The organism is Micromonospora costi (assembly GCF_003626655.1).
Lineage (GTDB): Bacteria > Actinomycetota > Actinomycetes > Mycobacteriales > Micromonosporaceae > Micromonospora > Micromonospora costi.
Genome location: NZ_RBAN01000002.1, coordinates 974393 through 1026386 on the forward strand (window position 1 = coordinate 974393; position 51994 = coordinate 1026386).

At 70.3% G+C, this 51994-nt stretch carries 68 protein-coding genes, 22 tRNA genes and 1 pseudogene (1 of these 91 only partly in view); 58 read left to right on the forward strand and 33 right to left on the reverse strand.

All coding sequences use genetic code 11. The annotated features are described in order from the left end of the window. The 15 genes from D7193_RS15295 to D7193_RS15365 all read left to right on the forward strand — a co-directional run. Positions 1–87, forward strand: partial view of a hypothetical protein gene (locus tag D7193_RS15295; protein ID WP_147434396.1) — the 3' portion only. The gene continues 342 nt to the left of window position 1, outside the view; the window shows 87 of its 429 coding nt (coding positions 343–429); its start codon lies beyond the left edge, outside the window; it ends in the stop codon at positions 85–87. 22 nt (positions 88–109) lie between these two features. Next, a complete protein-coding gene (locus D7193_RS15300) occupies positions 110–535 on the forward strand; it encodes a hypothetical protein (RefSeq protein ID WP_147434397.1) in 426 nt (141 codons plus the stop codon). 67 nt (positions 536–602) lie between these two features. Continuing rightward, positions 603–1184 carry a phage tail tube protein gene (locus tag D7193_RS15305; protein ID WP_120780136.1) on the forward strand — a complete coding sequence of 194 codons (582 nt, stop codon included), beginning with the start codon at positions 603–605 and terminating at the stop codon, positions 1182–1184. A gap of 35 nt (positions 1185–1219) precedes the next feature. Continuing rightward, on the forward strand, positions 1220–1696 hold the full coding sequence (locus D7193_RS15310) for a hypothetical protein (RefSeq protein WP_120780137.1): 477 nt from the start codon (positions 1220–1222) through the stop codon (positions 1694–1696). A 206-nt stretch (positions 1697–1902) separates the two neighbouring features. Continuing rightward, positions 1903–5763, forward strand: a complete 3861-nt coding sequence (locus D7193_RS15315; RefSeq protein WP_120780138.1) for a hypothetical protein — start codon at positions 1903–1905, stop codon at positions 5761–5763. Then, entirely contained in the window at positions 5763–6137 is a 375-nt protein-coding gene (locus tag D7193_RS15320) for a hypothetical protein (protein WP_147434398.1), read from the forward strand. Before D7193_RS15315 ends, D7193_RS15320 begins: the two co-directional genes overlap by 1 nt. After that, on the forward strand, positions 6134–6406 hold the full coding sequence (locus D7193_RS15325; RefSeq protein WP_120780140.1) for a hypothetical protein: 273 nt from the start codon (positions 6134–6136) through the stop codon (positions 6404–6406). Before D7193_RS15320 ends, D7193_RS15325 begins: the two co-directional genes overlap by 4 nt. 1 nt (position 6407) lies before the next feature. Continuing rightward, positions 6408–7535 carry a hypothetical protein gene (locus D7193_RS15330; protein ID WP_120780141.1) on the forward strand — a complete coding sequence of 376 codons (1128 nt, stop codon included), beginning with the start codon at positions 6408–6410 and terminating at the stop codon, positions 7533–7535. A gap of 16 nt (positions 7536–7551) precedes the next feature. Beyond that, entirely contained in the window at positions 7552–8232 is a 681-nt protein-coding gene (locus D7193_RS15335; RefSeq protein WP_120780142.1) for a hypothetical protein, read from the forward strand. 9 nt (positions 8233–8241) lie between these two features. After that, positions 8242–10800, forward strand: a complete 2559-nt coding sequence (locus D7193_RS15340; protein ID WP_120780143.1) for a hypothetical protein — start codon at positions 8242–8244, stop codon at positions 10798–10800. Between the two features lie 66 nt (positions 10801–10866). Next, positions 10867–11757 (forward strand): hypothetical protein, encoded by an 891-nt coding sequence (locus D7193_RS15345; RefSeq protein ID WP_120780144.1) that lies wholly within the window; start codon positions 10867–10869, stop codon positions 11755–11757. Next, complete coding sequence (locus tag D7193_RS15350) at positions 11754–12224, forward strand: hypothetical protein (protein WP_120780145.1); 471 nt, start codon at positions 11754–11756, stop codon at positions 12222–12224. Before D7193_RS15345 ends, D7193_RS15350 begins: the two co-directional genes overlap by 4 nt. Further along, positions 12221–12673, forward strand: a complete 453-nt coding sequence (locus D7193_RS15355; RefSeq protein WP_120780146.1) for a hypothetical protein — start codon at positions 12221–12223, stop codon at positions 12671–12673. Before D7193_RS15350 ends, D7193_RS15355 begins: the two co-directional genes overlap by 4 nt. Before the next feature lie 95 nt (positions 12674–12768). Beyond that, positions 12769–13035, forward strand: a complete 267-nt coding sequence (locus D7193_RS15360) for a hypothetical protein (RefSeq protein WP_120780147.1) — start codon at positions 12769–12771, stop codon at positions 13033–13035. Between the two features lie 103 nt (positions 13036–13138). Further along, the gene (locus tag D7193_RS15365) at positions 13139–13576 is read left to right on the forward strand and encodes a hypothetical protein (RefSeq protein ID WP_120780148.1); all 438 of its coding nucleotides are present in this window, start codon (positions 13139–13141) and stop codon (positions 13574–13576) included. Between the two features lie 99 nt (positions 13577–13675). Here the strand turns inward: D7193_RS15365 and D7193_RS15370 are convergent, their stop codons facing one another. After that, positions 13676–14014: a hypothetical protein gene (locus D7193_RS15370; protein WP_120780149.1), complete on the reverse strand. Its 339-nt coding sequence runs from the start codon at positions 14012–14014 to the stop codon at positions 13676–13678. A gap of 429 nt (positions 14015–14443) precedes the next feature. On the opposite strand from D7193_RS15370, the gene D7193_RS15375 reads away from it, so the two are divergent. Next, complete coding sequence (locus D7193_RS15375; RefSeq protein WP_120780150.1) at positions 14444–14989, forward strand: hypothetical protein; 546 nt, start codon at positions 14444–14446, stop codon at positions 14987–14989. A gap of 18 nt (positions 14990–15007) precedes the next feature. On the opposite strand, the gene D7193_RS15380 is transcribed toward D7193_RS15375, so the two are convergent. The 5 genes from D7193_RS15380 to D7193_RS15400 form a co-directional block, all read right to left on the reverse strand. Next, positions 15008–15283, reverse strand: coding sequence for a hypothetical protein (locus D7193_RS15380; RefSeq protein ID WP_120780151.1), 276 nt, complete (start codon positions 15281–15283; stop codon positions 15008–15010). After that, positions 15280–15477, reverse strand: a complete 198-nt coding sequence (locus tag D7193_RS15385) for a hypothetical protein (protein ID WP_120780152.1) — start codon at positions 15475–15477, stop codon at positions 15280–15282. The genes D7193_RS15380 and D7193_RS15385 overlap by 4 nt, the downstream gene beginning before the upstream one ends. After that, positions 15474–15818: a hypothetical protein gene (locus tag D7193_RS15390; RefSeq protein ID WP_120780153.1), complete on the reverse strand. Its 345-nt coding sequence runs from the start codon at positions 15816–15818 to the stop codon at positions 15474–15476. Before D7193_RS15390 ends, D7193_RS15385 begins: the two co-directional genes overlap by 4 nt. Then, positions 15815–16027 carry a hypothetical protein gene (locus D7193_RS15395; protein WP_120780154.1) on the reverse strand — a complete coding sequence of 71 codons (213 nt, stop codon included), beginning with the start codon at positions 16025–16027 and terminating at the stop codon, positions 15815–15817. The genes D7193_RS15390 and D7193_RS15395 overlap by 4 nt, the downstream gene beginning before the upstream one ends. Positions 16028–16277: 250 nt before the next feature. After that, positions 16278–17462 (reverse strand): helix-turn-helix domain-containing protein, encoded by a 1185-nt coding sequence (locus D7193_RS15400; protein ID WP_120780424.1) that lies wholly within the window; start codon positions 17460–17462, stop codon positions 16278–16280. Positions 17463–17660: 198 nt separating this feature from the next. Between D7193_RS15400 and D7193_RS15405 the strand changes: the two genes are divergently transcribed. From D7193_RS15405 to D7193_RS15415, 3 genes are all read left to right on the forward strand, one after another. Next, positions 17661–17894, forward strand: coding sequence for a hypothetical protein (locus tag D7193_RS15405; RefSeq protein WP_120780155.1), 234 nt, complete (start codon positions 17661–17663; stop codon positions 17892–17894). A gap of 45 nt (positions 17895–17939) precedes the next feature. Further along, positions 17940–18578: a hypothetical protein gene (locus tag D7193_RS15410; RefSeq protein WP_120780156.1), complete on the forward strand. Its 639-nt coding sequence runs from the start codon at positions 17940–17942 to the stop codon at positions 18576–18578. 194 nt (positions 18579–18772) lie between these two features. Then, the gene (locus tag D7193_RS15415; protein WP_120780157.1) at positions 18773–19369 is read left to right on the forward strand and encodes a hypothetical protein; all 597 of its coding nucleotides are present in this window, start codon (positions 18773–18775) and stop codon (positions 19367–19369) included. 27 nt (positions 19370–19396) lie between these two features. Here the strand turns inward: D7193_RS15415 and D7193_RS15420 are convergent, their stop codons facing one another. After that, the gene (locus D7193_RS15420) at positions 19397–19981 is read right to left on the reverse strand and encodes a hypothetical protein (protein WP_120780158.1); all 585 of its coding nucleotides are present in this window, start codon (positions 19979–19981) and stop codon (positions 19397–19399) included. Between the two features lie 63 nt (positions 19982–20044). Here D7193_RS15420 and D7193_RS15425 point away from each other — a divergent pair, with 63 nt between their 5' ends. After that, positions 20045–20314, forward strand: a complete 270-nt coding sequence (locus D7193_RS15425; protein WP_147434399.1) for a hypothetical protein — start codon at positions 20045–20047, stop codon at positions 20312–20314. On the opposite strand, the gene D7193_RS15430 is transcribed toward D7193_RS15425, so the two are convergent. From D7193_RS15430 to D7193_RS15460, 5 genes are all read right to left on the reverse strand, one after another. Further along, entirely contained in the window at positions 20311–22569 is a 2259-nt protein-coding gene (locus tag D7193_RS15430; protein ID WP_120780160.1) for a hypothetical protein, read from the reverse strand. The genes D7193_RS15425 and D7193_RS15430 overlap by 4 nt on opposite strands. A gap of 41 nt (positions 22570–22610) precedes the next feature. Next, a complete protein-coding gene (locus tag D7193_RS33455; protein ID WP_158674810.1) occupies positions 22611–24404 on the reverse strand; it encodes a hypothetical protein in 1794 nt (597 codons plus the stop codon). A 150-nt stretch (positions 24405–24554) separates the two neighbouring features. Beyond that, entirely contained in the window at positions 24555–24773 is a 219-nt protein-coding gene (locus tag D7193_RS15450) for a hypothetical protein (RefSeq protein ID WP_147434401.1), read from the reverse strand. After that, complete coding sequence (locus tag D7193_RS15455) at positions 24761–24949, reverse strand: hypothetical protein (RefSeq protein ID WP_120780164.1); 189 nt, start codon at positions 24947–24949, stop codon at positions 24761–24763. Before D7193_RS15455 ends, D7193_RS15450 begins: the two co-directional genes overlap by 13 nt. Before the next feature lie 15 nt (positions 24950–24964). Further along, positions 24965–26731 carry a DUF2637 domain-containing protein gene (locus D7193_RS15460; protein WP_241563124.1) on the reverse strand — a complete coding sequence of 589 codons (1767 nt, stop codon included), beginning with the start codon at positions 26729–26731 and terminating at the stop codon, positions 24965–24967. A gap of 233 nt (positions 26732–26964) precedes the next feature. On the opposite strand from D7193_RS15460, the gene D7193_RS15465 reads away from it, so the two are divergent. Genes D7193_RS15465 through D7193_RS15475 form a run of 3 tightly spaced genes read left to right on the forward strand, consistent with a single transcriptional unit; the run spans position 26965 to position 27869 of the window. Beyond that, a complete protein-coding gene (locus tag D7193_RS15465; RefSeq protein WP_147434402.1) occupies positions 26965–27144 on the forward strand; it encodes a helix-turn-helix domain-containing protein in 180 nt (59 codons plus the stop codon). Between the two features lie 59 nt (positions 27145–27203). Then, the gene (locus D7193_RS15470; protein WP_120780167.1) at positions 27204–27659 is read left to right on the forward strand and encodes a hypothetical protein; all 456 of its coding nucleotides are present in this window, start codon (positions 27204–27206) and stop codon (positions 27657–27659) included. Positions 27660–27668: 9 nt separating this feature from the next. Next, the gene (locus D7193_RS15475; protein WP_120780168.1) at positions 27669–27869 is read left to right on the forward strand and encodes a hypothetical protein; all 201 of its coding nucleotides are present in this window, start codon (positions 27669–27671) and stop codon (positions 27867–27869) included. Positions 27870–27994: 125 nt separating this feature from the next. Here the strand turns inward: D7193_RS15475 and D7193_RS15480 are convergent, their stop codons facing one another. Both D7193_RS15480 and D7193_RS15485 read right to left on the reverse strand, forming a co-directional pair. Then, positions 27995–28363: a hypothetical protein gene (locus D7193_RS15480; protein WP_120780169.1), complete on the reverse strand. Its 369-nt coding sequence runs from the start codon at positions 28361–28363 to the stop codon at positions 27995–27997. A 208-nt stretch (positions 28364–28571) separates the two neighbouring features. Beyond that, positions 28572–28772, reverse strand: coding sequence for a hypothetical protein (locus tag D7193_RS15485; RefSeq protein ID WP_147434403.1), 201 nt, complete (start codon positions 28770–28772; stop codon positions 28572–28574). 359 nt (positions 28773–29131) lie between these two features. Here D7193_RS15485 and D7193_RS15490 point away from each other — a divergent pair, with 359 nt between their 5' ends. Next, on the forward strand, positions 29132–30157 hold the full coding sequence (locus tag D7193_RS15490) for a hypothetical protein (RefSeq protein ID WP_147434404.1): 1026 nt from the start codon (positions 29132–29134) through the stop codon (positions 30155–30157). A gap of 183 nt (positions 30158–30340) precedes the next feature. Here D7193_RS15490 and D7193_RS15495 read toward each other — a convergent pair whose 3' ends face one another. Then, positions 30341–30967 carry a hypothetical protein gene (locus tag D7193_RS15495; RefSeq protein ID WP_147434405.1) on the reverse strand — a complete coding sequence of 209 codons (627 nt, stop codon included), beginning with the start codon at positions 30965–30967 and terminating at the stop codon, positions 30341–30343. Positions 30968–31545: 578 nt separating this feature from the next. Here D7193_RS15495 and D7193_RS15500 point away from each other — a divergent pair. Further along, positions 31546–31923 (forward strand): hypothetical protein, encoded by a 378-nt coding sequence (locus D7193_RS15500; protein ID WP_120780173.1) that lies wholly within the window; start codon positions 31546–31548, stop codon positions 31921–31923. Position 31924: 1 nt separating this feature from the next. On the opposite strand, the gene D7193_RS15505 is transcribed toward D7193_RS15500, so the two are convergent. The 6 genes and pseudogenes from D7193_RS15505 to D7193_RS34875 all read right to left on the reverse strand — a co-directional run bounded on the left by D7193_RS15505 (position 31925) and on the right by D7193_RS34875 (position 37230). After that, complete coding sequence (locus tag D7193_RS15505; RefSeq protein WP_158674811.1) at positions 31925–32452, reverse strand: ComF family protein; 528 nt, start codon at positions 32450–32452, stop codon at positions 31925–31927. Between the two features lie 245 nt (positions 32453–32697). Beyond that, positions 32698–33639 (reverse strand): DNA-processing protein DprA, encoded by a 942-nt coding sequence (dprA, locus tag D7193_RS15510; RefSeq protein ID WP_120780175.1) that lies wholly within the window; start codon positions 33637–33639, stop codon positions 32698–32700. Positions 33640–33900: 261 nt separating this feature from the next. After that, positions 33901–34142: pseudogene (locus D7193_RS34255) on the reverse strand (hypothetical protein); the annotation flags it as partial. An 85-nt stretch (positions 34143–34227) separates the two neighbouring features. Further along, positions 34228–34815, reverse strand: coding sequence for a hypothetical protein (locus D7193_RS15515; protein WP_120780176.1), 588 nt, complete (start codon positions 34813–34815; stop codon positions 34228–34230). 333 nt (positions 34816–35148) lie between these two features. After that, entirely contained in the window at positions 35149–36813 is a 1665-nt protein-coding gene (locus tag D7193_RS15520) for a UvrD-helicase domain-containing protein (protein WP_120780177.1), read from the reverse strand. A gap of 129 nt (positions 36814–36942) precedes the next feature. Further along, positions 36943–37230, reverse strand: coding sequence for a DUF6248 family natural product biosynthesis protein (locus tag D7193_RS34875; RefSeq protein ID WP_377456198.1), 288 nt, complete (start codon positions 37228–37230; stop codon positions 36943–36945). 65 nt (positions 37231–37295) lie between these two features. Here D7193_RS34875 and D7193_RS15525 point away from each other — a divergent pair, with 65 nt between their 5' ends. Next, positions 37296–37790, forward strand: coding sequence for a hypothetical protein (locus tag D7193_RS15525; protein WP_147434406.1), 495 nt, complete (start codon positions 37296–37298; stop codon positions 37788–37790). Here the strand turns inward: D7193_RS15525 and D7193_RS15530 are convergent, their stop codons facing one another. Both D7193_RS15530 and D7193_RS15535 read right to left on the reverse strand, forming a co-directional pair. After that, positions 37791–38288 (reverse strand): hypothetical protein, encoded by a 498-nt coding sequence (locus D7193_RS15530; protein ID WP_120780179.1) that lies wholly within the window; start codon positions 38286–38288, stop codon positions 37791–37793. It lies immediately after the preceding gene. Between the two features lie 63 nt (positions 38289–38351). Beyond that, complete coding sequence (locus tag D7193_RS15535) at positions 38352–39236, reverse strand: hypothetical protein (protein WP_120780180.1); 885 nt, start codon at positions 39234–39236, stop codon at positions 38352–38354. A 213-nt stretch (positions 39237–39449) separates the two neighbouring features. Between D7193_RS15535 and D7193_RS15540 the strand changes: the two genes are divergently transcribed. Then, the gene (locus D7193_RS15540) at positions 39450–40004 is read left to right on the forward strand and encodes a hypothetical protein (protein WP_120780181.1); all 555 of its coding nucleotides are present in this window, start codon (positions 39450–39452) and stop codon (positions 40002–40004) included. A 33-nt stretch (positions 40005–40037) separates the two neighbouring features. Here D7193_RS15540 and D7193_RS15545 read toward each other — a convergent pair whose 3' ends face one another. From D7193_RS15545 to D7193_RS15585, 9 genes are all read right to left on the reverse strand, one after another. Further along, positions 40038–40451 carry a DUF6573 family protein gene (locus D7193_RS15545; RefSeq protein WP_120780182.1) on the reverse strand — a complete coding sequence of 138 codons (414 nt, stop codon included), beginning with the start codon at positions 40449–40451 and terminating at the stop codon, positions 40038–40040. 27 nt (positions 40452–40478) lie between these two features. Further along, entirely contained in the window at positions 40479–40781 is a 303-nt protein-coding gene (locus D7193_RS15550) for a hypothetical protein (protein ID WP_120780183.1), read from the reverse strand. Between the two features lie 122 nt (positions 40782–40903). Further along, positions 40904–41473 (reverse strand): hypothetical protein, encoded by a 570-nt coding sequence (locus D7193_RS15555; RefSeq protein WP_147434407.1) that lies wholly within the window; start codon positions 41471–41473, stop codon positions 40904–40906. Positions 41474–41688: 215 nt separating this feature from the next. Beyond that, the gene (locus D7193_RS15560; protein ID WP_120780185.1) at positions 41689–41907 is read right to left on the reverse strand and encodes a hypothetical protein; all 219 of its coding nucleotides are present in this window, start codon (positions 41905–41907) and stop codon (positions 41689–41691) included. Positions 41908–41977: 70 nt separating this feature from the next. Next, positions 41978–42205 carry a hypothetical protein gene (locus tag D7193_RS15565; protein ID WP_120780186.1) on the reverse strand — a complete coding sequence of 76 codons (228 nt, stop codon included), beginning with the start codon at positions 42203–42205 and terminating at the stop codon, positions 41978–41980. Further along, complete coding sequence (locus tag D7193_RS15570) at positions 42205–42744, reverse strand: hypothetical protein (protein ID WP_120780187.1); 540 nt, start codon at positions 42742–42744, stop codon at positions 42205–42207. The genes D7193_RS15565 and D7193_RS15570 overlap by 1 nt, the downstream gene beginning before the upstream one ends. A 129-nt stretch (positions 42745–42873) precedes the next feature. Beyond that, positions 42874–43329, reverse strand: a complete 456-nt coding sequence (locus tag D7193_RS15575; RefSeq protein ID WP_120780188.1) for a hypothetical protein — start codon at positions 43327–43329, stop codon at positions 42874–42876. Continuing rightward, a complete protein-coding gene (locus D7193_RS15580) occupies positions 43329–43517 on the reverse strand; it encodes a hypothetical protein (protein WP_120780189.1) in 189 nt (62 codons plus the stop codon). Before D7193_RS15580 ends, D7193_RS15575 begins: the two co-directional genes overlap by 1 nt. 109 nt (positions 43518–43626) lie before the next feature. Beyond that, a complete protein-coding gene (locus D7193_RS15585) occupies positions 43627–44046 on the reverse strand; it encodes a hypothetical protein (protein ID WP_120780190.1) in 420 nt (139 codons plus the stop codon). A 159-nt stretch (positions 44047–44205) separates the two neighbouring features. Here D7193_RS15585 and D7193_RS15590 point away from each other — a divergent pair, with 159 nt between their 5' ends. The 5 genes from D7193_RS15590 (at position 44206) to D7193_RS15610 (ending at position 46346) form a co-directional block, all read left to right on the forward strand. Next, positions 44206–44442 (forward strand): hypothetical protein, encoded by a 237-nt coding sequence (locus tag D7193_RS15590; protein ID WP_120780191.1) that lies wholly within the window; start codon positions 44206–44208, stop codon positions 44440–44442. 695 nt (positions 44443–45137) lie between these two features. Then, positions 45138–45401, forward strand: coding sequence for a hypothetical protein (locus D7193_RS15595; protein ID WP_120780192.1), 264 nt, complete (start codon positions 45138–45140; stop codon positions 45399–45401). Then, a complete protein-coding gene (locus D7193_RS15600) occupies positions 45398–45583 on the forward strand; it encodes a hypothetical protein (protein ID WP_120780193.1) in 186 nt (61 codons plus the stop codon). Before D7193_RS15595 ends, D7193_RS15600 begins: the two co-directional genes overlap by 4 nt. Next, positions 45580–45852, forward strand: coding sequence for a hypothetical protein (locus D7193_RS15605; RefSeq protein ID WP_120780194.1), 273 nt, complete (start codon positions 45580–45582; stop codon positions 45850–45852). Before D7193_RS15600 ends, D7193_RS15605 begins: the two co-directional genes overlap by 4 nt. After that, complete coding sequence (locus D7193_RS15610; protein ID WP_147434408.1) at positions 45849–46346, forward strand: hypothetical protein; 498 nt, start codon at positions 45849–45851, stop codon at positions 46344–46346. Before D7193_RS15605 ends, D7193_RS15610 begins: the two co-directional genes overlap by 4 nt. On the opposite strand, the gene D7193_RS15615 is transcribed toward D7193_RS15610, so the two are convergent. Further along, positions 46336–46749 carry a hypothetical protein gene (locus D7193_RS15615; RefSeq protein ID WP_120780196.1) on the reverse strand — a complete coding sequence of 138 codons (414 nt, stop codon included), beginning with the start codon at positions 46747–46749 and terminating at the stop codon, positions 46336–46338. The two genes, D7193_RS15610 and D7193_RS15615, sit on opposite strands and share 11 nt — an antisense overlap. A 97-nt stretch (positions 46750–46846) precedes the next feature. Here D7193_RS15615 and D7193_RS15620 point away from each other — a divergent pair, with 97 nt between their 5' ends. The 26 genes from D7193_RS15620 (at position 46847) to D7193_RS15745 (ending at position 51894) form a co-directional block, all read left to right on the forward strand. Next, positions 46847–47203: a hypothetical protein gene (locus tag D7193_RS15620; protein ID WP_120780197.1), complete on the forward strand. Its 357-nt coding sequence runs from the start codon at positions 46847–46849 to the stop codon at positions 47201–47203. Next, a complete protein-coding gene (locus D7193_RS15625) occupies positions 47203–47718 on the forward strand; it encodes an endonuclease domain-containing protein (protein WP_158674812.1) in 516 nt (171 codons plus the stop codon). Before D7193_RS15620 ends, D7193_RS15625 begins: the two co-directional genes overlap by 1 nt. 344 nt (positions 47719–48062) lie before the next feature. Continuing rightward, a tRNA-Trp gene (locus D7193_RS15630) sits at positions 48063–48134 on the forward strand. A 120-nt stretch (positions 48135–48254) separates the two neighbouring features. Beyond that, a tRNA-Ala gene (locus tag D7193_RS15635) sits at positions 48255–48327 on the forward strand. Positions 48328–48335: 8 nt separating this feature from the next. Continuing rightward, positions 48336–48408, forward strand: a tRNA-Phe gene (locus tag D7193_RS15640). A gap of 50 nt (positions 48409–48458) precedes the next feature. After that, positions 48459–48533 (forward strand) — tRNA-Glu (locus D7193_RS15645). Positions 48534–48545: 12 nt separating this feature from the next. After that, positions 48546–48618: transfer RNA gene (locus D7193_RS15650), tRNA-Gly, on the forward strand. Positions 48619–48753: 135 nt separating this feature from the next. Beyond that, positions 48754–48825, forward strand: a tRNA-Gln gene (locus D7193_RS15655). 5 nt (positions 48826–48830) lie between these two features. Beyond that, positions 48831–48905: transfer RNA gene (locus D7193_RS15660), tRNA-Leu, on the forward strand. Positions 48906–48910: 5 nt separating this feature from the next. Beyond that, positions 48911–48988 (forward strand) — tRNA-Thr (locus D7193_RS15665). Between the two features lies 1 nt (position 48989). After that, positions 48990–49062 (forward strand) — tRNA-Gly (locus D7193_RS15670). A 100-nt stretch (positions 49063–49162) separates the two neighbouring features. Next, entirely contained in the window at positions 49163–49606 is a 444-nt protein-coding gene (locus D7193_RS15675) for an HNH endonuclease (RefSeq protein ID WP_120780199.1), read from the forward strand. 34 nt (positions 49607–49640) lie between these two features. Further along, positions 49641–49714: transfer RNA gene (locus D7193_RS15680), tRNA-Gln, on the forward strand. 6 nt (positions 49715–49720) lie between these two features. Continuing rightward, positions 49721–49796 (forward strand) — tRNA-Leu (locus tag D7193_RS15685). A 1-nt stretch (position 49797) separates the two neighbouring features. Then, positions 49798–49872, forward strand: a tRNA-Thr gene (locus D7193_RS15690). Between the two features lie 171 nt (positions 49873–50043). Then, positions 50044–51048 (forward strand): ATP-dependent DNA ligase, encoded by a 1005-nt coding sequence (locus tag D7193_RS15695; protein WP_120780200.1) that lies wholly within the window; start codon positions 50044–50046, stop codon positions 51046–51048. A gap of 24 nt (positions 51049–51072) precedes the next feature. Then, a tRNA-Thr gene (locus D7193_RS15700) sits at positions 51073–51145 on the forward strand. Positions 51146–51150: 5 nt separating this feature from the next. Then, a tRNA-Met gene (locus D7193_RS15705) sits at positions 51151–51224 on the forward strand. 11 nt (positions 51225–51235) lie between these two features. Next, positions 51236–51319, forward strand: a tRNA-Leu gene (locus D7193_RS15710). Positions 51320–51324: 5 nt separating this feature from the next. Further along, positions 51325–51400 (forward strand) — tRNA-Ala (locus tag D7193_RS15715). Position 51401: 1 nt separating this feature from the next. Beyond that, positions 51402–51477: transfer RNA gene (locus D7193_RS15720), tRNA-Asp, on the forward strand. Positions 51478–51482: 5 nt separating this feature from the next. Continuing rightward, positions 51483–51573: transfer RNA gene (locus D7193_RS15725), tRNA-Ser, on the forward strand. 1 nt (position 51574) lies between these two features. Beyond that, positions 51575–51650 (forward strand) — tRNA-Ile (locus tag D7193_RS15730). A gap of 15 nt (positions 51651–51665) precedes the next feature. Continuing rightward, positions 51666–51738, forward strand: a tRNA-Arg gene (locus tag D7193_RS15735). Positions 51739–51743: 5 nt separating this feature from the next. Beyond that, positions 51744–51815: transfer RNA gene (locus D7193_RS15740), tRNA-Pro, on the forward strand. A 5-nt stretch (positions 51816–51820) separates the two neighbouring features. Continuing rightward, a tRNA-Pro gene (locus D7193_RS15745) sits at positions 51821–51894 on the forward strand. Positions 51895–51994: the final 100 nt, after the last annotated feature.

Sequence of the window (51994 nt, forward strand, 5' to 3'; positions counted from 1 at the left end):
CAGGTGTTCGGCAAGACCGTCGAGCACCCGGGCGCCGACCCGCAGCCGTTCCTACGGCCCAGCCTGGACGTGCTCCGGCGCGAGTAACCCCCTGAGGGCGGAGGTGATCGTGGCCGCCTTCGTAGACGCCGAACGGGCCGTCGCCGACTGGGTCAACTCCCTCGACGGCAGCCTCGTCGGCGTCGGCCACCCCCTCGCCAAGGGCGCACACCTCACCGCCCTACGCGGCGCCGCATCGGCCTGCTACGCCCTGATCAGCCTCCTGCCCGGCTCCGTCGCCCTCGGCCCCGAGAACCCCGACCACCGGGCCCGCATCTCCGCCTCCATCTACGGCCCCACCAAGGAAGCCGCCACCGCCGCAGCGGTCGCCTACGCGAACGCGCTGCTCACCCTCGACGGCCGCCGCCAACCCATGGGCCAAGCCGTCATCTGCCTCGTCGTCGACCCCGACAGCATCTCCGGCCCCTCCTGGGCGCCCGAGCCCACCGGACCGCGGCTGCTGGTCGACGCCGACTTCTACCTCCGCGCGGCGTAGCGCCGCCCGGCCCCGCCTGCCTTCCGCCCCTACTGGCCCGGCGTAGCGCCGGGGAGAGGACCCTGTCATGCCTGCTGTCGCCGCACCGAAGAACGCCCTCAGCTTCGGCGCCGGGTGGCTGTACTACGCCCTGCCCGGCACCAGCGTTCCCGCCTCCACCGTCGCCGGATCGGTGTTCACCGACGCCTGGCCCGCCGGCTGGACCCTGCTCGGCGTGACCCGCGAGGGCCACGAGTTCTCCTACGAGCTGGCCACCGAGCCCGTCGAGGCCGCCGAATACCTGGACCCGATCGCCACCGTCACGACCGGCCGCACCGTCGGCATGACCTTCGAGATGATGCAGATCCACGCCACGAACCTGAAGCGGGCGCTCAACGGCGGCAACATCGTCACCACCGGCTCCGGGGGCACCCTGCGGTCGGAGTACACGCCGCCGGCGATGGGCCAGGAAATCCGCTGCATGATCGGCTGGGAATCCACCGACCTCACCGAGCGGGTCTACGCCGAGCAGGCGTTCCAGGTCGGCAACGTGGCGATCGCCCGCCGCCGAGGCGCGGCCAACGCCGGCCTGCCCGTCGACTTCCGGTTCGAGCCGGCCGCCGACGGCCAGCCGTTCCACCACATCTTCGCGGGCACCGCCCGCGGCTGAACCCTGACCAACAACACCGCTGGGGGTGCTGAGTAATGACCGTGCACGAGTTGCAGGCGGCGTCGGAAGGCGTCGAGATCGTCGGAGGCGGTGAGAAGGTCGAGTTCCTGGGCGAGTGGTATCGCATCGCCGAGAAGGTCGGCCTGATGCCGCTGATGCGGTTCGCGATGACCGCGAAGCAGGGCGCGAAAGCAGACGACATGGAGGGCCTGGCAGCCATGTACGCCCTGATCCGCGACTGCATCGACCCGACCGACTGGGACCGGTTCGAGGACGACGCGACGATGAAGAAGGCCGAGGCGGACGACCTGCTGAAGGTCGTCCAGGACACCATCCAGATCCTGTCCGCCCGCCCTACCCAGCGGCCCGCCGACTCCTCGGTTGGGCCGCAGACCACCTCGGAGAGCTCGAAGGCACCCTCCTCCTCGCCGCAGGCGGACCAGCGTGTGCCGCAGGGTGCCGACGAGATGGTGTCCATCGACGAGCTGCTTGCAGCCCAGTCGAGCACCTGACCGTCCGGGAGCTGTGCAACATCGTCTACGCCTACCTGCGGCGTGACCTGGCCCAGTCCCTCACCCTCGCCACCGGCAAGGAACGCCAGACCGCCATGTCGGACTTCGACGCCTGGGTGAACGGCCCGATCGAAGGCTGGGACGAGATGGACCGCAAGCTCAACCGGGCGCTCCAACGCGCGTGACCGCACGGCTGGGGGTGCCCGATGGGTGTCCCCCTGGCTGAGGCGTTCGTGAGGGTCCGCGCCGACACCCGCGACTTCAAGCGGGACACCGAGCGGGACGCTTCCCAGTCCGGTGACCGGGCCGGGAACAGCTTCGCCGGGGCGTTCGGCCGCACCCTCGCCGGTAAGGCCGCCGGCCTGTTCGCCCGGTTCCGGCGGCAGGCCGAGGCGTCCACGGACGGGGCCGGAGCGACCGCCGGTGCCCGATTCGGCAGCGAGTTCGTCCGCGACGCGGTCGGCCGGCTCCGCGACGGCAGGGGCCGGTTCGTGTCGGAGGGCGCGGCGGCCGGCGCCGGCTTCGGTGACGCGTTCGTGCGGGACGCGTCCGGGCGGCTGCGGGACGCCCGCGGCCGGTTCACCGCGGAGGGCCGCGCCAGCGGGGACGGCTTCGCCAACGCGTTCGGTCCTGGCGTGGCCAGCAGCATCTCCCGGGTCAGCGCGCTGATCGCGGTGGGTGTTGCTCTCGGCCCGGCGATCATCCCCGTTGCGGCCGCTGCTGCGGCGGCGGTCGCCGGCATCGGCACGGCCGCGATCGCCGCGTTCGCCGGCCTCGGCGTCGGGGTGCTCGCGTTCATGGGCGTCGCGGACGCGGTCAAGGCCATGGGTGCGGCCGAGGACGCGGCGGCCGACAACGCCGCCGCCCTGTCCCGGGCCCATTCCGCCGTCGAAGCGGCGGCCGACGGGGTGCGGCAGGCAGAGCAGTCTCTCGCGCGTACCCGCGAGCAGGCCGCCGCGTCGAACGAGCAGGCCGCGCGCCGGGTCGCCGAGAGTGAGCGGGACCTGTCCCGCGCCCTCAAAGATCAACTCCGGGTGGCTCAGGAGCTGAACGAGGCCCGCGAGGAAGCCAAGCGGCGACTCGACGACCTCAACCAGTCCCTCGCCGAGAACACCCTCAGCCAGCGTCAGGCCACCCTCGACGTCGCCGAGGCCAAGGCCGAGCTGGACAAGGTGCTCGCCGACCCGAAGGCGACCGAAGCGCAGCGCGAGCAGGCCCGCATCACCTACGAGCGCAACGTCCTGCAACTGGCCGACCTTCAGCGGCGCGGCAAGGAGCTGGCCGACGACACCGCGAAGGCCAACAAGGCCGGCGTCGAGGGATCCCGGGAGGTGCAGGCCGCCCGCGAGCGCATCGCGGACGCCGACGAGCGGGTGCGGGCCAGCCAGCAGGCCCTCACGGATGCCCGCCGGGAGCAGGCCCGCGCGGAGCGGGACGGGATCTACCAGATCCAGCAGGCCCAACAGCAGTTGATCTCCGCTCAGCGGTCGCTGCGGGACGCGACCGTCGCCTCCGGCACCGCCGGGGCCGCGGCCATGGACAAGCTGCGCCAGTCCTTGGAAGGGCTGTCGCCGGCCGGCCAGCGCTTCGCCAAGTTCCTGTTCGGGCTGAAGGACGAAGTCCAGCGGATCCGGGCTGCCGCCCAGGAAGGGCTGCTACCCGGAGCGCAGGAGGCCATCGAGAACCTGCTGCCGTATCTGCCGCAGGTCGAGCGGTTCGTGGGCGGGATCGCCGGCCGGCTGGGTGACATGGCGGTGCGGGCGTCGAAGGCGCTGACGGGGCCGTTCTGGCGGTCCTTCTTCGGCATGATCGACAAAACGGCCGGGCCCGCCCTGGACGGCATGTTCGAGGCGACGGGCAACATCGCCGAGGGCTTCGCCGCGATCTTGCAGGCGTTCATGCCGCTCAACCGCGACATGGGCAAGGGCCTGGTCGGACTGACCGCGTCCTTCGCCGACTGGGCCAAGGGCCTGTCCGGGTCGAAGGGCTTCCAAGAGTTCGTCGATTACGTCCGCGAGTACGGGCCGCCCGCCCTGCGCTTCCTGTGGGATCTGCTGAAGGTCGGCGGCAAGCTGCTCGTCTCCCTCGCCCCGCTCGGCGCCGTCCTGGTGACCGGGCTCGGCAAGCTCGCCGACATCCTGGCCAGCCTCGACCCGGGCGTGCTGCTCGCGATCACCGCCGGCATCGCCGCACTGATCGCGGTGTCCATCGGCCCGCTGTCCGCCGCGATCATCGCGATCGTCGCCGCCGCTGGCGGCATCTACTACCTGCTCAACCGGTTCGGCCTGCTGAAGCCCCTCATCGCCGGGGTCACCGCCGCAGTGCAGTGGGCGTGGCAGAACGTGCTTCAGCCGACGTTCGCGGCGATCGCCTCGTTCGTCATGGAGCAGGTCGTGCCGGCCGTCATGTGGCTGTGGCACAACGCGATCGGGCCCGCGTTCCAGGGCATCGCCGCGGCCGGCCAGTGGCTGTGGAACACGGTGCTGCTGCCGGTGTTCTCGGCGCTGCGCGCGTACGTGGTCGACTTCGTGGCCCCCATGTTCCTGTGGTGGTACCGCGAGGTCATCAAGCCGGTGTTCGAGCGGTTCGCGCTCGCCGCGCAGGTCGCCTGGACGCTGGTCAAGGTCGTCTTCGGGCTGATGCAAATCTATGTGAAGACGGTCCTGGCACCGCTGTGGCGGTGGCTCTACGACAACGTGATCAAGCCGGTGTGGAACGGCATCAAGGACACGATCACGCGGATCTGGACCATGTACATCCGGCCGCTGTTCGAGACCTTCGGCGGGTTCATCAAGAACCACGTCGCGCCTGCGTTCGAGGCCGGCGTGAAGGCGATCGGCAAGGCGTGGGAGAAGATCCGCGACCTGACGAAGATCCCCGTGCGGTTCGTGGTCGAGACGGTGATCAACTCGGCGATCATCGGCACCTACAACAAGCTCGCTGGCGTGTTCGGAGTCGACAAGGTCGACAAGGTCGCTCTGCCGAAGGGCTTCGCCCGCGGTGGTGTCCTGCCCGGCTACACCCCCGGCAAGGACGTCCACCGGTTCTACTCCCCCACCGCCGGGGCGATCGACCTGTCCGGCGGGGAGGCGATCATCCGGCCCGAGGGCACCCGCGCCCTGGGCGCCGGCTGGGTCGACGCGGTCAACCGGGCCGCCCGCTCCGGCGGTGTCGCCGGGGTGCGCCGGTTCCTCGGCGGCTACGCCGACGGCGGCATCCTCGACCGGCTCGGCAAGGCCGCGTCCTGGGCGAAGCAGAAGGCCGGTGACGCCATCTCCGGCGTCACCGACCTGTTCACCGACCCCGCCGGCACCCTCCGCAAGATCGCCGACAAGGTGATCGGGCTGGTGCCTGGCCGGGACACGGCGTTCGGCCGGTTCGCCATCGGGATGCCCCGCAAGGTCGCCGACGCGGCGGTGGACAAGGTGAAGTCGTGGTTCCGCGGCGGTGAGGACGGCGGCCCCGGGGTGACCGGCTCGTCGCCGCTGGGCGGCTCGGCCGGCATGATGCGGATCCTGCGCGCCGCGTTCCCCGGCCTGCCGCTGCTGAGTGGTTTCCGGCCGGGATCGATCACCCTGACCGGCAACCGGTCGTACCACTCGACGAACCGGGCGGTCGACGTGCCGCCCATCCGCGCAGTCGCCGAATGGATCTTCAAGCACTTCCGGTCCATCACCCGGGAGCTGATCACCCCGTGGCAGGAATTCAACCTGCACAACGGCAGGTCACACCGCTACACCGGCGCCGTCTGGAACCAGCACAACTTCAGCGGGGGCAACGCGCACAACCACTGGGCCGCACGCCTCGGCGGCATCGTCCCCGGCATGCCGGCCCGCCTGTTCGACTCCGGCGGCGACTGGCCCTCCGGCACCGTCGGCGTCAACCTCAGCGGACGCACGGAGCACGTCGCCACCGGCAGCAGCATGGACAAGGTCGCCGAGCTGCTGGCCGCGATCCGGAAAGACCTGCGGGACCTCGCCGACGCGGTCCGCTCCGTCGGCCCCGACGTCGGCCAGCAGATCAACGGGGCGACGGCGAACGCCCTGCACCGCGGAAGGGCGAAGTGATGGCCGTCATCAACCTCGACCGCGTGTGGATCAACCTGATGAGCACCGGCGAAGCCGTCGCCGCGTTCTCCGCCGACCGGGCACGCCGGGTGTCCGTGCAAGGCGAGAACCGCACCTACGGCGGCGGCCGACGCCGGGCCATCACCCAGGAAGGCCACACCGACGTCATCACGTTCACGCTGCGCCGGGTCACCACCGCGCAGCGGGACCAGCTCCGCGACTGGCTCGGCCGGGACGTCATGTACCGCGACTACCGCGGCCAGCGGATCGTCGGCACCCTGTTCGACCTCGACATCCGCGAGTACAAGGCGGAGCGGGACCTGTACGACCTCGCCACCACCCTCAACGGGGTGACCTGGGTGGAGGGGGCATGACCGAGCCGCGCATGGAGCTGGTGCAGGCGGTCGCCGTCAGCGGCGACGAGCGGACCCGCTGGTGCGACGGCTGCCTCACCTCCGCCGGGTTCGAGGCCGGCGTGTTCGCCATGCTGCCGTCGGGGTTGCAGCTGCTCGCCACCTTCCAGGGCTGCGACCGCTGCGACCCCGACGGGACGCTGCTCTGCTTCTACTGCCCCGCCCGAGTCGTCGGCGGCGCGGCGTTCTGGCTGCACATCCGCGACCGGCACGGCACCGCGGGAGGCTGACGTGCAGCCGATCACCGCCGCGCCGCGGAACACGATGACCACGGCGGCGGTCACCCGGCTGCTCCGCGACGCGCCAGCCCTCACCGTTGGCAAGGGCTTGGAGCTGATCGACCGGAACCTTCAGGTGATCGAGGACATCAGCGCCGACCTGGCCGGCGGTCAGGTGTCCCGCAACTCGTACGCCAACCTGCACGCCACCGCCACGCTGTCGCTGTCGCGGGAGCTGGCGTGGGCGTCGGCGCTGGTCCGCCCGTACATGACCCTCTCGGACGGTGTCGACACCGCCCGGTTCAACCTCGGCGCGTTCTTCACCAACGTGCCCGAGCAGCCCGTGGACGAGCAGCCCGTCACCTACAACGTGAACGGCTACGACATCCTCCACGCCCTGTACTCGCCCACCGGTGAGGCGTACGCCGTGGACGCCGGGGTCAGCTACCTGGCCGAGGTCGAGCGGATCCTTCAGGCGCAGGGCTACACCCGCTACCTGATCGACCAGACCCGCGCCGACGCGGTGCTGCCGTCAGCGAAGGTGTGGCCGCTGGACGACCAAACCCGCTGGCTGACCATCGTCAACGACCTCCTCGCCGCGGTCGGCTACCAGGGCGTCTGGTCGGACTGGGACGGGCAACTGCGGTGCCAGCCGTACCAGCTCCCCCGCGAGCGGGCACCGGAGTGGCTGTACGACAACGGCCAGGCCACGGCGATGATCGGCCCCGGCCTGGTCGTCGCCCGGGACTACTTCGAGGCCCCCAACCGGTGGGTCGTGGTGCGGCAGAACGACATCGACGGCCCGCCGCCGACCGAGGGGGCCGGCGTCTACACCTGGACGAACGAGGACCAGGGCGACATCAGCGTGGAGGGCCGCGACGGGCGGATCATCACCCGGGTCGTCTACGTGGACGCCGCCGACCAGGCCGCGTTGGAACGCCTCGCTGAGGTGACCATCGACGCGGACATGCGGATCCCCACGCAGGTGCGGTTGTCGACCTCGCCGAACCCGCTGCACTGGCACTTCGACCTGCTGGTGGTCGACCACGCGGCGGTCGGCCGGTACTCCCAGGTGCTCGGCACCTCCTGGACGTTGCCCCTCGACGGCGGCGACATGACCCACGAGTGGTCGGTGCTGTAGCGGCCGAGGGGGTGTCGTGTTCGGGCTGGACCTGCTGAAGCTCATCGACGCCCGCATTGAGGCGTACCGGCAAAAGCAGACCGCCACCGGCACGGTGCAGACCCGCCAGTCCGCGAGCCGCGCCACGGTCACGTTCGACGGGTCGGCGCTCGCCGTCCCCGTCAAGGTGCTCGGCCACGTCCACGTGCGGGAGAACTCCCGAGTCACGCTGGCCCGGTTCGGCTCCGAGTGGGTCGTGGTCGGCGTGTTCGGCGGCGCCGGCAGCCTGCTCACCACCTGGGCAGCTCCCACCAACTCCTCCGGCGTGTTCACCGAGGCCGCCGTCCTCGCCGTCACCGGGTTCACGTTCGAACCGCAGGCGGTGTACCGGCTGCGGCTCGGCGGGCAGGTGCAAGGCTCCGTCGCCAACTACAGCCTGTGGCGCGTCCGCGACCGGGCGACCGGCCCCTACCCGGTCGACTGGGGCCAGTTCGGGCACTACCACTGCCCCGTCGCGGACCTGCCGTTCGCGCTGCTCGGCGAGCACTACCTGGCGCACGTCGGGTCGACACCGCTGGAAGGGCAGACGATCGCCGTCACCGCGCAGGCGTCGACCGGCACCGTCCAGCACATCGGTTCGGCCACCACGCCGCGGTACCTGGCCATCGAGCGGTGCCCCGGCTCACCGGCCGAGTACCCCCACGCACTCGTGATCTAGGAGGCGTCGGTGGGTTTCATCGACGATTCGCTGCTCGCCAACCCGCTCGCCGCGTCCCCGGCCGTCGCCCGAATCGACCGGCAGAACAGCGGCGTCCTCTGGTTCACGATGATCAGCAACGCGCAGAACTCGGTGCTCTACTACCGGTCCACCGACAACGGGTCGACCTGGCAGTACGCGGGCGGCTGGAACTTCGGCGTCACCATCCACGAGATCTCGAACCTGCACATCACCAACTACGGTGACCTGTGGCTGGCGTTCCGCACCAACGAGAACAGCCGCGACCGCATCTCGATCATCCGGGCGACCGGCGGCTCCACCACCTTCGCCGCCGGCAGCCCGCGGATGCTGGCCGAGCCCGCCAACGGCGGTGTGGCCGGCGCGATCCACAACGGGCTGGAAATCCACTCGATCGGCCTGCCGCCGTCGCAGGCGCAGCGGATCGTCGTCGCCGCCGGCACCCGAGTCGGCGGGTCGAGCGGCGTCACCCTGTACGGGGCGAACATGGCCACCAACGGGGCCCTCACCGCCAACAACGCCCTGTTCACCGGCAAGCGGCAATGGCTGTACCCCGGCGCTGCCGGCCGGCTCACCCCGCAGATCGAGATCGAACACTGGGGTGACGGCAAGTCGGCGTCCGTGCCGCACCTGTGGGTGTCGTTCGGCCGCACCGACCTGCGGGTGGTCAAGCTGGCCTGGAACGGGTCGACGTGGGCGGGGCCGACGAACACCGTCCTGCTCACCTCCGGCCTGACCGCGCAGAACGCGATCGCCGGCCGATGGGACGGCACCCGGTTCCTCACCGCCGTACCGAACCCCGACAGCGCCGCCACGGACACGGTGCTGGTGCTCGAACGGAACCAGGCCAACAGCTCCACCATCCTGCGGACCTCCCCCTCCCACCCCGCCGGGGCGGTCCGCAACTGCACGCTCGCCTACAACTCGGTGTCCCGCGACTTCCGGGTGTTCGCCGTCGGCACGAGCTCCGACCTGCTCTACTACGTCGACTACGCCCGCGCCGCCGGCACCTGGACCACCTGGACCACCGTCACCGCGGTCATGGGCGGCAGCAACTATTCGGTGCGGCACGAGTCGTACGGGTCGGCCCGCTACGACGTGATCACCGCCCACGCGGGCAGCCCCAACACCCTCGTGTCCACCAACGTTGGCCTCAGCTACGCGCCGAGCCTGCCGACCTGGCAGTACGGCACCAACCCGACGACGCCGCCCGCGAACGGGGCGGCCGTGGACGTCGCCAAGGCGATGCTGCTGGACTGGGCGTTCTCCGACCCGGACCCGAACGACGCCCAGTCGGCGTGGGCGCTGTCCCGGCAGATCGGCTCCGGCACCGTCCAGTACCTCCGTGCCTCCGACAGCACGTGGCAGGCCGGCGAGGTGAAGAACCCGGGCGGCAGCACGCAGGTGAACATGCCCGCCAGCCTGTGGGTCGGGGCGGGCGGGGCCGGGGACCCGGCGCACACCTACCGGGTGAAGGTGTGGGACGGGGCCAACCTGGCGTCGCTGTACTCGTCGGCGCTGGTGGTCGTCCCCTCCGCAGTCACCAACCCGACGATCACCAGCCCCGACACGGACGGGGCGTCGTGGACCAGCGACACGATCACCCTGTTCTGGACCGTCACCGAGCAGACCGCCTACCAGGTGCAGCTGCTCAACGCCTCCGCCGCGCTGATCTACGACTCGGGCTGGCGGGGAGGCACCGCCCCCACCTTCAGCATCCCCACCCGCGTCGAGGACGGGCAGACGTACACGATTCGGCTGCGCACCCGCAACGGTGAGGGCTTGGCCTCGAATCCGGTCGACCGCACCGTGGTCGTCGACTACACGGAGCCGACGCCACCGGTCGTGGCAGCCCTGCCGATGCCCCACCGCGGGCTGGTGCGGGTGTCCATCACCAACCCCCTCGCGCCGTCCCTGATCCCCGACACGTCGTTCGAGGTGGACCTGTCAGGGTGGACCGCGCTCAACGCCACCCAGGCCCGGGTCAACACGTGGGCGTCGGACGGCGAATGGTCGTGCCAGATCACCCCGTCAGGGTCCGCGTCGAACGCGTACACCCAGAGCGTCCAGGTCCCGGCCGCCCCCGGTGATGTGCTGACCGGCTGGGCCGACGTGCTGCCGGTCACCGGCAACAAGCCGGCCGCCGCGTACCTGCACTGGTTCACCGGCGCCGGGGTCTTTATCTCCTCGACGGTCGCGCATTTCCCGGCCACCGCCGGGGAGCCGCAGCGGGTGTCCGTGACCGGCGTGGCCCCGGCCTCCACCGGCCGGGTTGCCGTCGCTGCTGGGGTGGCCCTCAACCCGGCCAGCGGGGACGTCGTGTTCGTCGATGCGGTGCGGCTGATGGCCGGCGCGGTGCCGTACGTGCTGTCCAACGACCTTCAGCGCCGGCACCTCGGGGACACCGCCTCCGAAGTGACGATCGGCCGAGGCATCCCCGAGGGCGGCACCTGGGACGACTGGACCGTCCGCTCGGGGCAGCCGTACGAGTACCGGGCCGTGACGTACGGCGCGAACGGCACCACCTCGTACGGGCCTTGGACGGCCTAACCCTGTCTCCAATCCCCTGTAGCCGGCCCTGCGGTGGTCGGCCGATCTGTGCTGGGCGGAGGACCCATGACCCGCGCACCCGCGAACCTGCTGGCTGTCCGCAGCCTGCTACTCACCCATCTCAACCCGGCCGCCGCGAACCGCTCCGCGGACCTCGAACCGGCCGAGGTGGGCATCGTCGGCGACCCGGCCCACCGGGGCGGGTACCACTGCGGCTCCAACCGGGTCGTCACCAACGACTACTCGGTGGTCGAGTCGCCCCGAGACCGGGCCGGTCTCACGCTCGACGCGGCTGGCCTCGACGTCGGCCAGTTCGAGGTGCGGGTGGACGGCCGGACCCACAACCTTCAGACGTTCTCCACCTGGTGCGTCGGCCAGTGCGCGGCGAACGCCGCGGACACCCGCGACATCCGGGAGATCATCTACAGCCCCGATGGGCGGACCGTGCGCCGCTGGGACCGGCTCGGCCGCCGCAAGAGCGGCGACAACTCGCACCTCTGGCACACCCACTTCAGCTTCTTCCGCGACGCGATCAAGGCGGGCCGCGACCAGACCCCCCTGTTCCGCCGCTACCTGACCACCATCGGACTCTTGGAAGGACCAGACATGACCAAGGAAGAGCACGACTGGCTCGCCACCATCTTCAAGAACCTGACCGTGCTCGACGGGCGCAACCCGATCGGCCAGATCTACACCCGCATGTCCGTGGGCGAGGACCACACCGGGGCGAAGCCGCCCACCTACCCCACCCTGAAGTCGATCAGCACGCAGCTCTCCGCGTTGCAGAGCGCGTTGTCGACGCTGTCCGGCCGGGACTTCACCGACGAGGACGCGATCGTCGCCGGAGTTCTCGCCGGCCTCGACCCGGCCACCATCGCTGCGCGCATCGTCGAGCACATGCCCGCCGAACACGCCAGGCAGCTCGCCGACGAGCTGGCCGCCCGCCTGGCCGCATGACCCCGCTCCGGCCGGTCCAGATCGCGAGCGGCCGGCACCCGTTCGAGATGGCGGTGCTCCTCGCCGCCGTCTGCTCCGGCGTCGCCCTCGTCGTTACCGACCGGCGACCCGCCTCAGTCCTCGCCGCCATGCCCGCCACGGTGCAGCTCCTGTGGGAGGTGGGACTGATCGTGGCCGGCGTCATCGGTCTGATCGGCGTCACCTGGAACGGCGACCTGTCGACGTCGATGGGCGTCGAGATGATCGGGATCATCCTGCTCGGCACCGTCACCACCATGTACGCGGTCGCGCTGTTCGTCGTGTCCGGTTCGGCGGCGATCGCCGCCGGGGCGTTCATCTGCGCGATCGCCGCCGCCTCGTGGGCACGCGCGGTGCAGGTGCTCGTGGACCTTCGGCGGGTCGGCCGCGCCGCGCAGGCTGGCCGTACCGCCGATGTGACCCTGCTCGTGGAGAGGGACCCGTCATGATCTGGGCTGCCGACGCACCCCCGGCAGCCGGAGGCTCGTGGGTCCAGACGCTCATCACCGTCATCGGTCTGCTCGGTGGCGCCGGTGGCATCGCGGCGTTGGCGGCGACGCTGCTGCAACGACGCAAGATCAGGGCGGACGCCGCGGACGTCATCACCGACACCGCGCTCACCCTCGTCGCCCCGCTGCGCGAGCGGGTCGCCGAGTTGGAGACCGAAGCCGCCGGCGCAAGGCGGGAAGCGACCGCTGCGAGGATGCAGGCAGAGCAGGCCAACGTCGAGATGAGCGACCTACGGACCGTCGTTCAGGAGCTGACGGGGATGCTGACCCGCTGGCGAGACGAGGTGCTGGCGACCGCTGGTGCGCCGGACGCGGAGGCGGCCCTGGCCCGGCTACGGATCATGGTGTCCGCCGCGCACCACCACAACGGCAACGTGCCACCCAGCTAGCCGCGCGCCCCGGGCCCGAAGTACGGGGCGGCGTCCACGTCCTGGTGCGGCGGCCACATCTGCCGGTCTCCGCACTGCCGGCACTCCCAGGTCCGGTGCATGCCGCCGGGCTGCACGAGCAGGCCGCGGAGCTGAGGTACACCTGGCCGGGCTTCAGCGGGTGCCGGTCCGGGCCGGCGCAGGTCGCGGGGATCGTCTCCTGCCACACCACCGTCTTCACGGCCGGGTCGTACACGGCCCGGTGGGCGGCCCGCCCGCAGTCCCGGCACGCCGGCACGAGCTGCTGCCACGGCTGCACGAGCCCGTGCACCGGGCAGGCGTACTGGCCCGCCCTGGCCTTGATCCGGCCCCAGTCCACCTGACCCGTCTCTGCCATGCCGGCGATCGTACCGGCCTTCATTCGCCGGCCCGAAATGAAGGTTTTGGGCCGGTTCCTTGCGTTCCAAGATCAGCCCAGGAGGGGTCATGTCCGAGCCCACCAACCTGCCCGCGAAGGGCACGATCCTCGGCCGCGAGCCGGCCGTCCTCATCAACGCGGTCGCCGCGTTGCTTGCCCTGTTCGTCGCGTTCGGCGCGGACTTCCTCACCGCGAAGCAGGCCGGCGCGGTCGAGGCGTTCCTGGCCGCCGCGGCGACCGCGTGGCTCCTGTCGAAGGTCCGCCCGATCGCGCCCACCCTGTTCACCGGCGTCATCACCACCGGCGCCACCCTCGCCGCGGCGTACGGGTTCGAGCTGTCGCAGGAGCAGGTCGGCTCGATCACCGCCGCGTCCATCGCGCTGATGACCGCGCTCGTGATCCGTCCGCAGTCCACCCCGAAGTCTGACCCGCGGACGATCGACGGCGTTGTGGTGCCCGGTGACGTGCGCGCCGCCGACGTACGCCCGCAGACCCGACTGCGCTGACCGCTGCTGCCGTCTGCTCCAGGCTGCTCCCGAACTGGCAGCAAGCGCCCCGCCCCACCGACCGCCTCGTGCGGCTGGTGGGGCGGGGCGCTTTCGTCGTTAACCGGCGACGTAGTCGGCGTAGATCCAGCCCCTGTCGGTCTCGTACCAGAGCGACCCCTTGGAATTGCGGTACCGCGCCAAGATCACCACGTCGGTGCCGTAGGAGAGATGCGTGAAGACGTAGCAGCTCGCGTACGGTCCGACGTGCACCGCCGCGCTGGCGACGATGATGTAGGACAGGGTGCTCTCTTTTGCCGGTACGAAGACGTTGCAGTTGTCTGCGGCCACCGCCGCCCCGGCCTCGGCGGGCGCCGCCATGGCCGGGGTGGCAGTGGCCGGCGTCAACACCAGCCCAGCGAGCAGCACGACCATGAGCTTCTTGATTTTCTTGGCCAACTTCGGGCCCCCTACCTCGATTGATCGTGCCATTGGGAGGCACGCACTCAGCAGAAACAGTGATCCGCCTCGATCGCCTTGCCTTGTCGCAACGTAATGAATTCGGGCGGGCGGCAGCAATCCTGGGGCTGGATGCTTGCGGTACTTGGCGCGATACCTGCGCTTGACTCGACGCCCCCGCGCCACCGATCGCCTCGTGCGGCTGGTGGGGCGGGGCGCTTTCGTCGCTGGAGGCGGGGGCCACACGACGATGACACGGTCGGTACGGTGCCGGGCATGCTCCGCCCCCGCCTACTTGCAGCCACCACCCTGCTCCTGGCTCTGCCTGGCTGCGCCAGCGATACCCCGCAACCGACGACGCCCACGAACGTCGCCTCGCCCCCGTACGCGTCCCCGCCCGGCGGTGCACCGGCCGGCAGCAGCCCGCCCGTGGACGTCTTCGTCACCGACTCCGCCCGGGACTTCTGGGATTGGGTCACGGTGGGCGGCGGGGTTCTGTTCGGGCTCGCGTCCGTGGTGGTCGGCATTCTCGCGGTGATCCTCGCCCGCAAGGCGAACATGGCGGCGGAGCGAGCCAACGCTGAGGCGAGCAAGGCACGGGCAGCGGTTGCTATCGAGCGGCGGCGCACGTTCGAGTTGGAGATTCTTCGTGATCTCCTAGAGGCGCTGGATCAACCAACTTGGCTGGGCGAGGTGATCGAATTCCGCCGGTCGTTTGAAGGCACGTTTGGTGCTCGTCTCAGCCTGTTGCCAGTTGACGAGTTGCCAGCGTGGCGGGCGGTCGTGGCGATCCGGAAGATGGAAGGACTTGTGGATCTCGTGGGCCGGACGGCCGAGGACGAAGAGGCATTGGAGCAGAACAGGACGCTTGGTGTTCGGTTTGCGCCGCCTAGTTTGCGCGGGCGGCTGAGGTCCCGGCTGCGGCTCGATGTTGAGGAGGCGGTGGAGCGCCGGATGGTGGAGCGGGACGACTAAGCGTCGGGCCGCGGGTCGCTACCGGCGGCGGGCGGCCAGCTCGCGACGGAACGCCTCCACCCTCGGCCTCGACCAGTCCCGCAGCTCGCAGCCGGCCGGCCCGCACTGGTGGCAGGCTCGGCCGTTGCGGTGCAGCTCCTCGATCACGCTCGCCAACGCCACGTCCCCGGCCGGTGGGTGCGGGTCCGTGCACGCGCACGCGACCTGCTGGCCGGCGACGAGAACGAAGCCGGGGCAGTCGTGACCGAGGTCCAGGGCCCGACCGAGCTGGCATTCAGCGCACCACACGATCACGCGCCCCCGTCCAGGGACGGCGGGATGTACGGGGGTTCGCCGACGATCTGAAGGTAGTAGGCGGCGTTGCCTCGGGCTCGGCACACCATGACTCCGCAGATCGGGCAACGGTCGGGGTTGGGCCAGTGGTCCGTGATGATGACCTTGGCGGAGAGGATCATCCGGGAGCGGACGAGAGACGGGGCGCTGGTCATCCGCCCACCGCCCGGGGACGCGCCGGCCGCCGCCGGTGAGGCTCCGCAGGCAGCGCCTTCCGCGTGGTGACCGGCCCCGCCGGAGGGAGCCGCGTCACGGGGGCCGGCCTCGACCAGCTCACGAGCCGGTCGTACGGGGCCTCCGGGCTGACCGTCAGCAGGTCCATCGCCGCGTCGAAGTAGTAGGTGGCCAGCTGCACCGCCAGGCCCGCCACGTCCCGCTCGTGCTCGCGAAGCAGGGTGGCCTTCGCCTGCGGGCACGGCCAGTCGTGCTCGCACCGCCGGCACTTCCAGCTCGGCCGGCGCGGCGCGTGCACGGGCGCGCTGGCCGCCGCGGTCACTCCCGCCTCCCGGTGTCGCGACCGATCTGCCCCGGGGGGACAACCGGGGACACGGTGGGGATCGTGGAGCGACCGTCCCAGCCGGGCTCGACCGGCGGCTCCTCGTCCTCGCCTCGGGCCGGCAGAGCGCCGGAGCGGTACGGGTAGACGGTGGCGGGGCCGGTCGCGTCGAGCGGGGCGTCGGTGCGCCGCCGCTTGCAGGGCCACATCAGCCGGTGCTCCCTCCTCGTCCGGAGGGCGGGAGAGGCCACCCAGGTACCGCCCGCTCCCGCCCCGCTCGGGGGACCGGGGCGACGGCGGTGCTCGCACACACCGTTGGGTGCGGGCCTTGACACCGCCGCCGCCCCAACCGTCCGGTCTCGCACGGGGGAACAGGACCGGACGATCTGCGACAGACGGTAAGCGCGCGACTACTGCCCCACCGGCACGCGGCGGGGGACTACCCCACGGCGGGGTACCTCAGACGACGCCGACCCGCTCCGCGAGCACCCGCAGGTCACCCCGCGTCGTCGGCGTCTCCCGGGCCAGCAGTTCCCGCACGGTCCCGCGCATCAGCAGGTTCAGGCGGGACTCCTCCGGCGACTCCCGGTCAGCGCGCAGCAGCATCGTGATCGAGGCGAGGTCTTCCCGCTTCGCCGCGTACGCCCGCGCCAGGTGGGTGAGGTGCGAGTGGCGGCGCTCGATGCTCGGTGACCGTTCGATGTCGACCCGCTCCCCGATCCGGATCGCCTCACCCGGCCGGGACAGTTCGAGGACGGCGGCGGCCCGGTGGATCGCCACGTTCGTCGGCCCGAAGAAGATGAAATGGTGCTCGGTCTCGCCGGTGCGGCGGGCCAGCTCGTCGGCCTCGTCGAGCACCTGGTGGGTGCGCCGCTCGTCGCGCAGCCGCGCGTACTGGATCGACAGCAGCAGCCGCAGCCCGCCCAGCACCGACAGCCGGACCGGGTCGTCGTCGTTGTCGCGTTCGAGGTCGGCGATCGCCTGCCGGCACATCTCCACCGACTCCTCGGTGTGCCCCCGGTTCGATAGCACCTGGCCCATGTTCCAGGCGGCCGACGCCCGGTAGGCGGGGTCGTCGGCCTCGTAGGAGGCGTTCAGCGCCCGGTCGGCGGCGATGACGGCGATGTCGTTCGCGCCGACCCGCTTGGCGTACGCGCGCACGAGCAGGTACAGGTCGGCGGTGACCCGCTGCGCCTCCCGCCGCTGGTTGCCGTCGAGGTTGGCGACGACGGCCCGCGCCGAGTGGATGAGGTCGGGCAGCACCGGCGCCGTGTATGTGTACCGCTGCCGGGACTGGTACCAGGTTGTCCAGGCCAGACGCACGGCGGCCCGCAGCTCGTCAAGGGGCGGCGGCTGCTCGACGACCGGGGCGTAGGAGTGGATGGCGGCCCGCAGCGGCTTCACAGACTCGTGTTCGGCGGGGTCGTCGGGCATGGTGCCGAGCGGCTGACCGGTGAGCTGGTACAGGTCACGGACACCGAGGATCCTCGCGATCTCGAACCAGTCGGCCAGGCTGTTGACCGACCGTTCGCCGCTCTCCCACTTCCGCCACGCACCGACGGACTTGCCCATGAGTTGGGCGCACACTTCCTGGGTGAGGCCGCGGCGACGGCGGTAGAGCTTGATCCGCTCGCCTGGCGGCATCGGGTCCATGGTCTGGTCCACGGTGGGCACCTCCCGCACGAGGTTGTCTGCCACCATCGACGGTACTCGCCATCGTGGATGAAGGTAGGATCGGATCGAACAACCCCACGGGGGAGGCCAGCCCGCACGCCGGCCTCCCCCGGTTCCGTTTCCGGCGAATCGTGCCTGGCCAGGCGGCCGGCGGCTGATGATCGTGGGATGTGGCAGCGGGCCGACGTGCCAGCCGTCGGCGGTCCGGTCGACGGCCGCAACCTGCTCGTGCCCACGAACGACGAGGGGCTGCCACCCGAGACGATCGACCAGTCGTGGCTGTGGATCGAGTACGGCGGCGAGCTGCTGGACGCCGATGTCGACGGGCAGTACGAGTTGGAGAGCCAAGCCGGCGCCGGCCCGCCGTGGGTGTACGTGTGGGTGCCGAATCGGCGGCCCTGAGCAGGAGGTCGGCCGTTGTGGCGGCGAGTCCGTACGATCGGCGCTGTGCTGCCGCCCAGCGTCTCGCTGACCCTGTTCCTGTTCTGGGCCGAACTCGGGGACGTGGCGACGTGGATCGGAGCGCTTGCGAACGCCGCCACGCTCGGCCTCGCCCTCGCCGCCGGCATAGTCAGCTACAACATCTACAAGATTGAGTCTGGCCGCGATCGGCGGGCCGAGGACGAACGACGGGAACGCGCGTTCGACGCGAGACGCGACCAAGCGTCGCTCGTGTCCGCCTGGTTCGACAAGAGGGCGGTCTCGTCCGTCGTGATCGCATCCTCCGACGGGGTGAAGCGCATCCCGAACAACACAGCCGGAGCGCGCATCCTGAACGCTTCCAACTTGCCGATCTACGATGTGCGCGTCAGCTTCCGACTTTTCCCAGCCATGCTCCGGCTCGGAGACCCGATCCGAGCGGTGCCGCCGCACAAGGGGGAGGTTGTCTCACGGCTGCCGGATGAGATGTGGCAGTTACTCCCGGAGGGCGACGTGGAACTCCTGGTCGACGTCGCCTTGGAGTTCCGCGACGCGGCTGGGCGCTGCTGGAAGCGTGATTTCGACGGGTTCCTGAGTGAGGCGCCGACTCTGATCTCCGAACTATTCGCCATCTTGGATCGGTCGACGCCGGTCGAGCGCGGCTGACCGCTCGGCGGCCTCCCACAGGCCGAGCTGCCGCCACAGCCACCGCTTGCACGGCCCCCGGTGGCGGGTGATCACCCAGGTCATGCCCGGTGTTAGCGGGTAGGCCACGCTCCGCAGGCTACGCAGTTCCGCCCCGTGGCGCTGCTGCCGCGAACGCGACAGTGAAGGTTGTGGCGGCTCCGTACGCTCGGCGCGTGCTGCCGCAATACGCCCTGCTGCCCGCGTGGCTGTCCGACGTCGAGTTGGGAGACGTGGCGACGTGGGTCGGCGCGCTTGCCAACGTCGCCACTCTTGCTCTTGCGACTGTCGCTGCCGTGGTCGGGTTCCGCGTCTACAAGATTGAGTCTGGCCGTGATCGACGGGCCGAGGACGAGCGACGAGAACGCGCGCTCGATGCTAGACGCAGCCAGGCCCAGCTCGTTTCTATCTGGTACAACGGACCGCGGCACGCGCCAGGGGTCGCGTACGTCCTCAACGCCTCCAATTTGCCCGCATACGAACTGTTTCTCCACTTCACCGTAGAGCCGCCCGTGGAATTTCTGGGAGTGTTTGAGGACGCTACCGAGGATTGGCCCTGGAACTACCTCTTCGGTTTCGAGGACATCAAAGTGCTGCCACCTCACATCGGCCCTCAGGCGGTCCCGCTGACGGAGTCCCTTGTAGCGGCGATCCAGGCTTGCGATCTCCCTTTCGAAGGCATCTACGAAGGCATCCGGGTCACAATGGCATTCCGTGACGCGGCAGGGCGGATGTGGCGGCGCGAGGAGAACGGCGTGCTAACCCAGTTGTGAATGCCGGGAAGAAGCGAGACCGGGCAGCTACCGGCGTCGCCGCCACCGCAGCCAGACCGTGACAGCGGTCGCCACCAGCACAGAGATCACCGCCGTCTGCCGCCACGACCCGCCGGCCTCGACCCCGCCGACCGCCGTCAACGCGACCAGGGCGAACCACAGCCCCAACCAGCCGGTGGCGCGGAGGCGGGTGCGGACGACGTGCCGGGGCAGGTGCCTGCGTCGGCGAGCCACCGACCCGGGCCGGTTGTGGACAACGTTGTGGATAGGCCCCTCGGCGATGATCGCTGCGGCCTCGGCCGCCTCCACCTCCACGCGCGTCCGCCACACCCGAGGGTCGCGTTCCCAGCAGGCCACCTGCGGGGCCCACACCTGCCGGTCCATGTGCTCCGCCCACCTCGCGGGCGCGGTCCGCTCCGTGATGCCGATGTAGAGCAGGTGTTGCCAGGCGCCGAGCAGCCACGCCAGGAGCCGCGGCCACAGGCCCTTCTCCGGCGGCAGGTCACCCCACGCCCGGTACAGCCGGAACTCGCCGGCGGGGGCCCAGTGCGCCGGCCGCTGGTCGGGGTCGCGGTGCCAGGAGCGTCCGGTGACGCTGGTCCGGAGGGTCACGGTCGGTGCCCGACACGCGGCCCGTTGTCGACGTGAGTGGCGTTGACATGCCATCCTGTGCTCATGACGTACACGCAGAGCGACAGGGATCGCTGGGTTCGCCAGTTGCGCGACGCAGCGATCGAGCTGACCTGCGCTGGCGTCCCCGAGGGCGAGTTGCACGACCTGGTGTTGGAGGGCGTCGTCGAGGGCCAGCGGCTCAACGCGCTGCGCGCCGCCACGGCCACCTCGGACACGGTGCCCGCGCCGCGCAGCCCCGACGCCACCCGCCCCGCTGTCACGCCGGAGCCGGGTAGCGCCCTCGCGCGGCTCGCCAGCGGCGCCGGCATCTAGTCCGCCAGCCCGTAGTACGGGCCGTTCGGCCGGGTCTCGTCTCGCACCAGCTCCCCCTGCTCGACCAGCTTGCCGAGCAGTTCACCAACGCGCTGCTTGGACACGTCCACTCCCCACCGCTGAAAGATCGCGGTGCGGATCTGCGTGGCGGTGAGCATGGTCGGGTGCTCGTCGTGCACGACCAGCAGGATCGACTGCCGCGTGTTCGGTGCCTGCCCCGCTGACGCCGGCACCAGCTCGGCCGACGCGGTCGGGGCGTCGATGCGTGGGCGGACCGGTTCGGCGTCCACGGCCATGTGCGCGTCGGACAGCAACGCCTCCGCGACCGCGTCCACATCGTCCGGGGCGGTCGGCTGCTGCACGGCCGGCGGCTCGGGCTGCTGCTGGGAAGGGATGACGGGCTTCGCGGGCTCCTGCTGGGTGGCCTGCGCGGTGGGCTTCGCGTCGGCCGCTACCCCAGCGCCGCGGGCGAGCCGGTCCAGCGCCGACCCCGGCTTGGCGATCGACGTCGGTGTCGGTGCCGGCCGGGACGGGCCGGGCTCGTCGTCCTCGGGCAGATCCTCGTCGCGGAGCTGGGCCAACATCGCGGCCTTCCGCTTCCACCGGTTTTCGTAGGCGACGCCCGCAAGCACGTCGTCGATCACCGGGATCCCGAGCAGTGGGGCGAACTTCGCGTCGTTGGGGTCGCGGCCGTCGAGCACGTCCGCGAGCGTGACGCGGCTGGCGATCAGCTTCCCTCGGTCGTCGAGCTTCGGCCGCAGGTGCGCGGTGGCGATCGCGTGCCGCTCGATGGAGGCGATGTCGACGTTCACGGTGCGGCCGAGGACCGGCCGGTAGTCCCGGTCGGTGCGGTAGATGAACGCGGAACCCTTGTGGAGCAGCCGCACCCGGCCCGGGTTCTTGCCCAGGACGTGGTCGTACTCGCCCTCTTCGTCCATGCGCAGGCACACCCGGATGCCCTGGACGGCGCGCAGCGACTTCTCCAACAGGTCGCTGGTGCCTCGCAGGACGGACTGGATGACGCGGACGCCCTCGGCGCGGCCGATCTGCGCGATGCGGGCGATGTACTGGTCGACCAGCGCGGCGAGCAGCCCGATTGCCTGGCGGATCTCACCGCCCTCGTCGGTGATGATGACGATCGCTGGCATGTCCTTGTCGACGGGCAGCACGGTGGTGTTCGCCTGCCGCTTGCGGCGCATCGAGAACCGGTTGGTCTTGCGGTCCTTGGCGATGGCGATCGCGATGGCGCACATGACGGCCGCCTCGACTTCGTCCTCCGCGACCCAGTCGATCGTGGGTGTGTCCACCTCCCCGCGGGCGAAGGGGGTGAGCCACGGGCCGGCGACACCGCCACCGTTCGGGTCGATGACCCAGATCAGGGCGTCGATGCAGCGTGCCAGCCGCATGATGATCCGGTGGAGCAGGGTCGTCTTGCCGGACCCGGTGGTCCCGCCGACGATCATGCCCTTCTCCCGCAGGCACACCGTCATCGGCTCGCCGCGCGGGGTGGTGGCCACATCCATCTCGTCGTAGATCGACGCCGCTGTGGTGGGCTCCGAGATCAGCCGCTCGTCGGCGAGGCAGTCCCGCAGCATCACGTCGAGGATCGCCGCGCCCTGGTGGTCGGCGTCGAGGATCCGCACGACGCAGCCCTGCGGCAGCTTCACGGCCCCGGCGACGTCGTCGGCGAGGGTCGAGTCCGACAGCTTCTTGACGGTCAGGCCCTCGGGCAGGTCGATGTGGACCTGCATGCCGTCCTGCGGGGCGTCCGCCCACGGCCGAACGCCCCGGACGGTGATGGGTGCCTTGGCGAGCCGGCGCAGCAACGCCTGCCACGCCGCCTCCTCGTCGGTCTGCTCCTGGTGTACGACCGGCGTGACGGTCTGCTGCTGGACGACCTGGGCGACGGCGACCGCCGGAGCGAAGATCGCTTCCAGGATGAACAGGGCCCCAGCGCCGACGAGGACCGCCACCGTGCGGGTGAGCGACCAGCCGGAGTAGGCGACCAGCGTCATCCAGTAGCTGCACCCGACGACGGCCGCCAGGCGGTGCGCCAGCGCGATGCCCCGGTCGGTCGCCGCGGTGATCAGCCCGGTGAGGAGCAGTCCGAGCGCCCCGGCGCCGATGGCGAGGATCCAGCTCTGGTTGCCCCGCTCGGTGCCCTCGCGCAGGACAGCCGCCAGGACGAGGACGACGATCGTCCACGCCGGCACCCACGTCGCCCCGCTGGGGCGGCTGCCCTGCTGCTCGTTCACGGTGGTCCTCCCTCCGCTCGTCGTCATCCCGTCGGGTCCGATCAGACGTCCCGCTCGGCGGCTGCGATGTCGGCGCGCTTCTCCGCCGCCCGGCTGCCACGGACACCGTTCATGCGGTCCTCGTCGCCGAAGTGGCCGCGTTCGTACATGCCGTGCAGCGTCTCGGCGCGGGCCGACAGGGTCCGGTAGCGGGCCATCACGGCCTCGGCCTCGTCCTTGATCGCGGCGAGGTCGGAGGCGACGGATTCGACCTCGGCGACGAGCGGCTTCATGGCCGGCAGATCGTTCTCGCCGTGAGTGGCGAGCTGCTTGACGCTTGTCGCCAGCACCCCCGCCCGCTCGACGAGCGGGTTCAGGTCGGTGGTGACCTCGTCGATCGCGGGTGCGATCTCCTTCAGGGTGCGGCCCCACCGTTGGAGGCTCATGTCTTCGGTGATGCGGATTCCCATCGTGTTGCTCCTTCCGTGCGACGCCTCCCGGGGCGGAGGCGTCGGCGTCTTCGTGGGCGCGGGGCGCGGAGTGTGCTCCCGGGCCGGGGGTGGGGTGGTGGTGGCCTGCCGGCCGGTGGTGGCCGGCTGGGCGGGCTGCTTCGGCTGGTTGGCCGGCTGCGCGGCCTTTGGCGGTTCCGGCTCGGTCGGGTCGGGCCGCCGCGGCTCCGGCTTCCGGGTCGGCTGCTGGCCGGTCGGCTTCGGCTTCGGTGCGCCGACGCCGGATACCGCGTCGGCGCCCTGCGTGCCTCCCGTCACCAGGTCCCGGCCCAGCCGACGCCAGAACCCGGGACCCTTCTTCTTGCCTTCGCCGGTGTGGTTACCAGCCCCGGCGTCGTGGTTGCGGCCGTTGCCGCCCCGCGTTCCCCGTCGGGTCCGCCGGCCGTTCGCCGACGGCCCGTCCCCGTGCGATCCCCCGCCCCCGTGCGATCCCCCCGCGCCGCCGCCGGAACCTCCCGGCGACCCGCCGCCCTTGCGGCGCAGGAACGACGGCATCCGCAGCCGGAACCCGCCGGACTTGCCGGGCTTCGACCCACCCCCGCCCGAACCGCTGCCGCCTCCGTGGCCGGAGCTGCCGTGGCCCGCAGCGCCGCCGCCGGACCCGCTGCCGCCGCCGGGGTTCTTCCGGCCCAGCCGGTTACGGAGCCGACTGAGCAGCCCGGACTTCCTGCCGCCGTGGCCGCCGCCGTGGCCGTCACCGGAGCCGCCGCCAGGGCCGCCACCCGACGAGCCGCCACCACCGTGACGGCCGCCACCGAACAGACCCGCGAGCCGGCCCAGCAGACCGCCACGACCCCGGGCGCGGTGCCGGCCACGATGCCGACCGCCGCTAGCCCCGCCGTCGCCGGACCCGCCGCCGTCGCCGTCCCGGCCGTCACGGTCCCCGCCACGACGGCGACGGCGACGGCGCAGCCACGAGAACAGCCCGCGACGCCCGGCGTCGCCCTTCTTGTCGCCGCCACCCTGTCCGCCGTTGCGGGACCGGGCTGCGGCCTTCTTCGCGACGCTGGCGCGACGCCACGCCAACGCCGCCCAGAACAGCAGCATCAGCGACGCAAGGTGCACGGCGATCGCCCACCGCCAGCCCGCGGCCAGCCACAGCAGCACCTCCGCGCCGACGAACATGAGGGCGGCGGTGGCGAGCACCTGCGGGGTCATGAGCTGGGTCATGAGCTTGGCGACCAGGGGGTGGATCTGCTTGGTGCGGACCTTGACCTGGTCGCCGGTGGCCTGCTTCGCGCCGGCCTGGCCGGTGGTGGCCGTCCCGGTGGTTCCCGCCTCCGGCGCGGGGGCCGGGGGCGGGCCGACGAGGGTGGGAGGCGCCGGCGGTACGGCCGGCCCGGTCACGGTCTGCGACTGGTCAACCCCTTGACCGGTCAGGGGGCTGACCGGCGAAGGAACCTCCCCCTCTGAGCGCGCAGGAGCCGCCTCAGCGGGCGCGTCAAGGGATTGACGCCTCCGCCAGGTCAAGGGGTTGACGCTACGCACAGTCACCTCCTACTTGAACAACTTCGTGAGCCAGTCGATGACGATCCGGGTGGCGTTGAGCACGGCGTCGGCGCAGTCCTCCAAGAGCCCGCCGTCGCTGGCCTTGATGATCACGCCGAGGAGCAGGGCGACCACGATCACCGAGATCGGAGGACGGTTCCGCCACCACATCCACACGAGCAAGAGCAGCAGCACCGCGCCGAGGGCGGCGGGCGTCACCGCAGGCACCACCTGACGATGGCGAACGCGGTCACGACGGCGAAGAGGATGTTGACCACCCACAGCGCGAGGGCCAGCGTCTTCCGCCTGCGGGCGCGAGCCTTCGCCCTCAGCCCCTTGTGGACGAGCGCCCGGACCTCGGTCGCGCTCAGGTGACCTGGTGGGGTCGTGTCAGCAGATGCCATGGTCGTACCTCCTGGTTAGCGGGTTGTCACGGTGCGACCGTTGGCGCCGGAGGTGACCGGCTCCTTCGGGTTGGCGATCTGGCTGGCGGGGACGTCGGCGAGGCTCGCCTGGTACTCGTCGCGGTGCTTGAACCAGCGGCGGACGGTGCTCTCGTTAGAGCCGGCCGCCTTGGCGACGTCGATCCACGTCGCGGTCGGGTTGGCGTCGCGGTACGCGAACGCGGCCTTCTGGGCGTCGCTCCACGGTGGGCGGCGCGGTGACCGGTCCGGCGTCGCCCCGCCAGGGCGCGGCGGCGTCACGCCGTCACGGCTGGCAGGCGTCACAGCGTCACGGGCCGGCGTCGTCACCGACGTCACGGCGTCGGCGCGGGCCTTCGCCACGGCGGCGTCACGCTCGGCCGTCATCCGCTCCACCATGGCGGCCAGGTCGGCGGCGTGGCGGGCGTCGCGGTCGTCGAGCTGCCGGCGCAGCCCGTCGGCCTCATCCCGCGCCATCGCCGCCAGAGCGGCCTGCCGGCCGGCCTCCCGGTTCGCGTCGCGGAGCTGCACCCGCAGCCCGTCGGCTTCAGCGATCATCCCGACTACGCTCTGCCGGGCGGCGGCGGCCTCGGAGCGGGCGCGGGCAGCGTCGGCCTCGGCCACCTGCGCACGCTCCTCGGCGGACCGCAGCGCGCGGCCGGCCTGGTCGAGTTCCCGCGACGCGGTCTCGAACAGGGCGGTCGTGTCGGCCAGCTCGACGCGCACGGCGTCCAGCTCGGCGCGGACGGCGACGAGTTCGGCGCGCACGGCCTCGACTTTCGCGGCGGCGGCGGCCTTCTCGGCGGCGAGCGCATCGGCGTGCCGCTGTTGCTCCTCGGCCAAGGCGGCAGCGGCCTGCTTCGCCTGGTCGGCGATCTTCGCGGTGAGCTGCCGCAGCCTCAGCCACGGCCACAGCCGAGCCCGACCGGCGGCCGGCAGGCCGGCGGCGGGCACGTCGACCCGGTAGCGGGCGATCCGCTTCGCGCGGCGCACGGTTTCGAGGTGAGCCAGCGCGTGACGGACCGATGCGTACCGGGCGGTCTGCTCCGGGCCCGCGTTGGCCCGCAGCGGGAGCGGCGGATGGTTCTGCCAGGCGAGCCACGCGGCGGCCGTGTCGGCAGGCGAGGTGATCCAGCGCAGGCCGAAGGTGGGGTTGACGCGGACGACGCGCGGGCCGCCAACCTCGCCCATGAGCCCGAGGATGATGTGCAGGAGCAGCATCCCGAGCAGGGACAGCAGCCCCAGGTAGAAGCCACCCGCGTTCGACCCGTCGGCGCTGCCTGCCTCGTGGTCGAAGTTGATCGCCGCTGAGGCGATCGTCGCGATCCACACGACCCGGTAGGCCGCGTCGGCGGGCTTCTGCTTCTTGACGGCGGCGAGGGTGAGCAGGGCGCAGGCGATGGCGACACCGTCGAGGGTCAGCGGGACGAGGTATTCCCAGCCGTCGTTCCAGTGCAGCGTGTCCCGGCCGAAGGCGACGAGTCCCTTGAAGCTGCCGGCGAGGACGGCGATGAGGAAGGCGATGGTGGCGGCGATAGCGGCGGCGAAGAGGCCGCTGCTGCTCTTGCCAGCGTCACGGCGCCGTACCGCGATGACGGCGAGCGTGCCGATGAGCAGCAGTTGGGCAGCGACGGCGGTGAGCCACAGCCAGGTGGGGACGGCGTCGAGTGCCGTGGCGATGCCGTCGAGCACGGTCCGCCAGATCGGGTTGTCGGCCGCGAGGGCGGCGGTGGGCCCCGGGCTGGTGGTGTGCTCGACGGTCATCGTCACGGGCGTTCCTCCCCTGGTCCGCTGTGTGCGTTCACGCTTCGGAGCGCGTCCGGTACAGTCTGCCACAAGTATTGGAGGTTTTGGAGGTTAGGGAGGTGCTGCATGTCTTGGAGGTTCATTCACAACCGTCTCCGGTCTGCCTGCTCCCACCCCTCCCCTGCGTCTGCAAAACTGTGGTGACCTTGGAGGTTTTGCAGACGGGGGAACCGGTGCCCGAGGGCAGGTGGATGAGGATCGGCGAAGTCGCCGAGGCCCTGGGCGTCTCCGTCGGCACCGCCCGCAACTACTTCGACGCCGGAGCGTTTCGCAAGGACAAGACTCGTCGCCTGGCACACGGCGACCGCCGCGTCCGGTCCGAAGAGGTCGACCGCTACCTACGCGAGCTGGACGAGCAGCGCGGCGAGTAGTGCCCCCGCGCGCTTCGCGGCGGTCTCCTTGTCGCGGTCGCGTTCTACGCTCCGCCACCATGGACACACACACTGTCGACCGCCGGGCGCGGTCCGCACGCCGCTTCGCCCACCGCGCCACCATCGCCGCCTGGGCGTTCTCGATCCCAGTCACCATCTTCGGCACGCTCGCCTGGGCGCCGAAAGCCACCTTTGACGACTGGTGGTTCAACGCCATCCTGCTCTCGATGGTGCTGTTCCCCCAGGGGATCGCCGCCGGCCTCCCCCATCACCGGCCGCTCCGGCTGCCCGACATCGCCCTCACGGCCGCGGCGATCGTGCTGATCCTGCTGGTGCTCGCCGGGTACGCCAACGTCGTCGTCACGTGGGCTGAGGCTGCCGGGGCGGGGCTCGGCGACGGCGCCGGCCGGCTGGAGCTGGCGGTGATGGTCGCGGTGCCGCCCGGGGGCGGTGCGTGGGCGGCGGGCCTGCTCGCCCGTGACCGGTGGCGGCAAGCTGTCGGCGACGATGAGTAGGCTCGGAATGTGAACGTGCTGCTCAGCGGGGGTCCCGGCCACGGCCAGGTCGTGGAAACGGCCGGCGGGGAGACGCTGCTGTGGCGGGCCTGCCTGTACGAGCGCACCGGCGAGACGGGCCGCGCCCGCCGCGAGGAGATGCGCGTGTACGCGCACCGGCAGGACTGCTGCGAGCCGTACGGGCGCGGCGCCGAGGACGGCTGCGAGTAGCCGCCGGCCGGTCCGAGTGGCCCCGCCACCAGGCCGGGCTCTCGTCGGGTGCACGACACGTCACCGTCCGTTCGGATGGTGTTCAGTCTTGAACCGGCTGGCCACACTCAGCGCGTGGGCATGTATCAGCGACCCGTGAGCGGCAAGCAGTGGGCGGCGATCATCCTGGGGCTGGCGCTGTTGTGCAGCTGTGGCGGCATCGCCTCCGCCCTCGATGACGGCAGCGGGGACAAGAAGCCGTCGGCGAGCACGTCGACAGACGCCAACCGGCTGAGCGATCCGGTCGATGGGCTTGGCCCCACCTCGGCCAGCCCCGCCGCCACGTCGGCCGCCCCGGCTCCCACCTCGGCGAAGCCGACGCCCTCGCGGTCGGCCAGCCCGCGGCCGACGGTCAAGCGCACCAGCAGCCCGACGCCCACCGCCAAGCGGACCAGCAGCCCGAAGCCGACGACGAAGCGCACCACCAGCGCGCCGCGGACCACCGCGCCGAGCATCAAGACGGGCGTTCACCCGGGGGCGTTCTGCAAGCCGGCCGGCGCGATGGGGCGTACCAGCACCGGCAAGCTCATGACGTGCAAGCGCACTGCGGACGATGAGCGCCTGCGGTGGCGGGCGGCCTGACGGCGGCGTGGAACGGATGCGAGTAGCCGAGCCGGCGCGGGCGACCAACGCCGCCCGCGCCGTCACCGGTGTCGCCACCGGTCAGTCGAGGACTTCGTGGGCGGCGACGAGCACCGTAGCGCCCGCACCGATGGCGGCGAGCGGTCCCCCGACGAGATAGCCGACGATGGCGGCGGCGGCGGTGACCATCGCGATGATGGCCCAGCGCTGCGGCAGCCGTGGCGGCTCTGCCGACTGCCGCGCCTGGTCAGCCTGCGGCGGAGGTGGAAGTAGTCTGGACACGCGGAACTCTCCTTGGTCGAACACACGAGGCTGGTCCGCACCGCGGCCTCCGGGGGCTCAGCCCGGGGGCCGTCCGCGGTACCGACGGACGGCTGTCGCAGTGCGGCGTGCGGCGAGGTTGGTCCGGCTGGTTGTCGGTCCCTGCCACGGCCGGGGCGGTGATCGCCCGGCTGATGTTCATAGAAGCGCGGACAGTGCGGCCGGCCAAGTGGATCAGGTACCATGGTCAACACGTTCTGGTCCGCCCGAACGTACAACTCAGATCCGAAGACGCGGAGATGGCGCTACAGACGGATCAAAACGTTCAGCACATAACCTCCGAACGCCCGGGCGCTGGCCTCTGCAAGGGCAGGTTGACCATGGCCACGACCATCCTTTTCGACCCGACCAAGCCGCCGTCCCCAGCGGGCCGCAAAGAACTGGACCGCCGCCTCCGCCGCCTCTACGAGGCGGAGAAGTCCTATGACACTGCTAAGGCGAACATGGCCAAACTCGCCAAGAGCAGCATCGCCGGCAGCCCTGTCGCAGATGGAGAGGTGTGGGTCCGCGACGCATTCGTCTTCCGCCGCGACCCGGCTCCGGGTGACGGGTCTGACCGGAAGCTCCCGCCGAAAGAGTTCTGGCCACCGGCCGGCCGGCTAGTGACCCCGCGCGGGTCAGCGTTGCGGTTCATGCTCATCGCGCTGTTCGAGGCGCAGACACGCACGAAGCCCGGCAGGCGGCCTGACAACCCACGCCCGTTGCAGGGCGAGGGTGACGAGATTGGTTGGGCGGACCTGCTCGCTACTGACGCGAAGCAGGCCGGGGATGGCCGCTCGTTCATGAGTGTCCCGGCCAAGAAGGGCCGGCATCTGTTCAGCGCCCTGGACCTGATGCACGCGGAAGACCTGGTGTCGCTGCCGAACGTCGAGGAGCGCAGGGGCAAGCACAAGGGCTTCCTACTGAACCACGAGGGCGGCAAGCGGATCAGCGGTCCCAACGACCTCTACTTGGTCCCGCACAAGGCGGACAAGACCTACTTCAGACTTCCGCTCGGGTTGTTCACGCAGGGCTGGATCCATGCGCTGGATGACCGCGATCTGCGGTACCTCCTGATGCTGTGCTACTTCGATCAGGGGCAGCCGGACGGATTCCAGGTCATATCGCGGACGCGATACCTGCACATGGCCATCGGGCCGGACACCTACGAGAAGCACATCTGGTTTACACGGTTCGACCTCAACGACGTCACGCTCGACGGGGCCCGCCACTTCAACGGCACTGTGGACGACTACGGCAAGGGCGGCAAGGCGATCCCGCACACGCTGAAACTGCTGCGGGAGGGGTTCGATCGCGACGGGATGAAGGTCGTCACGACCGCGATCGAGCAGCAGTTGGCCCGCTAGCCCACCGGGTCGACCTGTGGCCGCGCTCGCTGCTGCTTCGATACCTGAGTGCGCCGGTTCGCCCGCTCGGCGCGGTGCAGTCCCGCCGGTGATGACCGCCCAACCCCTGACGCTCCTAGCCCCCTAGCTCCGGCCGCCGCTGGCGTGCCGAGCCGCACCGAAGACTGAGCTGCCGCCAAAGAGCTAGTCGTCCTCCCACAAGGAGTCGACGACCTCCCGGTCGTGAACCGCCTGCGCCTCCTTGACCGCCTCCCTCTCCTTGGCGAGGGCGGTCAACGCCTCCGCCAGGGCCTCAAATTCGCGGACCTGCTCTCTCTCGCTGTACAGCCACGTTTGGGGCAGGATCAGGCCCTGCGATCGTTGGGCGTTGTCGTCTTCAATGTTGAAGCCGTGCCGCTTCAAGATTGCCGCCAATGTGTCGCAGCGGCGACCGTGGAGGAACTCGAAGAGCGCCGAATGGATCTCTCGGCTCTTGACGGGTGAAATCGCCGGCATGACCCACGCGTTGCTCGTGCCGGTCGTAAGCGGCATCGGCCACTTGATCTGATCTGCCGCCGCTCTGATCTCGGTCGCCAGCTCGGTAGCCTGGTCAAGCAGCTCGGACCGGAACTTCTTGATGCCGTCCTTCCCCAGCGCCTTGGTGACCTCCGGCTGGGCTTGCGCGGTGCTCTTCGCCCGGCTCTCGACCCGGGCGGGAAGGTCGCGGGCGATGGTGTCGAGCAGTTCCCGCTTGCGGTTGTCTGCCTCGCCGCTCGCCTGCGACGCCCGCGCACGGGCCTCTCTCAGCCTGCGAGCCGTCTCTTCACTCATGGCGATCAGGCTAGGGGACGGCACCGACAATGCTCGACTCCAAACTTGCACTAGAACACGAGATGTCCCTGGCGGATCTCGGGCACCGACGCCCCGAAACACGGACAGTTATGCCGGGTCGGCGTGTCGAGTGACTCATCTCACATCGCCGACACGCCCGGTTCCGGCTTTCTCCGGTCCGACCTGCGGTTTTGCCAGCAGCCGCCAGTCGAACGCACGTGCGGAGAGGTGCTCAACGCACCACTGTGCACTACCCGATCGCACGTGCCGCTCACATCTGCCCTGGATGCGGTGTGGCCTCGCTATACACAAGCGCGGTGCCCCACTAGAGTTTTCCTCCAGCGGGACACCGCACCAGCATGAATATCCCCGAACCCGAGTTGGGAGCTCGGACGGGACCGACGCGGAGGTGTTGGGAGCACCTTGTGCGTCAGGCACAACTTAGCGCTGTGCATCACGCGTTGCCAGTAGGCGACGTCGCATCAGCTGGCTACGGCTGGCAAAGGCGGGAGATCCGCTACGCAGCGTGACGTGCCACCGTCCGGTGACTCGGGGCGGGACGACCGAAGGGTTGCCCGATGGCATCGAACCGTACGTCCGACAGCACCCGGCCCGCGGGGCTCGCCCCCAGCGTCTACTGGCCCGGCCGCCGAGACGGCGCCGCGGGCGCGGATGACAGCTCCGCGCTCCGCTCCTGCCGCGACAACATCGATGGGCCGCTGTGCGCGCCGGACAACCGCTGCCCCGCACACCATCTCGGCAGCGACCTTGCCGCGCTCCGGTCACTGCGCGCCCGCGTCAACAATGGCTGGGTGCCCGCGAACGACGCCGAGCTCAGGGCCTGGGCGGAAGGCTATACGGCCGGCTGGAACCAGGGCTACTTGGACGGCCAGGAGGCTGTGGTGCCGGTCCGCAAGCGCCCGGTTCGCAAGCCGCCATTCCGCAAGCCGCATTAGGTTACCGCCAGGTCTGTCGCGCGAGCGTCAGCCCATACACGGCAGCGGCGCCCGCCGCCTTCAGGCGGCGGGCGACGGCGTTGAGAGTACTGCCGCTGGTAAACACATCGTCGTAGACCATGATCTCTCTGCCTCTGACACGCTCCGCGTCAGGCACCACCAGGGACTCGAACAGCTGATCGGACACCGCGCGTCGGTCAGCCGCGCTGGACGTGTTCCGCATCTTGTCGGTGGCGCGTGTCTTGATCAGCAACGGCGGGTCGACCACGAACGGCAGCCCTCGTTCGTCCTGCTCCATGGCCTGCTCAATAGCGAACCGGGCATGGTCGGTGCGGGGATCAGCCCCAGCCGGCAGCAGCGCCGGCATAGGGATGATCGCGTCGACACCGTCGATTTCCTCCATGTTGTCGTACAGGAATCCGAGGATGACGCGGGAGAAGACAGTCCCCCAGGCCCAACGCCCCTTCTTCACCCGCCAGATCATCTGCTCAAGCTCTCCGCTCTTGAGCGCAATGGAGGCGTTCCACACGAAAGCCCGGTCCGTGGAGCTGCATAACGCGTTGCTGCACACAGCGACGGGGTTAGTCAGCGCCTGGTCGCACACATCGCAGCGGTGCTCGGGCGGAGGCCGCATCTTGTCATTGGCGCAGCTGTAGCACAGCGCAATAGATCCGGTCTCGAAGAAGGCACACGACCGGCAGCTTCCGAACCCAGCGGGCTCAGGCCCGCCGATGACGGTTGGAGTTGGGGGCATGAGGGGGGTGGCCTCCGGGGTCAGAACTGGAATGCGAGCTGCGCCCGTCGGTTGTCCGCGGCGTGAATGCGCTCTGGGGCGGCCAGGAGGCGCACGACGTCATCTACCTCGTCCACCATTACGGCTCCGCGCTTCTCGACGTACGTCCGCGCCCACTCTTGCGACTCGGTGAGGCTCTTGATGAGGAACACCTTCTTGCCGTGCTCCAGCGCCAGCCGGGCCTGCATCTTGGCGCCGGAGGTGCTGGACGCCTCGATGACGACGGTGCCCTGCGCGATGCCGGACATGGTGACGTTACGGCGAGGAAAGGTGTAGGTAGCGCCGGGCGCGTCGGGCCAGAACTGAGAGACCAGCGCACCGTGGGCGGCGATCTCTTCGGCAAGCTGGCGATTCTCTGCTGGGTAGCATTTGCGGATCCCAGTGCCAATTACGGCGATGGTGCGACCGCCGGCGTCCAGGGCCGCGCGGTGGGCAGCGGTGTCGATGCCTCGGGCGAGGCCGGACACGACGGTGACGCCCCGCTCTACTAGCAGCCGTGCCATCTTGCCGGATCGCTTCACACCGTCCGCCGAGGCCCTGCGGGTGCCGACGACGGCCACGCTGCGGAGGTCCGCCTCGTCGAACTGACCTCGAACAAACAGGAACGGTGGGAGATTGAAGATCAGACGCAGCGTGGTGGGGTAGTCCTCGTCAAGTACGGTGATCAAGCGTGCGTCTATCGCCTGCGCCTTGTCGATCTCCCGCTGCGCCTCGTCCACCAGAGCCGACCTTTGGGGCAGGGCGTCTCGAATTGCCTCAGCGGCCGCGACAGCTTCGGGCGAGCTCTCGGTCACCTCGCCGTGCAGCAGGCGGGCCAGCCCGCCGAGGCGTTGCGCCTCGCGTGCCAGCAGGTACCAGTTGACCTTTGGGATCTTGCACAGCGCCAGAAGCGCTACGCGATCCTCGTTCGCGGGGGGGGTCATCGCATTCTACTCCTGTTCGATCGTATGTTCGAATGCGAGTAACGTTGTATCAGGCGAGTGTGACAGAGACTCGGGCACCGTACGTAGGCCCTGTATCCGAATTGAGTCCGCCGCAACCCGTTCGGCCCGTATCCAGGTGCCTCTGACGCTCGTTGGCAAGGCCGCAGGCCAGAGTTTGATTACCCGGGCGTAGGCAGGTCATTGCGGGGTGTACAACGAGCAACCTCCGGGACCGATACCGGTCCGCATCTATCAAGTTCGCTACGCGGACCCGGGGGTCCGGACGGGCCGGAGACGGCCATACAGCCGTCTAGCCCTTTTCGTCGAAACGGGTGTGCCCTGGCGCTCCAGCCGCGCCCGAACTTCGGCGGCGTGCACCGCGGCCACCTGCATGTCGGCGCCTGCCGCCTCCAACAGGGCGATGGTCGATCGGCCATCGCGGTGCCCGCCTGGATACCCAGCAGCTCAGGGTCGGTGGTGACTACGCCGACGGCGGCGACTGCCTTAGCGGCAAGCAGTGACCCACCGGTGGGACATCTACCAAGTTTCCGGCCGTGTCACCCGAACGGGTGACCGCCGGCGGCAGACCTACAGACTGACCCCCGCGTCGATCACCCGCTGCGCCGCCGACGCGTACTCCCGCGCCCGGGTCTTCGACATCTCGAACGCTGCCACCAGGGCGTCAACCACCGCCGCCTGGGCGCGCGGGTGCTCCTGCCGCAGCTCCACCGCTCGCCGCAGGATCAGGGCCTCGAACGTCCGGGTCCGCCCGGCCGCCGTGACCTCAACCGCGCCGCGATTCCGCTTCACCGTCACCGACGGCACCACACGCCGCACCGGCTGCTCCGCGGCCGGCTGACGGTCAGCCTTGCGCCGGGCGCCGCCGATCCCGTCACCCGGCCGGCGACGCGGGTGCCGCTCAAACCAGGCCACGATCTCCTGCTCGCGCTCCAACGCCCACCACGGCTTCTTCTTCGCCCCGGCGTAGGCGTCCGGCGGCGGGAACGGGTCGTCGGCGAACTTGCCCCGACGAGTGCCGCCAGCTTCCAGCGGGATCTCCTTGCGGGACTCGAACAGGTGCTGGGAGATTGTTTTGGGCTGCATCGACTCGACGCCCTGCACCCGCGCCCCGATCACCGCGATGTCGGCGGGCGTCAGGAACGGCTGGTCTGGCATTTCGTCGTCCCCCAGAACTTGGTAGTCGTCCGGGGAACCATACGTCAATGCGGCTGTCATCGGGGGCACTCCTCCTGGTGGTTTTGGTACGCGTCACGTACCAGCCCGGATACATCTGGCCGGTACGCGTGGTCAGGTTGCCGGGTCGGCGCGGATCGTCTCGATCGCCGACAGGACGGCGGGGCTCGGACGTGCGGTCATGGCGGGCTCCTCGTGTTCGCGGTCACGATTTCAGTAGCGGTTACATCTATCAAGCTACGTCACCAGGGGTAGGTGAGCAATTACTTCTACCGAATTCCAGGTGTCGACCTGGCTCCCCCGGTGTGGCCCGCCTCAGCGGGCCACACCGACCGGCTTGCCGCACGGGCACTTCGGGTTGCGGTAGATCCGGCACCGGTGGCACAGGCTGCCGAACACGCCCGCCTGGGCCGGCGGCTCCACCAGCGCTTCCACCGGGACGGCCGGCGCCGGCACAGTGACGGCCGCCTCGACGAGCGCCGGGATCACCGGGGCCGGCACGGCGGGGACGGCCGGCGCCGCGCCCTCGATCCAGTTGTCGACCCAGGCCAGGCCCTCCCGGTCCAGCACCCGCTGCGCCCGGGTCACCGCCACGTACGCCAGCATGGCGTCCTCGCGGGGCACCTGGGTCTCCTTCTCCGGGTCGTCCGACTCCTTCGGCTCCTGGAAGTCGGTGGCGATTTGGACGTTGCGCCACTCGCGGCCCTTGGACTTGTGCGCGGTGCTCACCACAACATCGGCGTACCGCTCGTCGGCAAGCCGGTCGACCAGCGTCGCCAGCTCGTCCGCGCCGTACCGGTCGATCAGGTTGACCAGCACCTTCAGGTCCGAGCCCTCGCCGGCCTGCACGTACTCCTGCACCTCGGACCAGTAGGAGAACGCCATCAGCTCCGGGTGGTCGCAGGGCTTGCCGGCCATGAGCTGCTGAGCGGCGTGGGCGAACGCCTTGATGTCCTTGCCGCCGCCGACGAGGGCGGTACGGCGACCCTTGCCCAGCTCGGCGATGACCCGGCTGATCGCGCCCCCGTTAGAGCGGCACAGGATCGCGTCGGGGGCATCGAGGTCATCGAGGCGGGAAGGAATCTGGTCGAAGCCGCGCAGCCGCAGGTCGGTGCCGTCGACCAGGGACAGCCACTTGTTGGCCTCGTCGGCGACGGCCTGCCCGAACCGGAAGCTCTGCGAGAGGTAGAAGCGCTGGCCGTCGAACTTCTGCATGGCGTCGACCGCGCCGCGCCAGCCGTAGATGGCCTGGGCGCGGTCGCCGACGAGGATCTGCTGGGCGTTCTGTCGGGCGACGAGGCCGGCGACGGCGGGGTTGGAGTCCTGGGCCTCGTCGAGGAGGACGTAGTCCGCGTGGAGCTGCGGGTCCAAGAGGATCCACATCTTCAGGTACATGTCGTGGGTGAACCGCAGGCGGCCGTTGGTCTGGGTGAGGTCGGTGTCCCAGGCGCGCTGGGCGATCGGGGCGAGGTGGCGGGCCAGCTCCCGGTGGGCGGCGCGCTCGACGCCCTGTACGAGGGGAACGTGCCACGGGGTGATCTCCTGGTCGTCGCTGTAGCAGAACTTCTGGACCGTCTCGCCGACGATGCGGGCGAGCTGCTTCGGGCTCAGGGTGATCTCGGAGGCGGGGACGACGCCCGCGAGCTTGATGGGCTCGTGGATGCCGAGGATGACGGCGGCCTGGTGGGCGGGGAGCCGCGGGCCGTCGAGGCGGGCGCGGAAGTTCCGGCCGACCGCGCCGAAGGCCATGCTGTGGCCGGTCTTGCACATGACCGTGCTGGGGAACTTCTTGGCGGCGTCGCCCGCGATGCTGCGGTTGTAGGCGAGGTAGACGCCGCGCTTGCGGCCGAGGGCGTCGGCGAGGAACTGCAAGGTGCTGGTCTTGCCGGTGCCGGCGCCGGCTTCGATGGTGAGGTTCGCGCCGGTCGCGGCGGCGTCGATGATGGCCTGCTGCTCGGCGGTCGGGGCGAAGCCGGTCATGTCGTCTCCCGTATCTCAGTAGGGGTTACATCTATCAAGTTAGGGCATCGGGGGGACCTCTGCAACAACTTCTACCGAATTCGCCCGGCGAGTCTCAGCCGCAGGTCAGCGGCGCACCCGGCCCCGCGATCACCGGCCGGAACACGAGACAGCCGCAGCCATCCGCGCCGCACTACCCATTGCCCACACCGGGCACCCGCGAGTAGTCCGCGGCGGCCGTTCCGGGCCACTCGGCGTGCACCCGCACGGGCACACCCACCGGCAGGGCGCACCGGACCGCCACACCTCGGCCCTCAGGACGTCGCGGGTGCCGACGACGTAGCTGCGGGCGTTGGTGACGTAGGTGTCGCTGTGGGGCGCTCCACCCCATGCGACGACGCTGCACCGGTTGTGGCGGCCGGCCCGACAATGTCGCATTTGCCGGGCAGCAAACGAGCACAGTGGACTGCTAGGGTGCCTGCCAACCTAGAAAGGGAGCTGCATTGAAGAGGCTGATGGGCAAGCTTGTAGCGATATTCCTAATCGTTACTGCGTCGGTTGCCACCGTAGGCGTTCCTGCACACGCCGCTGACGCGGTCATCCAACGGAATGATATTTTCCTAGGCGCGAGCAAGGACCCTTCTCACGGATTGATGACTCTCCCGAACGGCATAAGCAGGGAGATCCGCTTGGCGAGGGGCGACTACCGCCTCACCAACAAGTGGCAGGGAACCATCAACACCTTCGAAAACTACCGCAACGTGTTCCTTGAGGAAGACACTTACTACTGGGGCTGCTGGACCGTGCCGAGAGAAAGCAACTACGGCACCTACTTGAGCCAGTGCTTCGTCAACCGGAAGACGGATAACTCCCAGGTCTGGACCGCGAACATTCTGGTGGAGCCGATGGCCAGGGATTCATACAACGGCGAACTTGGAGAGTGGTTCGTTTATTGGCAGAGTAGGCTCATTCGCTGCTCGGAGTCGTCGGAGTGCTGATCAGTCAGCGACAAACAACCCTGGGAAATAGCGTAACAGGCATCGAATAAACACCCGTCCCGGATGCTGGCGGCCCGTCATCCAATGAGCGGGCCGCCCGCCGCCAGCCGTAAAGACGGCAACATCGCCCCACCTCTCGCCCACCTCCCAGGCGGAGGGACCGCGCGGCCCCCTCATTGAGCGGCCAGCACCACGGCCGCGTGGTTCAGCAGGGGCGATCGCAACCTGGTTCAGCAGGGCCTCCGCCTGTCTCGCTCGCCCCTGACCGGCGTTCGTGGCGACGTACGGGCTGCTCTGGTGCCACGACTCCACGTCCTGGGTCAACAGGGCCGTCCACGTCAGCGACGGGGTCAGGACTTCCGCAACGGCGTGGCTTTGCTGCCGGTAGAGGTCCCGCTTGACGCGTACATGGACCGTATGGCTGCTGTCGAGCTTGCAGATGCGAGCCAGCTTGTAACCCTGGCCGTAGACGGTGAATTCGTTGTCGATGGTGCGCAACGGTGCTCCTCGGTACGTGATCCGGCGGTGGTGTCGGCTCGCACGGGGCGGGCCGGCGGCGGGTCAGCGGGTGGCGGGGCGGGCGATCTGCCGCAGCTTCTTGTCGACCTTCAGCTGCAAACGGGCCTCGACGTCCTCGACAGTGACGCCGTCCTTGGCGGCCAGGGCCTCGGCGATCTGTCGCGCGAACGTGCGGTAGTCGTCGCCGGTCCAGCCGAGCCCGACGTACTCCATGTAGCGGACCCACTCGATCTCGGCGGTGCGCTTGGTCTTGATCTCGGAGCGGTCGACCTTCAACACCTCGCCGGTGGGAGTGCCGATCAGCCGGGGGTCATCGATACGGGCCTTGCGGGCGGCGTCATCGGCCATCCGCTGGTGCTTGTGCTTGCGCAGGTTGCCCAGGCTGGTGACGGCCACGCCCCGGGCGCCGCACTCGCCGCAGCCGCCCCACGCGGTCCAGCCGCGGTTGTTGACGTAGGTGGGGACCTTGTTGAGGCAGTCACCGTTGGCGGCGGCTTCGGCGGCGGCGTAGGTGCCGGGGGTGCGGAAGCCGTCGAGGACGGGGGCGTTCGGCACGCAGACGGCACAGACGTGCCAGCCGTACCGCTTAACCACCTGGGCGTCGTCCATCCCGGACGCGGCGGCGGTCAGGTTCCGCTCGGTGCTGGCGTAGAGGGTGGAGCAATCGCCTTCGCGGTGGAGGTGGCCGTTGGGTACCCACCACCAGCGGGGCCACTGGCGCTCGCGGTAGGCGGCTTCCAGGGGCTCGGCCTCTTCGGCGGCTTCCCGGGCGGCCTGGTTCGCGGCGTCGCGGACGTCGTCGCTGAGCCGGTCGGATTCGGCGATGGCGCGGTGGTGGGCGTAGGTCATCCACAGCTCGATGAGCCGGCCGTCGATCTCGGCGGGCGTGCTGTCGACGGTCACTGTCCTGGTGGTCGCGCCGGTCATCGCAGGCTCCTTATCTCAGTAGTGATTACATCTATCAAGTTACGGCACGGAGGTCTGTCTGTCCACGACGTCGCCGAATTGACCCCGGCGCGTTTCCCCCGGGGTACGGCGGAGCGCCCGAGGGAGGGCACACCTCGCGCGACCCTGGTGTCACGCGACGCAGGTGAGGCCGCATGACCTAGGGGTGTCGCATCGACGCCCTACCCTGGCCCAGTGCTCGCCGCAGAAGAGATCCCGAAGATCACCGACTGGATGCAGGCGTGGGGAAGCCTGGCCGGCCTACTGATGTCCACGATCGCGGTCGTGTTCACCGGGCTCCTGCTGCGTCACGAGATCCGGGTACGGCGTGACGAGCAGCGCGACAACGAGGCGGCGCTGGCTCGGCTTGTGGTCGCAGAGTTCCGGTTCGCGAACGGTCCCAAGGTGAACCACGAGGGTGTCCTGACGGGGCAACTCACGTATGTCGAGTACCGAATTCGGAACCTCAGCTCGTCCCCGATCTTGAACGTGTCCTTCGCGGTGATGAACGGGACCGACGGCAAGGTGTACTCGTCGCCGGAGCAGAAGTCGGTGGTGGTATCCGAGGCTGACATGGGCGTGCCATTCAAGCCACCCCTCCACCCAGAGCAACCCGGCGGTCCTCATCATCTGATGTCGATCATCAGGTTCACCGACGCAAACGGCTTGCAATGGATACGTGAAGGCACAACAAGTCCGGTCCGTTTCGTCACCAGGCGGAAGCGCCACCTCCTCTTCTTTCGCGACTGAAGCTAACCAGGTCAGGCTTCGCGAGATAGAAGGTCAGTCTTCGTGCGGCAGGCCGATGGTGATGACGGGCTCTCCCTCGTCGCCGGGGCCGATCATCAGCGCCAACGTCACCTTGCGGGCGGTCACGCCCCGGCCGACTACCGGTACCCGGACGAGGTCGAACGGCACTCGCTGCCGGCCTCCGGCCCGGCGGGCAGCGTGGAAGGCCATCCAGAGGACGTCCCACAGCCGGCCCGGCTCGTCCTGCCAGGTGCCCTTACGCTTGTTGTCGGCGTCGGTCCATGCGACGCAGTCGACCCACGCGGCCTGGGTCAGCGCGACGGGCATCCGGAACCCGGCTTCGCGGGCTGCCGGGCCGGCGTCCACGAGGGTGCCGTCTTCGAGGGCCTGGGCGCGGGTGTAAGCGTGGATGATCTCGGCATCGGCGAACAGCTCAGCGAACGACATGGCGTCTCCTTCAGGTGGTGGGCGGGGTCAGGCGGCGGCGAGGGCTTCGCGGAGGGCGACGTCGAACGGCACGACGCCCATGGCGGCCTCGTGGACTTCCTGCGCTCGGGCGTCCCAGTAGCCGCGGTCTTCCAGGGCGCGCTCGTTGGCCAGCTCGGCGGCGTACTCGGCTTGGGCGTCGGCCTCGATCTCCCGCCAGCGGCGGTAGCACTCGCGGACGGCGGCGACGGTGGCGTGGCGGATGGTGTCGGCGGTGTAGTGGTTGCCGCAGCGGACGCCGGTGGCGGTGGCGACGGGGAATCCGAAGTCGTCATAGGCGATGGTGGCCATCCCTGCCCCCTCTAGCTCAGTAGCTCTTACGTCTATCAAGTTACGGCAGCACAGCTTCCCCCGCCAGCAAATCGAAAACTCACCCAGAACTAGACCGGTGACTTGCGCTCAGTCCCGGATGTTCACAATCCCTCGCCGCAGTCAGCAGCCGCCTCCCGCGTGTCTGGCACCTCGCTCGCCCACGCCATGTTCTGGATGTCAAACACGCTATATCGGTGATACTGCTCGCTGTCGTCTTCCAGCCCGCCCTCCCGCAACACCCACCTGTGGGTCGTATCGGCGAACTCCAACATCAATTCGTGGCCGTGGCGCTCGCCCCAGAATGCGTCATCGTCGATCAGCGCGGGAAGGGCGATCGTGAGAACCGAGCAGGGCGGCGCATCCACCGTCAACCGGTAATCGCGCACCCCGAAGCTGCCTCCGTAGGGTTTGACCAGGAGAGCCATGCGGGTGATCGGCACGGGCGATCGGTTCTGCACCTTGATGCGGGACTCCCTCATTTGCCCGGGCCGTCCGCCGTAGAGCGGACCAGGCAAGGGCGGGCTCTCCCACCAGAACGCGACGCGGGAGGCGTACCTCCTCGCGTACCGCTCGCGCTCAAGCTGCGCCATCTCCAACTGAGACCGGTTGATCTCCTGCTGGTCTCTGTAGGTCACGACAGCAACCCCCAGCGCCGGCAGGGCGACAGCCATGGCTAACAGGGCCGAGCACGCCTGCATCCAGTCAGTGACCTTTGCCCGCTCACGCGGAGCCGACTGATGGCGACGCCGACGCCGGGGCATCACACGGCGTCGCGCTCGTGATCGCGGCACAGTGGTCCTCCATGAGTCCGGGACCCTCCATCCTGGTCGAGAGCGGCAAGGGCCTGGTCGGTCCTCCGGCCGGCACCGCCCTCACCCGTCCAGCGCTACCTGCGACCACGGCTCAGCGTCTGCCCGCGACGGCGCACCATCACCTCCTCGTCGGAGACGTCGACCGGCCACCAGCCGCGCCCCCAGTCGGCCACCGACAGCATCGGCGGATCGTTCGCGGCCAGAGCAGCGGCGACCACGCCGACCAGCTCGGGCGCCGTGGCCGGCTCGCGACGGCCACGCCGCCGGGTCCGGGTCAGGGTTGATGTGGTCATCGGCGCGTACCTCCAACGTGTGCGCGCGGATGCTTCCGGTGCTCAGGGGCCCCAGGTCGGACGGTTGCGGTCAGGGCCTCGCGTCGCGGCGGTTCGCCGCGTCGAGGCAGACCTTCGCGATCAGGACGGCGACGATCGCGGTCGGCACTCCGGCCGGCACGTTCCAGGTGCCGACCCGGATGTCGGGCAGCGCGCCGCCGGTGACGGCGTCCAGGCCGACGAGGAAGATGCCGAACACGGCCAGGAGCCCGAACAGCAGCCCGGTGACGCGCAGGCCGCCCGGCGGTCGGCCGGCCATCAGCGGCCGGCCGTGACGACGCTGGCGGGCGCCGGCAGCGCGCGCACCTGGGCGGCGGCCCGCTTCCCGACGACGGGCAGCACGGAGTCGTGCAGCGCGCCGAGCAGCCGCAGCCGGCCGCCGAGGTCGGGGGTGGCGGCCATCCGGTCGAGGACCGGCCCGGCCGTCTCCTCGATCTGGTCCATGCCCCTCGCTCGGGGCGTGTGGTAGACGTGCGCGGCCTCGACGTCGCACAGGGCCTCGTACAGGTCGGCCTCCCACAGCATCGACAGGTCGGCGGTGGTGGTCTCGCCTTCGAGCTGGTGGACGCCGTGGACGCTGGCGTACAGGACGGCGCGGCGGTGCAGCGACGTGGCCAGCCGGCGGAGCATGTCCGCGCGGTCGCCGGGGTCGACGACCCGCGCGAGGTGCGCCCTGATGGTGCGGCACTGCGACTCGTGGAAGGCGTACCTGCGCTGGTTCGTGCGGATCTGTGCGCGGCGGGCCAGCCAGCCGCGCAGGCCGCGACCCGGACGCCCGGGTCGGTACTCTTCGGCCATGGTTGGCCTCCTTCGGTGGTCGGCCCACCCCGTGCGTCGCTCCAATCGCGACGGTCGGGGTGAGTCCTCGTGGTTGGGGACTGCGGGGGCGGCCAGGCTTGCCGGCGGGCCGCGCCCGCCAAACCGGGGTCAGAGCTGGGTCAGAACGACCGTGAGGGCACCCGCGGTGAACCCGGCGGCCACGGCGAGCGCCGTGACGATGTAGTGGCGCCGGGTCTTCTGGGCGGCGGCCTCCGCCGCGTCAGCCTCGGCCTCCTCGCGGACCTGCTGGTAGCGGCGGGCGAGCCGCAGCAGCTCCGCCAGCGCCCGCTCTGCGTACACGCGGGTGACCGTCTCCCGCCCGACGCGGGTCAGCTTCAGCACGGTGCGGTCCAGCTCGCCGACGCGAGCGACAAGGCCGGCGTCGAGGGCGACCCGGGCCAGCCACGACACGTCGATGACCCACCGGCCGCCGACGTTGGCGACGCGTACGTCCCGGACGGCGGTCAGCATCTCTGCCATTGACTCGGTGACGTCGCCTCGGACGGCCTGGTCGGTAGCGATCTGCTCGACCGTCGGGGCGAGGGCCTGTGCCTTGCCGGGCATCAGGCGATGCCCAGCTGCGACGCGGCGATGGCGGCCCGGTCGGCGGTCTGCCGGGACGGCCGGCGCGGCTTCACCCGGCGGGTGACCGGGGTGCCGTCGTCGGCGGTGACCTCGACGGTGACGGCGCGGCGGACGCTGCGGGCGGCGACGCGGGCGGCCCGGCGAGTGGTGGCTGTGAGGCGGTCCATGACGTGCTCCTGACGTGGGTTGATGGACGCGTTCAGGTGGGCCGCCGGCCCTGCCCCTTGCGGGACCGGCGGATGCTGCTGGTGGGTGAGGTCGCCGGGGTCTGGCTGGTCAGAGGACCGAGCCGTAGACCGCGTCGGCGAGCGCGTTGAGCTCGGCGGTGGCGCTGGACAGGTCGGAGGTGAAGGCCAGGCGCTCGACGCGGTCGAGGGCCCGGTCCAGCTCGTTCACGCGGGGCTCGTAGCCGGCCCGGCCGCGCAGCGGGGCGGCGATGTCGACCAGCCGCTCCCGGACCTTCTCGGCGATGTCGGCGAGGCTCATGCCGGCCAGGCCGCCGTCGCGGATGTCGCGGTACACCTCGGCGGCGTCGAGCCGGCTGGTGAAGGTGAGGCCGGACAGTTCGGCGATGCGCTCGGGGCCGGCGAAGGTGTTGAGAGCGACGCCACCGTCGACAGTCAGGCTGGCGACGAGGGTGAGCGTGCCGGCGGCGGTGGTGTGGGCCTCGCCGGGCTTGGTGAGCTTGGTGACCATGTCGGGGACCTCTCCCGATCGTGGGGCCGGTGGTGTTGGTAGCACCGCTCCGAACCGCGATAGCTCTTACAACTACCAAGTTACGGGCAGGGTTTGCCCACGTCAACCGACTTGCCCAACATGGTTGGAACTTTCTGGAAGCTGTGTGATGATCGGGACATGACCGACCACCAGGCCCGACTACAGGAGACGGGTGAGGCGTATCAGCGAGCCAAAGAAGAGGCGAAGCAAATCGTCCGGAAGCCCCGCGACGAACTCGCCGAAGCAGCGCGCCAGGCATACGCCGACGGCGTGAAGAAGGCCGACATCCTGCGATGGAGCGGCCACGCCTGGTCCGACACCTGGCTCAACACCATCCTCGATGGCGTCGAGCGAAAGACCGACCAGACGACCTGACCGACACCAGAAATGGTGCGGCCCGGACGGTGCTACCAACACCGCTACCCGGGCCGACTAACCCAGAGAGGCCCTGGGCTGTGCACGAGGGTAACAACACCGCTACCCCGACCGCGTGTTCGATCAACGACACCACGCGGGACGGGCGGTAGCCCATGGGGTTCAAGCTCCGCCGCGAGATCCGCGACCACCTGCCGCCAGGTCTCCTCACGGCCAACGAACGGTGCGTCGTGCTCGAACTCGCGGACTACTGCAACGACGACACCCGCGCCGGAGCCCCCGGCGTGGACTGGCTCGCCCAGGCCGCCGATGTGCCCGTAGGCAAGGTCGGCGAAATCCTGGCCCGCGTCGCCCGGAAGTGGACCGAGCTACGCGTCCCGCTGGGTGTCGGCTCGGACGGGCGGCCGTACTACTCGCGGACCGGCCAGCGCACCAGCTACCGATTCCCGGCCCTCGCCGACTCGCCTGAGGCACCCCAAAACGGGGGACCTGCCGAGGACGCGGAGGCCCCCCAAAACGGGGGCCCTGAGGTACCCCAGAACGGGGGACCTGAGGCCACCCAAAACGGGGGACCTGCCAGCGCGCGGAGGCCCCCCAAAACGGGGGACCCATCTCCTCACCACCCTCAGAGAGAGCCCTCATCTCTCTCCCCCACCGGCGAGAGAGACACCGCGCAGCCGAGCATCGCCCACCAGGTGCTCACCGCGGCCGGCGCCGACCCGGCCGAAGCGGACCGGCTGATACCGGTGATCGAGCGGACCTGCAACGTCCGCACCCCGGGCGCGTGGTGGCGGGCCGTCGCCGCCGCCGGTGACGGCCGGCAGGTGCTCGACGCCGGCCGCAAGGCCCTCGCCAACCCGGGCCGGTTCGACCGGCCGCCGGCCGGATCGCCGTACCGTAACCAACCCGACCAGGACTACCTGAGCTGGGCCGACGCAGGATCGGAGGCAGCAGCATGACCACACCGCCGACGCCGACCCGCGGCCCACTGGTCCGCGACCTGGTCGCGGACCTCGGCGACGCCGTCGAGGACTACGAACGCGTCACCGCCGACCCCGATGGCGAGGTCAACGAGGCCGCGCAGCGCGTCGCTGACGCCTGCGTGGCACTGCGCAAGGCACGAGGCTGGGTGACCCGATGAACGAACCTTCGCCGGCCGAGCTGATGTCCGCCCTCGACACGGCCGGCTTCACGCTGGCCGGCGAGGGTCGGCACTACCTCCGCTACCACTGGCCGGCCGGCCTACGTGACGGATCCCTCGTCGTGTTGCGCGACCAGGACGCCCCCGAGTACCCGACGATGGTGGCCGCCCTGATCGCCCAGTTGGACGGTGCCGAGCGGTGCGGCCAAGCCGCGACCGCCGTGCTCGAACAGCTCGCCCCGACCGTGACACCGAGGAGCCCCGCGTGACACCTGGATACCTGGCCGGCATGCTCGTCGACCTGCTCCCCCGCTCCGCGCACCCCGGCGTCGCTGCGGTCGAGCCGTGGCGGGGAATCACCGGCGGGGAGGACGAACGCGGCCTGGTGGTGCGGTTCCGCGACGGCGCCCAGTTCGGGCTGAAGGTGGTAGCCGGGTCCCCGAACGGCGGGAGCCCGACGGGTCCGGACGAGTACGAGCCGGCTGGCGGGCCGCCCGGGGACGTGTCCGGGGTCGGCGGGGACGGCCCGACCGGGGCAGAGGCGTTCGCCGGCTACCTCGCCGCCGTGGTCGAGGCAGCGGGGCACCCGGAGGTCACCGCGGCGCTGACGTCGCAGACCGAGATTTCTCAGCCGATGCAGCGGTCTGTGCGGGTCGACCTGGTCGACGGGAAGGTGCTGCTGGTGCTGTTCGCCCGCGCGGCCGGCCCGGGTGACCGGCGGCTGCCGGACTGGGACGTGTCGAAGTGGGGAGCTATGGCCTGAGCCCACGGGCGCGGCGTTGGAGGACGAGGCGGCGCATCTGCGCCGCCAGCTCGGACGGCGCTTGCTCAGCGGGTGCAGCGGCGACAGCCTGGCCCGGTCGGGGCTCCTGCCGCGCTTCGGCGAGGAGCCGCAGGAACGCCAGCCAGCCCCACGCCCCGCACAGCACGACCACAGCGAATCCCCACCACCGCACGTCACCCGGCAGGCCGAGCACCCAGAACGCTGCGGCCAGCACCGCGCTGCGGGCAGCGACACCCGCCCACCGCCGCCAGCCGCGCGCCGGATCGCGGAGCACCGTGTACCCGCGCAGCCACCACCAGCAGCCGACCAACAACCCCACGGTCAGCAGCGCGGGCCAGACGATGAACAACTTGCGATCCACGTCCCAGCTAAATTTCAGCACGGTTGGATTCTCGCCGGTCGACGTCCGCTCGCGGGCCCCCCGAACGTCGCTTGTCCGCCGTACCCTCCACAGACAACGGCCGGGAAGGGGTGGGCGGATGAGCATCGACTACGACGAGAACCCGATGACCGACGACGAGCTGCAAGACGCGGCCAGGCACATCGCGGAGCGGTTCACGGACCACGACAGCCGGTTCCTGGCGTTGATGACGCCGGAGGAGCGCGCCGGCCACATCCGCGCCCTGTGGATGCTGTACCACCACATCGACCGGATCTGGGAAGCCCCGAAGAAGGCCGGCGGCCCGCACCCGGTCGAGCTGGGCGGGTACGGCGCGGTCGCCGGGCTCCGGGACATGGTGGACGCGTTGATCGGTCACGCCGAGCAGGTGCAGCACGACGCCGGGGACGAGCCGGAGCGCTACTCCGCTCAGATGGTCGTCGAGACCATCGAATGATGCCGCGGGCAGGTCCACGGGTCGTCGAGGTTCGAGGCGACGACCCGTGGCAGGTGTGTTCGCTCGCGCTTCCGGTCCGCGCGTTGGGCCGACATCGGATCACCGCCGACCGGTACCGCGAGCTGCGCGCCGCCCAGGACGGAGTGTGCGCGATCTGCCAGCAGGCGAACCTACGCGGTCCCGGCGCCGTTCCCCTCTACATCGATCACGACCACGTCTGCTGCCCCGACCACCACCGCACCTGCGGCCAGTGCATCCGCGGCCTGCTGTGCTCCGGCTGCAACGGCTCGCTCGGAGAGTTGGAGCTGTGGGGCCGCCTGCCGTACGGCGATGACGGGACGTGGGAGGCGGCTGCGTTGCGGTACCTGGCCGGGGCCGGCTGCGACCCGTTCGACCCGCAGCGGCGGCAGGCGGTTGAAAGCCGACACCGCGAGCGGGTCGCGAAGTGGTCGGAGCCGTGCCGCTGCCGCGTCTGCCGCCCCGCCGAGCCGCCACCGGATGACGTAACTCGGTAGTTGTTATTGCCACCGCGCCAGGGTTGCCGTACCGTCGGTGATGTCAGCGCTACTCGGCGGGCGGGCCGGTGGACGGAAACTCCGTTGCTGGTTTGCCCGCCGGGAGCCTACGGTCTTCACGAACCGATCCACTGAGGAGTAGCCGGTCATGATGCGCCACACGACCCCAGAACCGCAGCAGCGGGTGTCGCTGCGCGGTGGGTGGTGCGTGGACATCGCCGCAAGCTCCGTCGACAACTTCAAGCTCGGTAGGTGGCGCGGCTGACCGCGAGTCCCCCAGGACACGGAAGCCGCCCACCCAGCCAAGGGGTAGGGCGGCTTTCTCGTTCTCGGCACAAGTCCATAGGGGTGTAGCTCAGCGGCAGAGCAGCGATCTCCAAAGTCGTGAAGCGCAGGTTCGAGTCCTGTCACCCCTGCTCAACGTCCCGGCCCTCGCGGTCGGCTCGGCGATGATCATTGAGAACTCCACAGCGGATGGCATACAGACGACACCCGGCCGGCGGCAGCACCGCCGTCGCCGGCCGGGGAGTCGGAATGGGCTTGTGGCGCAGCTGGTAGCGCGCCGCTCTGGCAGAGCGGAGGTCCCCGGTTCGAACCCGGGCAGGTCCACACATCATGCCCACCAAGCTCAGGTGGTAGAGCGCGCCCCTGAAAAGGGCGAGGCTCCCGGTTCGACGCCGGGGGTGGGCACGTTGGCGGGGTCCGCTGGCTGCGGACGGCGGAACCCCGCCAGCTCCAATCGGCCGTTGGAGCTGCCTGGAAAGCTCGTCACGCTCTCAACGTGAAGATCACGGGTTCAAATCCCGTACGGCCGACGCAACGCCCATGCGGTCCTGGTGAACTCGGCGGACACGCCGGTCTTCCAAACCGGAGAAGCGGGTTCGATGCCCGCGGGCCGCTCGGAGGGCAGGGAAAGGGGGCGGCGGACGCCGCGAAACCCGAGGCCGGGTTGCGCAGCCCGGTCAACGGCCGCGCGGGGTCGCTCCCCGTGGCAGCGCGGAAGGTCACCGCCCCTGCTCCCTGCCCCGACCACGATGGGGGCTCGGCTAATCGGCAGGCCGCCTGATTTTGGCTCAGGTCGTGGGGGTTCGAGTCCTCCGTCCTCAGCTCTCGCCCTGCTACCCCAACTGGCACGAGGGCGCCAGCTCAAACCTGGTGTGTTGGCGGTTCGAGTCCGTCGCAGGGCACTCATGCCGTCGTAACTCAGCCTGGCCAGAGCGCCGACCTGGTACGTCGGAGGCCGCCGGTTCGAATCCGGCCGTCGGCTCCATGCGGTTGTAGCGCAGTTGGTAGCGCGCCACCTTGCCATGGTGGAGGTCGCCGGTTCGAACCCGGTCAGCCGCTCTCGTTGACAGATCATCTGTCAATTCGTCAACCACCGTTGGAACGTCACCCCGGCGCTCCAACACCACCGCCGGTCCAGTTGGAAGAAGGGAGGGACCTGGTGGACGTCGTACTTGTCATCAACGCCGACCTCGGGCCCCTCCACCGGGTCACCGTCGCCCACGCGATCCGGATGCTGTGCCGCCGGGTCGCCGAGATCCACGAAGCCGAGCCGGACCGGCTCATCGGCGTGTTCCCCATGCCGAAGGTCGTGCGGCTCGTCCGTTACGTGGTCACCCGGTGGCGGTACAGCAAGGGTCCCGCCTGGTCGAAGTCGGGCGTGCTGGCCCGTGACGGCCGTCGGTGCGGCTACTGCTCCGGCCCGGCCGCGACCGTCGACCACATCCTGCCCCGCTCGCGGGGTGGGCAGAACACCTGGCGGAACACCGTCAGCGCGTGCGCGCCCTGCAACCAGGCGAAGGGCGACCGGACCCCGGCCGAGGCCGGCATGGTGCTGCGCATCACGCCGCTTGTGCCGTCGTGGGGGTCGCTGGCGCAGCGCTGACCCGGCCGGCGGGCCATCACCCCGCCGGCCCCGATGCGGGCTGGTGCAATCTGGCAGCACGTCCGGCTCTGGACCGGAAGGTTGGAGGTTCGAGTCCTCCGCCCGCAGCTCAATGCCCTCGTAGCCCAGCGGTAGAGGCGACGGTCTGAGGGGCCGTACAGGGCAGGTTCGAGTCCTGCCGAGGGCACCATGCCGGCGTAGCTCAGCGGCAGAGCAACTGCCTTGTAAGCAGCGTCGCGCCGGTTCGACTCCGGCCGCCGGCTCCACAACCTGCGCATTCGTTGTCGCGGATGTCCGCCCGGGGCGGGTGGCCGCTCCCCCACGATGACGTCGGGGGGCGAGATGAGCGGCGTTCGCAGCGAGCGCGGGCGGTGAGCCCGGCCCGGCGCCGGGCGGAGGGGCCAGCCGACCCGAGGCTGCGCCGCCCGGTTGCGCCGATGCTCGCCGCGCCCGTCGACCAGGTGCCCGAAGGGCCCGGCCTCATCCACGAGCCGAAGTGGGACGGGTGGCGGGCGATCGCCTTCCGGGACAGCGACGGCGTGTACCTCCAATCGCGCGCCGGCCGGAACTTGACCACGTACTTCCCGGACATCACCCGGGCGATCCGGTCGGCGATCCCCGCAGGGGCGGTGCTCGACGGCGAGCTGATCGTGTGGGAGCGGGGCCGGACCAACTTCGCCCAGCTCCAACGCCGGATCACGGCCGGCCGCGGCCTGCTGCGGCTGGCCCGCGACTGCCCCGCCCACTACGTGCTGTTCGACGTGCTCGCCGACGCTGGCGGGGAGGTGGTCCTGGACCTGCCGCTGTTCGAGCGGCGGGCCCGGCTGGAACGGCTCCTCGCCGACGCTCCCCCGACGCTGACGCTCACGCCGCAGACCACCGACATGCGGCAGGTGTCTGACTGGCTGATCCACTGGACCGTTGCGACGGGCATCGAGGGGGTCGTGACGAAGCGGCTCGCCGGCAGGTACGAGCCGGGCCGCCGGGGCTGGTCGAAGTTCCGCACCCGGGTCTTCACGGAGGCCATCGTGGGCGGGGTGACGGGCAGCCTCCGCAACCCGGACACGGCTCTGCTGGGCCGGTTCGACCGGCGCGGGAAGCTCCGCTACACCGGCCGCACGCACCCTCTGACCGTCGAGCAGAGGGCCGACCTCGCCGCGGCGCTCTCCCCGCTTCGGCCGTTGCAGCGTCGCGGCGGAACCGTGGTGCACCCGTGGCCGCAACCGCTACCGGCCGCCTGGTCGGGGCAGCTCGACCGGCCCGAACCGCTGCGGTACGTGCAGGTCGAACCGACCGCCGTCGTCGAGATCGACGCTGACGTGGCGTTCGAGCACCAGCGGTGGCGGCACAGGGTCAGGTTCAGCAGGACCAGACCGGACATGTCGATCTACGACGTGCCGTTGGTCCTCGGTGAGGAGAAGGGCTACTACGGCGAGGCGTAGCCGGCCCTCGATCACTGGGAACATGCCGGCGTAGCTCAACTGGCAGAGCACGCCCCTCGTAAGGGTGAGGTTGCGGGTTCAACTCCCGCCGCTGGCTCTCACGCCGACGTAGCTCAGGTGGTCAGAGCGCTCCGCTCATAACGGAGAGGCCCCCGGTTCGACACCGGGCGTCGGCACGCAACATCACGCGCTCGTGGTGGAACTCAGGTAGACACGCCGGATTCAGGATCCGGTGCCGGAAGGCGTGGGGGTTCGACTCCCCCCGAGCGCACGCATGGGGTCGTAGCTCAGTTGGTAGAGCATCCCGTTCGCACCGGGAAGGCCAGCGGTTCGATTCCGCTCGGCTCCACCATGCCCTGTCGGTCCAGTCAGGAGTGGACGCCGGATTGTCAATCCGGAGATTCGCGGGTTCAAATCCCGTACGGGGCGCGCATGGAGGGGTGGCATGAGCGGTCTATGGCGCTGCCCTGCTAAGGCAGACCGGAGGCAACTCCGGCCCGGGTTCGAATCCCGGTCCCTCCGCCAAGCCGTCGTGGCCAAGTCCGGTTAAGGCACCTCGCTGATAACGAGGAGATGCGCTGGTTCGATTCCAGCCGACGGCACGCAGCAATTTTCTTGCCCCCGTAGCTCAGCGGACAGAGTGTCTGGCTACGAACCAGAAGGCCGCAGGTTCGATTCCTGCCGGGGGTACGCATCGGGACGTGGCGCAGGGGTAGCGCGCTGGTCTGGGGGACCAGAGGACGGGAGTTCGAGACTCCCCGTCCCGACTCAACGGGTACTAGCTCAGCTTGGGAGAGCGCGCCCTTCGGGAGGGCGAGGCCGGGGGTTCAATTCCCTCGTACCCGACTCATGGAGGGTAGCGCCCAGTGGTGGGCAACCGGCCTCGAAAACCGGGCCGCTGGAAACGGCGAGGGTTCGACTCCTTTACCTTCCGCGTTTGCCGGCG

What these genes read in the sequence shown, in the direction of transcription:
- D7193_RS15585 (WP_120780190.1), bottom strand. Translation starts at nt 44,046, where the DNA reads ATGGTCACCAAGCTCACCAAGCCCGGCGAGGCCCACACCACCGCCGCC.
- D7193_RS15355 (WP_120780146.1), top strand. Translation starts at nt 12,221, where the DNA reads ATGATCTGGGCTGCCGACGCACCCCCGGCAGCCGGAGGCTCGTGGGTC.
- D7193_RS15465 (WP_147434402.1), top strand. Translation starts at nt 26,965, where the DNA reads ATGAGGATCGGCGAAGTCGCCGAGGCCCTGGGCGTCTCCGTCGGCACC.
- D7193_RS15315 (WP_120780138.1), top strand. Translation starts at nt 1,903, where the DNA reads ATGGGTGTCCCCCTGGCTGAGGCGTTCGTGAGGGTCCGCGCCGACACC.
- D7193_RS15590 (WP_120780191.1), top strand. Translation starts at nt 44,206, where the DNA reads ATGACCGACCACCAGGCCCGACTACAGGAGACGGGTGAGGCGTATCAG.
- D7193_RS15600 (WP_120780193.1), top strand. Translation starts at nt 45,398, where the DNA reads ATGACCACACCGCCGACGCCGACCCGCGGCCCACTGGTCCGCGACCTG.
- D7193_RS15310 (WP_120780137.1), top strand. Translation starts at nt 1,220, where the DNA reads ATGACCGTGCACGAGTTGCAGGCGGCGTCGGAAGGCGTCGAGATCGTC.
- D7193_RS15480 (WP_120780169.1), bottom strand. Translation starts at nt 28,363, where the DNA reads ATGCTCGGCGCGGTGGTCCGCGGCGCGCTGGTGGTGCGCTTCGTCGTC.
- D7193_RS15425 (WP_147434399.1), top strand. Translation starts at nt 20,045, where the DNA reads ATGACGTACACGCAGAGCGACAGGGATCGCTGGGTTCGCCAGTTGCGC.
- D7193_RS15580 (WP_120780189.1), bottom strand. Translation starts at nt 43,517, where the DNA reads ATGGACCGCCTCACAGCCACCACTCGCCGGGCCGCCCGCGTCGCCGCC.
- D7193_RS15500 (WP_120780173.1), top strand. Translation starts at nt 31,546, where the DNA reads ATGGCATCGAACCGTACGTCCGACAGCACCCGGCCCGCGGGGCTCGCC.
- D7193_RS15625 (WP_158674812.1), top strand. Translation starts at nt 47,203, where the DNA reads ATGCCGCGGGCAGGTCCACGGGTCGTCGAGGTTCGAGGCGACGACCCG.
- D7193_RS15305 (WP_120780136.1), top strand. Translation starts at nt 603, where the DNA reads ATGCCTGCTGTCGCCGCACCGAAGAACGCCCTCAGCTTCGGCGCCGGG.
- D7193_RS15620 (WP_120780197.1), top strand. Translation starts at nt 46,847, where the DNA reads ATGAGCATCGACTACGACGAGAACCCGATGACCGACGACGAGCTGCAA.
- D7193_RS15570 (WP_120780187.1), bottom strand. Translation starts at nt 42,744, where the DNA reads ATGGCCGAAGAGTACCGACCCGGGCGTCCGGGTCGCGGCCTGCGCGGC.
- D7193_RS15695 (WP_120780200.1), top strand. Translation starts at nt 50,044, where the DNA reads ATGCTCGCCGCGCCCGTCGACCAGGTGCCCGAAGGGCCCGGCCTCATC.
- D7193_RS15535 (WP_120780180.1), bottom strand. Translation starts at nt 39,236, where the DNA reads ATGACCGGCGCGACCACCAGGACAGTGACCGTCGACAGCACGCCCGCC.
- D7193_RS15470 (WP_120780167.1), top strand. Translation starts at nt 27,204, where the DNA reads ATGGACACACACACTGTCGACCGCCGGGCGCGGTCCGCACGCCGCTTC.
- D7193_RS15345 (WP_120780144.1), top strand. Translation starts at nt 10,867, where the DNA reads ATGACCCGCGCACCCGCGAACCTGCTGGCTGTCCGCAGCCTGCTACTC.
- D7193_RS15350 (WP_120780145.1), top strand. Translation starts at nt 11,754, where the DNA reads ATGACCCCGCTCCGGCCGGTCCAGATCGCGAGCGGCCGGCACCCGTTC.
- D7193_RS15520 (WP_120780177.1), bottom strand. Translation starts at nt 36,813, where the DNA reads ATGACCGGCTTCGCCCCGACCGCCGAGCAGCAGGCCATCATCGACGCC.
- D7193_RS15575 (WP_120780188.1), bottom strand. Translation starts at nt 43,329, where the DNA reads ATGCCCGGCAAGGCACAGGCCCTCGCCCCGACGGTCGAGCAGATCGCT.
- D7193_RS15515 (WP_120780176.1), bottom strand. Translation starts at nt 34,815, where the DNA reads ATGCCAGACCAGCCGTTCCTGACGCCCGCCGACATCGCGGTGATCGGG.
- D7193_RS15460 (WP_241563124.1), bottom strand. Translation starts at nt 26,731, where the DNA reads ATGACCGTCGAGCACACCACCAGCCCGGGGCCCACCGCCGCCCTCGCG.
- D7193_RS15325 (WP_120780140.1), top strand. Translation starts at nt 6,134, where the DNA reads ATGACCGAGCCGCGCATGGAGCTGGTGCAGGCGGTCGCCGTCAGCGGC.
- D7193_RS15555 (WP_147434407.1), bottom strand. Translation starts at nt 41,473, where the DNA reads ATGGCTGTCGCCCTGCCGGCGCTGGGGGTTGCTGTCGTGACCTACAGA.
- D7193_RS15495 (WP_147434405.1), bottom strand. Translation starts at nt 30,967, where the DNA reads ATGAGTGAAGAGACGGCTCGCAGGCTGAGAGAGGCCCGTGCGCGGGCG.
- D7193_RS15560 (WP_120780185.1), bottom strand. Translation starts at nt 41,907, where the DNA reads ATGACCACATCAACCCTGACCCGGACCCGGCGGCGTGGCCGTCGCGAG.
- D7193_RS15545 (WP_120780182.1), bottom strand. Translation starts at nt 40,451, where the DNA reads ATGTCGTTCGCTGAGCTGTTCGCCGATGCCGAGATCATCCACGCTTAC.
- D7193_RS15490 (WP_147434404.1), top strand. Translation starts at nt 29,132, where the DNA reads ATGGCCACGACCATCCTTTTCGACCCGACCAAGCCGCCGTCCCCAGCG.
- D7193_RS15455 (WP_120780164.1), bottom strand. Translation starts at nt 24,949, where the DNA reads ATGGCATCTGCTGACACGACCCCACCAGGTCACCTGAGCGCGACCGAG.
- D7193_RS15320 (WP_147434398.1), top strand. Translation starts at nt 5,763, where the DNA reads ATGGCCGTCATCAACCTCGACCGCGTGTGGATCAACCTGATGAGCACC.
- D7193_RS15400 (WP_120780424.1), bottom strand. Translation starts at nt 17,462, where the DNA reads ATGCCGCCAGGCGAGCGGATCAAGCTCTACCGCCGTCGCCGCGGCCTC.
- D7193_RS15565 (WP_120780186.1), bottom strand. Translation starts at nt 42,205, where the DNA reads ATGGCCGGCCGACCGCCGGGCGGCCTGCGCGTCACCGGGCTGCTGTTC.
- D7193_RS34875 (WP_377456198.1), bottom strand. Translation starts at nt 37,230, where the DNA reads ATGCGACATTGTCGGGCCGGCCGCCACAACCGGTGCAGCGTCGTCGCA.
- D7193_RS15395 (WP_120780154.1), bottom strand. Translation starts at nt 16,027, where the DNA reads ATGTGGCCCTGCAAGCGGCGGCGCACCGACGCCCCGCTCGACGCGACC.
- D7193_RS15365 (WP_120780148.1), top strand. Translation starts at nt 13,139, where the DNA reads ATGTCCGAGCCCACCAACCTGCCCGCGAAGGGCACGATCCTCGGCCGC.
- D7193_RS15405 (WP_120780155.1), top strand. Translation starts at nt 17,661, where the DNA reads ATGTGGCAGCGGGCCGACGTGCCAGCCGTCGGCGGTCCGGTCGACGGC.
- D7193_RS15550 (WP_120780183.1), bottom strand. Translation starts at nt 40,781, where the DNA reads ATGGCCACCATCGCCTATGACGACTTCGGATTCCCCGTCGCCACCGCC.
- D7193_RS15385 (WP_120780152.1), bottom strand. Translation starts at nt 15,477, where the DNA reads ATGACCAGCGCCCCGTCTCTCGTCCGCTCCCGGATGATCCTCTCCGCC.
- dprA (WP_120780175.1), bottom strand. Translation starts at nt 33,639, where the DNA reads ATGACCCCCCCCGCGAACGAGGATCGCGTAGCGCTTCTGGCGCTGTGC.
- D7193_RS15605 (WP_120780194.1), top strand. Translation starts at nt 45,580, where the DNA reads ATGAACGAACCTTCGCCGGCCGAGCTGATGTCCGCCCTCGACACGGCC.